Origin of the sequence: Prochlorococcus marinus subsp. marinus str. CCMP1375 (assembly GCF_000007925.1) — a bacterium.
Taxonomy (GTDB): Bacteria; Cyanobacteriota; Cyanobacteriia; order PCC-6307; family Cyanobiaceae; genus Prochlorococcus_E; species Prochlorococcus_E marinus.
Map to the genome: position 1 here is coordinate 1249271 of NC_005042.1, position 57345 is coordinate 1306615.

General features: G+C 37.9%; 59 protein-coding genes, 4 tRNA genes and 1 other RNA gene (1 of these 64 running past the window's edge). 33 read left to right on the top strand and 31 right to left on the bottom strand.

Annotated elements, in window-relative coordinates; translation table 11 throughout:
- Positions 1-11: 11 nt before the first annotated feature.
- Positions 12-800 (top strand): 5'/3'-nucleotidase SurE, encoded by a 789-nt coding sequence (surE, locus tag PRO_RS06620; protein ID WP_011125496.1) that lies wholly within the window; start codon positions 12-14, stop codon positions 798-800.
- 5 nt (positions 801-805) lie between these two features.
- Here the strand turns inward: surE and PRO_RS06625 are convergent, their stop codons facing one another.
- Entirely contained in the window at positions 806-1369 is a 564-nt protein-coding gene (locus PRO_RS06625) for a DUF3611 family protein (RefSeq protein WP_011125497.1), read from the bottom strand.
- 27 nt (positions 1370-1396) lie between these two features.
- Here PRO_RS06625 and PRO_RS06630 point away from each other — a divergent pair, with 27 nt between their 5' ends.
- The 5 genes from PRO_RS06630 to PRO_RS09615 all read left to right on the top strand — a co-directional run bounded on the left by PRO_RS06630 (position 1397) and on the right by PRO_RS09615 (position 4379).
- Positions 1397-2347 (top strand): bifunctional riboflavin kinase/FAD synthetase, encoded by a 951-nt coding sequence (locus PRO_RS06630; protein WP_036891899.1) that lies wholly within the window; start codon positions 1397-1399, stop codon positions 2345-2347.
- Between the two features lie 162 nt (positions 2348-2509).
- Positions 2510-3550, top strand: coding sequence for a thiamine phosphate synthase (locus tag PRO_RS06635; protein ID WP_011125499.1), 1041 nt, complete (start codon positions 2510-2512; stop codon positions 3548-3550).
- Positions 3547-3759 carry a sulfur carrier protein ThiS gene (thiS, locus tag PRO_RS06640; protein WP_011125500.1) on the top strand — a complete coding sequence of 71 codons (213 nt, stop codon included), beginning with the start codon at positions 3547-3549 and terminating at the stop codon, positions 3757-3759. Before PRO_RS06635 ends, thiS begins: the two co-directional genes overlap by 4 nt.
- Before the next feature lie 282 nt (positions 3760-4041).
- Positions 4042-4176, top strand: coding sequence for a hypothetical protein (locus PRO_RS09610; RefSeq protein ID WP_052039700.1), 135 nt, complete (start codon positions 4042-4044; stop codon positions 4174-4176).
- Between the two features lie 68 nt (positions 4177-4244).
- On the top strand, positions 4245-4379 hold the full coding sequence (locus PRO_RS09615) for a hypothetical protein (RefSeq protein ID WP_011125502.1): 135 nt from the start codon (positions 4245-4247) through the stop codon (positions 4377-4379).
- A gap of 10 nt (positions 4380-4389) precedes the next feature.
- On the opposite strand, the gene larB is transcribed toward PRO_RS09615, so the two are convergent.
- From larB to era, 4 genes are read right to left on the bottom strand one after another with little or no spacing between them, the layout of a single operon-like run.
- A complete protein-coding gene (gene larB, locus PRO_RS06645) occupies positions 4390-5061 on the bottom strand; it encodes a nickel pincer cofactor biosynthesis protein LarB (protein ID WP_011125503.1) in 672 nt (223 codons plus the stop codon).
- Positions 5058-5507, bottom strand: a complete 450-nt coding sequence (locus PRO_RS06650; protein ID WP_011125504.1) for a TIGR03792 family protein — start codon at positions 5505-5507, stop codon at positions 5058-5060. The genes larB and PRO_RS06650 overlap by 4 nt, the downstream gene beginning before the upstream one ends.
- A 2-nt stretch (positions 5508-5509) precedes the next feature.
- Positions 5510-6733, bottom strand: a complete 1224-nt coding sequence (trmD, locus tag PRO_RS06655; RefSeq protein ID WP_011125505.1) for a tRNA (guanosine(37)-N1)-methyltransferase TrmD — start codon at positions 6731-6733, stop codon at positions 5510-5512.
- Between the two features lie 5 nt (positions 6734-6738).
- Positions 6739-7683 carry a GTPase Era gene (gene era, locus PRO_RS06660; protein ID WP_011125506.1) on the bottom strand — a complete coding sequence of 315 codons (945 nt, stop codon included), beginning with the start codon at positions 7681-7683 and terminating at the stop codon, positions 6739-6741.
- A gap of 49 nt (positions 7684-7732) precedes the next feature.
- On the opposite strand from era, the gene PRO_RS06665 reads away from it, so the two are divergent.
- On the top strand, positions 7733-8251 hold the full coding sequence (locus tag PRO_RS06665; protein ID WP_011125507.1) for a hypothetical protein: 519 nt from the start codon (positions 7733-7735) through the stop codon (positions 8249-8251).
- A 66-nt stretch (positions 8252-8317) separates the two neighbouring features.
- On the opposite strand, the gene PRO_RS06670 is transcribed toward PRO_RS06665, so the two are convergent.
- The 5 genes from PRO_RS06670 to PRO_RS06690 all read right to left on the bottom strand — a co-directional run bounded on the left by PRO_RS06670 (position 8318) and on the right by PRO_RS06690 (position 14164).
- The gene (locus tag PRO_RS06670) at positions 8318-9055 is read right to left on the bottom strand and encodes a Bax inhibitor-1/YccA family protein (RefSeq protein ID WP_011125508.1); all 738 of its coding nucleotides are present in this window, start codon (positions 9053-9055) and stop codon (positions 8318-8320) included.
- Between the two features lie 72 nt (positions 9056-9127).
- Positions 9128-10099: a PhoH family protein gene (locus PRO_RS06675; RefSeq protein ID WP_011125509.1), complete on the bottom strand. Its 972-nt coding sequence runs from the start codon at positions 10097-10099 to the stop codon at positions 9128-9130.
- A gap of 7 nt (positions 10100-10106) precedes the next feature.
- The gene (rpsP, locus tag PRO_RS06680) at positions 10107-10502 is read right to left on the bottom strand and encodes a 30S ribosomal protein S16 (RefSeq protein ID WP_011125510.1); all 396 of its coding nucleotides are present in this window, start codon (positions 10500-10502) and stop codon (positions 10107-10109) included.
- 74 nt (positions 10503-10576) lie between these two features.
- Complete coding sequence (gene ffh / locus PRO_RS06685) at positions 10577-12034, bottom strand: signal recognition particle protein (RefSeq protein WP_011125511.1); 1458 nt, start codon at positions 12032-12034, stop codon at positions 10577-10579.
- Positions 12035-12106: 72 nt separating this feature from the next.
- A complete protein-coding gene (locus PRO_RS06690) occupies positions 12107-14164 on the bottom strand; it encodes an ARC6/PARC6 family protein (protein ID WP_011125512.1) in 2058 nt (685 codons plus the stop codon).
- 101 nt (positions 14165-14265) lie between these two features.
- On the opposite strand from PRO_RS06690, the gene pdhA reads away from it, so the two are divergent.
- Positions 14266-15360, top strand: a complete 1095-nt coding sequence (gene pdhA, locus PRO_RS06695; RefSeq protein WP_011125513.1) for a pyruvate dehydrogenase (acetyl-transferring) E1 component subunit alpha — start codon at positions 14266-14268, stop codon at positions 15358-15360.
- Between the two features lie 55 nt (positions 15361-15415).
- On the opposite strand, the gene PRO_RS06700 is transcribed toward pdhA, so the two are convergent.
- A complete protein-coding gene (locus PRO_RS06700; RefSeq protein WP_011125514.1) occupies positions 15416-16357 on the bottom strand; it encodes an RpoD/SigA family RNA polymerase sigma factor in 942 nt (313 codons plus the stop codon).
- A gap of 131 nt (positions 16358-16488) precedes the next feature.
- Positions 16489-18048 (bottom strand): bifunctional ADP-dependent NAD(P)H-hydrate dehydratase/NAD(P)H-hydrate epimerase, encoded by a 1560-nt coding sequence (locus PRO_RS06705; protein ID WP_011125515.1) that lies wholly within the window; start codon positions 18046-18048, stop codon positions 16489-16491.
- Positions 18049-18128: 80 nt separating this feature from the next.
- On the opposite strand from PRO_RS06705, the gene mnmA reads away from it, so the two are divergent.
- A complete protein-coding gene (gene mnmA / locus PRO_RS06710) occupies positions 18129-19313 on the top strand; it encodes a tRNA 2-thiouridine(34) synthase MnmA (RefSeq protein WP_036891980.1) in 1185 nt (394 codons plus the stop codon).
- A gap of 2 nt (positions 19314-19315) precedes the next feature.
- Here mnmA and PRO_RS06715 read toward each other — a convergent pair whose 3' ends face one another.
- Positions 19316-20800 (bottom strand): apolipoprotein N-acyltransferase, encoded by a 1485-nt coding sequence (locus PRO_RS06715; RefSeq protein ID WP_011125517.1) that lies wholly within the window; start codon positions 20798-20800, stop codon positions 19316-19318.
- Between the two features lie 108 nt (positions 20801-20908).
- Here PRO_RS06715 and PRO_RS06720 point away from each other — a divergent pair, with 108 nt between their 5' ends.
- The 3 genes from PRO_RS06720 to sodX all read left to right on the top strand — a co-directional run bounded on the left by PRO_RS06720 (position 20909) and on the right by sodX (position 22416).
- The gene (locus PRO_RS06720; RefSeq protein WP_011125518.1) at positions 20909-21502 is read left to right on the top strand and encodes an FKBP-type peptidyl-prolyl cis-trans isomerase; all 594 of its coding nucleotides are present in this window, start codon (positions 20909-20911) and stop codon (positions 21500-21502) included.
- Positions 21503-21590: 88 nt separating this feature from the next.
- Positions 21591-22064: a superoxide dismutase, Ni gene (gene sodN / locus PRO_RS06725; protein ID WP_011125519.1), complete on the top strand. Its 474-nt coding sequence runs from the start codon at positions 21591-21593 to the stop codon at positions 22062-22064.
- 28 nt (positions 22065-22092) lie between these two features.
- On the top strand, positions 22093-22416 hold the full coding sequence (sodX, locus tag PRO_RS06730; RefSeq protein ID WP_225866421.1) for a nickel-type superoxide dismutase maturation protease: 324 nt from the start codon (positions 22093-22095) through the stop codon (positions 22414-22416).
- A gap of 17 nt (positions 22417-22433) precedes the next feature.
- Here sodX and PRO_RS06735 read toward each other — a convergent pair whose 3' ends face one another.
- The 5 genes from PRO_RS06735 to PRO_RS06755 all read right to left on the bottom strand — a co-directional run bounded on the left by PRO_RS06735 (position 22434) and on the right by PRO_RS06755 (position 26637).
- A complete protein-coding gene (locus PRO_RS06735; RefSeq protein WP_011125521.1) occupies positions 22434-23102 on the bottom strand; it encodes a hydantoin utilization protein A in 669 nt (222 codons plus the stop codon).
- A 98-nt stretch (positions 23103-23200) separates the two neighbouring features.
- On the bottom strand, positions 23201-24082 hold the full coding sequence (trpC, locus tag PRO_RS06740; protein WP_011125522.1) for an indole-3-glycerol phosphate synthase TrpC: 882 nt from the start codon (positions 24080-24082) through the stop codon (positions 23201-23203).
- 22 nt (positions 24083-24104) lie between these two features.
- On the bottom strand, positions 24105-25550 hold the full coding sequence (lpdA, locus tag PRO_RS06745) for a dihydrolipoyl dehydrogenase (protein ID WP_011125523.1): 1446 nt from the start codon (positions 25548-25550) through the stop codon (positions 24105-24107).
- A gap of 15 nt (positions 25551-25565) precedes the next feature.
- On the bottom strand, positions 25566-26360 hold the full coding sequence (locus tag PRO_RS06750) for a TrmH family RNA methyltransferase (protein WP_011125524.1): 795 nt from the start codon (positions 26358-26360) through the stop codon (positions 25566-25568).
- Positions 26361-26554: 194 nt separating this feature from the next.
- Positions 26555-26637, bottom strand: a tRNA-Leu gene (locus tag PRO_RS06755).
- A gap of 170 nt (positions 26638-26807) precedes the next feature.
- Here PRO_RS06755 and murA point away from each other — a divergent pair.
- The 4 genes from murA to PRO_RS06775 all read left to right on the top strand — a co-directional run bounded on the left by murA (position 26808) and on the right by PRO_RS06775 (position 30723).
- Positions 26808-28181, top strand: coding sequence for a UDP-N-acetylglucosamine 1-carboxyvinyltransferase (murA, locus tag PRO_RS06760; RefSeq protein WP_011125525.1), 1374 nt, complete (start codon positions 26808-26810; stop codon positions 28179-28181).
- A 35-nt stretch (positions 28182-28216) separates the two neighbouring features.
- A tRNA-Leu gene (locus PRO_RS06765) sits at positions 28217-28298 on the top strand.
- A gap of 8 nt (positions 28299-28306) precedes the next feature.
- Entirely contained in the window at positions 28307-29491 is a 1185-nt protein-coding gene (locus PRO_RS06770) for an aspartate aminotransferase family protein (protein WP_036909963.1), read from the top strand.
- A complete protein-coding gene (locus PRO_RS06775; protein WP_011125527.1) occupies positions 29488-30723 on the top strand; it encodes a bifunctional folylpolyglutamate synthase/dihydrofolate synthase in 1236 nt (411 codons plus the stop codon). Before PRO_RS06770 ends, PRO_RS06775 begins: the two co-directional genes overlap by 4 nt.
- A 4-nt stretch (positions 30724-30727) precedes the next feature.
- Here PRO_RS06775 and PRO_RS06780 read toward each other — a convergent pair whose 3' ends face one another.
- Both PRO_RS06780 and PRO_RS06785 read right to left on the bottom strand, forming a co-directional pair.
- The gene (locus PRO_RS06780; RefSeq protein ID WP_011125528.1) at positions 30728-32068 is read right to left on the bottom strand and encodes an FAD-binding oxidoreductase; all 1341 of its coding nucleotides are present in this window, start codon (positions 32066-32068) and stop codon (positions 30728-30730) included.
- Entirely contained in the window at positions 32061-33359 is a 1299-nt protein-coding gene (locus PRO_RS06785; protein WP_011125529.1) for an amidohydrolase family protein, read from the bottom strand. The genes PRO_RS06780 and PRO_RS06785 overlap by 8 nt, the downstream gene beginning before the upstream one ends.
- A 43-nt stretch (positions 33360-33402) precedes the next feature.
- Here PRO_RS06785 and PRO_RS06790 point away from each other — a divergent pair.
- The 6 genes from PRO_RS06790 to ftsZ all read left to right on the top strand — a co-directional run bounded on the left by PRO_RS06790 (position 33403) and on the right by ftsZ (position 38600).
- Positions 33403-33475 (top strand) — tRNA-His (locus PRO_RS06790).
- A gap of 99 nt (positions 33476-33574) precedes the next feature.
- Positions 33575-34975: a tRNA (N6-isopentenyl adenosine(37)-C2)-methylthiotransferase MiaB gene (gene miaB / locus PRO_RS06795; protein ID WP_011125530.1), complete on the top strand. Its 1401-nt coding sequence runs from the start codon at positions 33575-33577 to the stop codon at positions 34973-34975.
- A 55-nt stretch (positions 34976-35030) separates the two neighbouring features.
- Positions 35031-36086, top strand: coding sequence for a D-alanine--D-alanine ligase family protein (locus PRO_RS06800; protein WP_011125531.1), 1056 nt, complete (start codon positions 35031-35033; stop codon positions 36084-36086).
- A gap of 53 nt (positions 36087-36139) precedes the next feature.
- Entirely contained in the window at positions 36140-36550 is a 411-nt protein-coding gene (locus PRO_RS06805) for a hypothetical protein (RefSeq protein WP_011125532.1), read from the top strand.
- Positions 36508-37326 (top strand): cell division protein FtsQ/DivIB, encoded by an 819-nt coding sequence (locus PRO_RS06810; RefSeq protein ID WP_011125533.1) that lies wholly within the window; start codon positions 36508-36510, stop codon positions 37324-37326. The genes PRO_RS06805 and PRO_RS06810 overlap by 43 nt, the downstream gene beginning before the upstream one ends.
- Positions 37327-37484: 158 nt before the next feature.
- On the top strand, positions 37485-38600 hold the full coding sequence (gene ftsZ, locus PRO_RS06815) for a cell division protein FtsZ (protein ID WP_011125534.1): 1116 nt from the start codon (positions 37485-37487) through the stop codon (positions 38598-38600).
- Positions 38601-38618: 18 nt separating this feature from the next.
- Here ftsZ and ffs read toward each other — a convergent pair.
- Positions 38619-38715: signal recognition particle sRNA small type (gene ffs, locus PRO_RS06820), an RNA gene on the bottom strand.
- A gap of 42 nt (positions 38716-38757) precedes the next feature.
- Between ffs and panB the strand changes: the two genes are divergently transcribed.
- On the top strand, positions 38758-39528 hold the full coding sequence (gene panB, locus PRO_RS06825; RefSeq protein WP_011125535.1) for a 3-methyl-2-oxobutanoate hydroxymethyltransferase: 771 nt from the start codon (positions 38758-38760) through the stop codon (positions 39526-39528).
- On the opposite strand, the gene hemW is transcribed toward panB, so the two are convergent.
- On the bottom strand, positions 39497-40747 hold the full coding sequence (gene hemW, locus PRO_RS06830) for a radical SAM family heme chaperone HemW (RefSeq protein WP_011125536.1): 1251 nt from the start codon (positions 40745-40747) through the stop codon (positions 39497-39499). The two genes, panB and hemW, sit on opposite strands and share 32 nt — an antisense overlap.
- A 108-nt stretch (positions 40748-40855) precedes the next feature.
- Between hemW and PRO_RS06835 the strand changes: the two genes are divergently transcribed.
- The 5 genes from PRO_RS06835 to cbiB all read left to right on the top strand — a co-directional run bounded on the left by PRO_RS06835 (position 40856) and on the right by cbiB (position 45484).
- A complete protein-coding gene (locus PRO_RS06835) occupies positions 40856-41965 on the top strand; it encodes a PIN/TRAM domain-containing protein (RefSeq protein ID WP_011125537.1) in 1110 nt (369 codons plus the stop codon).
- A gap of 38 nt (positions 41966-42003) precedes the next feature.
- Positions 42004-42669 (top strand): ATP-dependent Clp protease proteolytic subunit, encoded by a 666-nt coding sequence (locus tag PRO_RS06840; RefSeq protein ID WP_011125538.1) that lies wholly within the window; start codon positions 42004-42006, stop codon positions 42667-42669.
- A 42-nt stretch (positions 42670-42711) separates the two neighbouring features.
- On the top strand, positions 42712-43314 hold the full coding sequence (locus PRO_RS06845; RefSeq protein ID WP_011125539.1) for an ATP-dependent Clp protease proteolytic subunit: 603 nt from the start codon (positions 42712-42714) through the stop codon (positions 43312-43314).
- 161 nt (positions 43315-43475) lie between these two features.
- A complete protein-coding gene (gene ilvC / locus PRO_RS06850; protein WP_011125540.1) occupies positions 43476-44471 on the top strand; it encodes a ketol-acid reductoisomerase in 996 nt (331 codons plus the stop codon).
- Positions 44472-44479: 8 nt separating this feature from the next.
- Positions 44480-45484 carry an adenosylcobinamide-phosphate synthase CbiB gene (cbiB, locus tag PRO_RS06855; RefSeq protein ID WP_268741282.1) on the top strand — a complete coding sequence of 335 codons (1005 nt, stop codon included), beginning with the start codon at positions 44480-44482 and terminating at the stop codon, positions 45482-45484.
- A 7-nt stretch (positions 45485-45491) separates the two neighbouring features.
- Here cbiB and PRO_RS06860 read toward each other — a convergent pair whose 3' ends face one another.
- Together PRO_RS06860 and PRO_RS06865 are read right to left on the bottom strand one after the other, a co-directional pair.
- Entirely contained in the window at positions 45492-46229 is a 738-nt protein-coding gene (locus PRO_RS06860; protein WP_011125542.1) for a sugar transferase, read from the bottom strand.
- 50 nt (positions 46230-46279) lie between these two features.
- Positions 46280-47491: a glycosyltransferase gene (locus PRO_RS06865; protein ID WP_011125543.1), complete on the bottom strand. Its 1212-nt coding sequence runs from the start codon at positions 47489-47491 to the stop codon at positions 46280-46282.
- 960 nt (positions 47492-48451) lie between these two features.
- On the opposite strand from PRO_RS06865, the gene PRO_RS06870 reads away from it, so the two are divergent.
- Positions 48452-48718, top strand: coding sequence for a high light inducible protein (locus tag PRO_RS06870; RefSeq protein WP_011125546.1), 267 nt, complete (start codon positions 48452-48454; stop codon positions 48716-48718).
- Positions 48719-49005: 287 nt separating this feature from the next.
- Here PRO_RS06870 and PRO_RS06875 read toward each other — a convergent pair whose 3' ends face one another.
- The 6 genes from PRO_RS06875 to PRO_RS06900 all read right to left on the bottom strand — a co-directional run bounded on the left by PRO_RS06875 (position 49006) and on the right by PRO_RS06900 (position 52742).
- Positions 49006-49251 (bottom strand): hypothetical protein, encoded by a 246-nt coding sequence (locus tag PRO_RS06875; protein WP_011125548.1) that lies wholly within the window; start codon positions 49249-49251, stop codon positions 49006-49008.
- Between the two features lie 599 nt (positions 49252-49850).
- Positions 49851-50147, bottom strand: a complete 297-nt coding sequence (locus PRO_RS06880; protein WP_011125549.1) for a hypothetical protein — start codon at positions 50145-50147, stop codon at positions 49851-49853.
- A gap of 124 nt (positions 50148-50271) precedes the next feature.
- On the bottom strand, positions 50272-50631 hold the full coding sequence (locus PRO_RS06885) for a hypothetical protein (protein ID WP_036891915.1): 360 nt from the start codon (positions 50629-50631) through the stop codon (positions 50272-50274).
- Entirely contained in the window at positions 50631-51581 is a 951-nt protein-coding gene (gene gluQRS / locus PRO_RS06890) for a tRNA glutamyl-Q(34) synthetase GluQRS (RefSeq protein WP_011125551.1), read from the bottom strand. The genes PRO_RS06885 and gluQRS overlap by 1 nt, the downstream gene beginning before the upstream one ends.
- Positions 51582-51671: 90 nt before the next feature.
- Entirely contained in the window at positions 51672-51947 is a 276-nt protein-coding gene (locus PRO_RS06895; protein ID WP_011125552.1) for an HU family DNA-binding protein, read from the bottom strand.
- 159 nt (positions 51948-52106) lie between these two features.
- Complete coding sequence (locus tag PRO_RS06900; RefSeq protein ID WP_011125553.1) at positions 52107-52742, bottom strand: MBL fold metallo-hydrolase; 636 nt, start codon at positions 52740-52742, stop codon at positions 52107-52109.
- Positions 52743-52799: 57 nt separating this feature from the next.
- Here PRO_RS06900 and PRO_RS06905 point away from each other — a divergent pair, with 57 nt between their 5' ends.
- On the top strand, positions 52800-54896 hold the full coding sequence (locus PRO_RS06905; RefSeq protein WP_052039698.1) for a glycogen debranching protein: 2097 nt from the start codon (positions 52800-52802) through the stop codon (positions 54894-54896).
- Positions 54897-54910: 14 nt separating this feature from the next.
- Here the strand turns inward: PRO_RS06905 and PRO_RS06910 are convergent.
- Positions 54911-54981 (bottom strand) — tRNA-Gly (locus PRO_RS06910).
- 140 nt (positions 54982-55121) lie between these two features.
- Here PRO_RS06910 and PRO_RS06915 point away from each other — a divergent pair.
- The 3 genes in view from PRO_RS06915 to PRO_RS06925 are tightly spaced (at most 5 nt apart) and all read left to right on the top strand, a layout consistent with a single transcriptional unit that may run on beyond the window.
- Entirely contained in the window at positions 55122-56480 is a 1359-nt protein-coding gene (locus tag PRO_RS06915; RefSeq protein ID WP_011125555.1) for an MFS transporter, read from the top strand.
- Positions 56477-57223, top strand: a complete 747-nt coding sequence (locus PRO_RS06920) for an MlaE family ABC transporter permease (RefSeq protein WP_011125556.1) — start codon at positions 56477-56479, stop codon at positions 57221-57223. The genes PRO_RS06915 and PRO_RS06920 overlap by 4 nt, the downstream gene beginning before the upstream one ends.
- 5 nt (positions 57224-57228) lie before the next feature.
- Positions 57229-57345: the 5' end (the start) of a DUF3119 family protein gene (locus PRO_RS06925; protein ID WP_011125557.1), read on the top strand. 291 nt of this gene lie beyond the right edge of the window; the window shows 117 of its 408 coding nt (coding positions 1-117); the start codon lies at positions 57229-57231; the stop codon falls past the right edge of the window.

Here is a 57345-nt window from a genome sequence, read left to right on the forward strand (position 1 = left end):
ACACTTCATCCATGAAACCTTTGAAAATTTTAATTAGTAATGATGATGGTGTGTTTGCGGAAGGAATAAGAACTCTGGCAATTGCAGCTGCAAGTCGAGGGCATGAAGTAACTGTGGTATGCCCTGATCAAGAGCGCTCTGCAACAGGGCATGGGCTCACATTACAAGCTCCTATTAGAGCAGAAAGAGCAGATGAGCTTTTTAATGAAGGAATTCAGGCATGGGGATGTAGCGGAACACCTGCGGACTGCGTAAAACTTGCATTGAATGAACTTCTTAAAGAAAAGCCAGATCTTATTTTATCAGGAATCAATCATGGTCCAAATTTGGGCACAGATATTTTCTGTTCTGGAACTGTCGCAGCTGCTCTTGAAGGAACTCTTGAAGGTATTCCATCTCTAGCTGTAAGCATAGCCAGTTTTCAATGGCGCAAATTCAAACTAGCTGGAGAATTAGCATTAAATATTGCTGAAAATGCAATAAACCAGAAATGGCCTAAAAAACTACTTCTCAATTTAAATATTCCTCCTTGCGATTCAGAGCAAATGGGTAAACCAGGATGGACTAGGTTATCTATTCGCCAATATCAAGAGCAATTTAGCAAACGTAAAGATCCTAGGGGCAATGCTTATTATTGGCTGGCGGGAGAAGCTGTCAAAGACCTTGAATCTGCTGGAGATGGTCCTAAAGAATGGCCTAGTGACGTATCCCAAATAGAAACGAACTCACCTTCTCTTACTCCTATACAACCAGATTTATTTTGGCGAGGTAATGTTAATGATTTACCTAAATTAAATTAATAAGATCATTTCACACGATAGATCCGCTGAAGCAGCCAAAGAGAAAAGATCAACCCAATCAAGTGTGCAAAGAGTACTTGAGTATTGCTTAGTACCGAAAGCATTTCCAAAGAAGTAATTGGATAATTCTCCATTGATCTAACCCCAGCTCCGATAGAAATACCAGGAGCCTGCATAGAGGCTTGAACAAAAAGCGCTCCTGCTAAAGATTGATATCCAACAGAGGAAAAAACCAATCCCAACAGATCAACAATTAAACCCCTTTTTAACAATCTGCTTGTCTCAGCTCTGCTAGGTCTGGCTGGGGTATTAATTGATCTACCAGCAAGTACTATCAACCAACCCTGCCAAAGGCTGTATAACAATAAGAAGAAAGCCAAAGTGGTAAGGGATAATCCTGGCCCAAGGCCCAATGCTCTCTCTGAATTTCTTGCCAAGCTGCTTCCTATATTGTTAAAAAGCAACACACCAATCACAACAACTCCAAGCACTGTTTGGAACCAAAAGCGTATCCATCCAATACGACGCATGCCTAATGCAAGCAAAGGAAAATCGGGCTGCTCAGCCATCAAAATCAATACGGCATTAAGTCAAACTTGCCACCAAAACGAGAAAATTGCACGCTCATCTTGATATCACTCTGTTCTCCACTTCAAGCTCGTCTCCCTACGGCATTAGCTCTTGGGAGCTTTGATGGCCTTCATGCTGGCCATAGAAGCGTTATAAAAACAATCACTAGCAATACAACTGCTGTTCCTACAGTTGTAAGCTTTTGGCCCCATCCACGAGAAGTCCTTTATGGAGAATCAAAGCTTCGACTTTATCTTCCCTCAGAAAAGGCTTTGTTACTTGAACACTTAGGAGTAAAGCAATTAGTTCTGGTTCCATTTGACCTTTCTTTAGCATCCTTAAGTGCAGATGAATTCTTTCATGAAATCCTCATCAAAAACCTTCAAGCAAAACAAATTTCAGTAGGAGCTAATTTCAGGTTTGGAAAAAACAGAGAAGGTGATTCTGACAAATTGATAGAACTTGGGGAAAAAGCAAATATCAAAGTCAGAGTTCTAGAGATAATTGAAGATAACCAAGGCCGTATGAGTAGCAGCAGAATTAGAGAAGCCTTAAAAGATGGTGATATAAAATTAACAAATTCTCTTTTAGGAAGAGCTTATAGCTTTGGTGGGAAAGTTGTGCCAGGGAAAGGTATCGGAAGAAAATTAGGATGGCCTACAGCAAACCTAGAGATTGATGGAAGCAAGCTGCTTCCAGGTCAGGGAGTCTATGCAGTTATGACGAGAGCATCTGATGAAAAATCTTTTAGCCCTGCAATTATGAATTTGGGACCGCAACCAACCATCAATCCTCATGCTCCATCAGCAACAGAAGTTCATGTTTTAAATAAGCAAGTAAACCTAAAAGGGAAAGATTTAATTGTTGAACCTGTAGAAAGAATAAGAACTCAAAAGAAATTCACAACTCTAAAAGATCTAAGCAATCAAATTGAATTAGACGCGAGAAAAGCTATTTCAATACTTACTCAAAGGTAGAATTAAGATGGGGAGGGATAAGCATTAGCAAGTCCCCAAACCACAAAAAAGCCTATTCCACCCAGCAAGACAACTCCCCAAATCAGCACATTGGTGCTATCAAAATCTGCCTTTTCCATAACCTAAGGAATATGCAACCATTTAAAGGTTGGCACGAAATAGATGTCTGTCACCCCTAATCCAGATCAACATGTGGCTCAGCTCATAGATGCCAACTTAGATAGAGCAAGGGAAGGGCTACGTGTAATTGAAGACTGGTGCAGATTTAGCTTAAAAAATAAAGATATGGTTATAACTTTAAAAAACTGGAGGCAACAACTAGGGAAAGAGCATTACGAAATATACAAAAACGCGAGGTCCTCAAGCTCTGATCAAAGTGCAGGGTTGAGTCATCCAGCTCAAAAGGAAAGAATTCTTCCTCAACAAATACTTTCAGCTAACTTTGCGAGAATTCAAGAAGCTTTAAGAGTCATAGAAGAATTCTCTCGCATTTCTCACCCGAAACTGTCAAAAATTTCTGCACAGATTCGTTATGAGATCTATGACTTAGAAGTAATCATATTAAAAATTTCCAACCTCAATATGCTTGATGAAAAACTTAAATCTTGCAAACTTTGCCTTATTACAAGAACTCATCCAGAACTAATTAAGACTGTTTTGTTAGCACTAAAAGCAGGCGTAACTATGATTCAATATCGATGCAAAGAAACTCCTGATAATCAAATGATTGCAGAAGCAAAAGAATTAGCTTCTATTTGCAAAAGTTACAATTCTCTTTTCTTAATAAATGATAGAGCTGACATAGCATTAGCAGTAGACGCTGATGGAGTTCATCTAGGGCAAAAAGATATGCCAATACAAACAGCAAGAAAAATAATAGGGCATCAAAAGATTATCGGATTAAGTACACATTCATTAGAAGAAATTCAAAATGCCACATCTCAAGGCTGCAACTATATCGGTATAGGCCCTATCTTTAAAACCAAGTCCAAGCAAAATGATTTATCATTAGGTATTGATTTCTTCAGCAAAATCAATCTAAAAACTAATCTCCCATGGTTTGCAATTGGTGGAATTAATAAAGATAATATTGATAAAATAAAAGAAGTTGGGATAAAACGGGTCGCCGTAATAAATGCAATTATGGGAGCAGAGGATCCTTACCTAGCTAGTAAAGAACTTTTGGGGAAGCTGAAAAAATGAACCTAATAATAAATGGAGAGCAAAAAATCATTAACGCAAATTCTCAAGTTGCGAATTTAGCAATAGTTATTAAGGAGCTAGGATTTAATCCAAAATTAATAGTAGTCGAATTCAATGGTTTAATACTAAGTCCTCAAGTTTGGGAAACCCAGGAAGTAAGAGACGGGGATATTCTTGAGATAGTTACAATTGTTGGAGGTGGGTGCTAGCTCGGTCAATCAAATCCTAAAACCAATGACTTTATTTCTTTGAATATTAAAGTTAATCACAGCAACTAGAAAACATAGAAACTTCTAAGAAAAGCGAAAACCAACTCAAATCTTAAGCATTTATAAAAAACAAGGCAAAAAAAGGCTCTTTTTTGAAATCTTTATATTTTCTTTCGCTAAAAACTCGCAATATGTCTCGTGTCAGCGGTTTCACACAGTTAAGTTACCCATACGTTTTTTATTAATTAGGTGTCTGCTTCATCTCAGCCTGAGCCTCGGTCAATGAAGTGGGAGCTCAATGGCGAATTAGCTCAAAGAGATTTATCTGAGCTTGTCAATCGATTGCTTGATGTTGAATCAAAAAGCAACAGCAATGAGCTTTCACGATTGGGAACAAAATATGACAAAGAAGATTGATCTTCCTGAATACCTCTTGCGAATTTATAATTCATAGATCAACTTTTATTTAATAAGAAAATAATTTTTTGGAACCATCAAGATCACTGTTATGGGTCAATACACCTGTGCTACTTGAAGCTCTAGAAAGGTACCAAGAAGATCGACTTGCTCATCCAATGAAATTATGGGTAGAGCAGATACTTGAGTTGAATCAAAATTAGTTTTAAAAAATCAATATTTTTTAAAAAGGTCAGATTTAATAATTCTCAAAGCTGCCATAGCAGCTCCATATCCATTATCGATATTTACTACCAACAATCCTGGGGAGCAACTCGAAAGCATACTCAGCAAAGAAGCATTGCCTCCGCCACTTACTCCATAACCAACTGATACTGGCAAACCAATTACTGGCTGTGGAATCAATCCTGCAATGACTGTTGGCAAAGAGCCCTCCATGCCCGCACAAACAATAACAACTCTTGCTTTAGTAAATCTCTCTAGCTTTCCCAATAGCCTATGTAGTCCCGCTACACCTATGTCCATCAAGCAATCTGTTTGTATTCCATGCATACGTAAAGATAATTCTGCTTCTGCTGCTACCCCCACATCACTAGTCCCACCACTAACCACTAAAACCTCTCCTAAAGATGGATCAAGATCAAGCGGAGAGCCTAATGTCAAGCAAGAGGCCTGAGAATGATATTGAACACTTTCTAAAGTATCTAATATTTTTTCAGCTTTTTTATTATCCACTCTTGTTACTAAAGCCATTTGAGAGGTAGCTTGAAATCTCCTCAAAATCTCGCAGATCTGCTCATATGATTTGTGCTGACCCCATATAGCCTCAACCATGCCTAAGCGTTTAAGTCGCTCATGATCTAGCTTAAATTCTTTTTCAATCATTGAGGAAATAATTCACCTTGAGCTTTAATTGGAAAAGGATTCGATAATGTTTCCCCAGTTAAATCCTTTGCAATTTCCTCAAAAAGTTTTTGAATCTTATCAATCTCTTCTTGTGGAATTCTTTTCCAATCTTCTCGAGTAGCCCAACTTATAAGTAAAATTGCTTCTTGTTTTTGAGGGTTCCAAAGAAGCTGTCGGCCAAGGAATCCTTTTTGTTCTTTAAGCCAAGGTTCCCAACTTTTTTTCTCAGCAGTTAACCAAGCCCTTCTTTCTTGATCACTGACTTTTAGTCGAAGGTACTCAATAACAGTAGTGTCAGTATTTTTCATATCTACCTGATTTGCAGCATATACAACTTGAGCATTTGCAAGAAAAAGAGCCAAGAAAGAAAGAAACAAAGTTAATACAATGAAGATTTTCTTCCTAAGTAATTTTACGAAAAGCATTTTTATGTTTTTTCTAACAGCACAACTGCATGACTACTAATTCCTTCTTCTCTTCCCTCTGCTCCAAGCAATTCATTTGTTGTTGCTTTCACACCCACAGAAGAAGTTTCTATTCCTAGTTTATCAGCAATATTTTGGCGCATAGCATCAATGTGAGGCTTCAATTTAGGCCTCTCTGCAATAACAACTGAATCAATATTTACCACCTTCCATCCTTCCTCTTTTATTAAACATCCAACCTTTTCTAAAAGCATCAAACTATTTGCATCTTTCCATTGAGGATCATTTGGAGGGAAATACTTTCCTATATCCCCTAAAGAAAGAGCCCCAAGCATTGCATCCATTAAGGAATGAATCAATACATCTGCATCACTATGTCCATCAAGTCCTAACCCTTCTGGGTGATGAAGCCTAACGCCGCCAATGATAAGGGGTCTATCAGTCACCAATCGATGAATGTCATAACCATTACCGATACGAAAAGGCACAGAAGTAAATCCAGATAAATCTATTCTTGTCTTATTAGATGCCTCTTTTGCAACCCATAGTTCATAAAGATCTGGTCGTCGTTCTTTTGTGCGTTGCTCTCTTTTTTCCTGTCTCCAAGTAGAAATAGCTGCATGATTCCCACTAAGTAATACCTTTGGCACATTAAGACCCCTAAATATCTCTGGGCGCGTGTAATGAGGATGTTCAAGTAAACCATCTGCATGACTCTCATCAACCAATGATTCTGCGCTACCAATAGTCCCTGGAAGCAACCTTAAGACTCCATTGATAATTGTCATGGCAGCCAATTCACCTCCAGTCAAAATAAAATCGCCTAAAGATATTTCTTCATCAGCAAGAGTTCTAATTCGCTCATCAAAGCCCTCGTAATGTCCGCAAATAAAAACTAATTGCTCATATTCTTTAGCCCATCGCCACAAATCATTTTGTGTCAACTTGTTCCCTTGTGGTGTCATCATTAACACTCTTCTCTTCGGCAAGGCTGGGATGGATTCAAAAGCTTCAAAAAAGGGTTCTGTTTTTAATACCATGCCTACACCACCTCCATATGGCTCATCATCTACTTTGTGATAGCTATCCTTTGTAAAGTTTCTAGGATTATATAAATTCAAATCAGCAATTCCTGTAGAAAAGGCTCGTCCAATGACTCCTAGTTCATTAAGACTTTGAAAAGAATCAGGGGCTAGGCTTAATACATCCAGGCGATATGCAGTCATAACTTTTATTTCTCCCCAAAACCCAACTCGGCCAACCTTGCTGGCTTACTTCTCCAATCAGGAACAACCTTTACAAAAAGCTCAAGATATACAGGTCCATTTAAGAGTTTCTGAATTTGCATTCTTGCGCCTTTGCCTATTTTCTTCAACATAGAGCCTCCTTTACCGATCAATATTCCTTTCTGACTTTTCCGTTCTACTAAAACTGTTGCCAATATGGCAATTCTTTTTTTGCTAACCCCTTTTTTCTTGCTTGCAGTCATCTCTTCAATACGATCAATGCTCACAGCAACACTATGAGGAATTTCTTCTCTTGTGTTTAGAAGAACTTGCTCACGAATAAGTTCCCGCATCAAAATTTCTTCAGGTTGATCAGAAGTGACACCTGATGGATAAAGAAGAGGACCAACTGGTAATGTGCTTGAAATCTTTTGTATTAAGCCATCGCAACCTTTGCCGTTAATTGCGCTGCAACAAAAAAAGTTCCAGCCGGTGTTATTAAAGAAGCTTATATATTCCTTTATCCTGTCTGTACGTTGATTTTCTGTAACAAGATCCCATTTATTTAAAACAATGGTTACCGGTATGTTTTGACCCTTAAGTAATTTCACAATATAAGAATCTCCACTGCCAGGAGGTTCATTGCCATCAAAAATAAGCAAAATGCTGTCAACTTCCCCTATAACTTTTTTCGAAGTATTTACTAATCTTTCCCCCAGCAAATGATGAGGCTTATGAATCCCTGGAGTATCAACAAAAACCAATTGAGCCTTATTAATAGTCAAAATCGCTCTTAATCGGTTTCGCGTTGTTTGAGCTACAGGAGAAGTAATCGCAACTTTCTCTCCTACAAATTGATTAATCAAAGTTGATTTACCAACATTAGGCCTGCCAATCAATGCCACAAAACCAGACCTGAAACCCTCTGGAGTGGGCTCTAATGTTGACATAGTCAATGACTCTCCTCACACAGTTTGCTCCCTAAAGCAAAATAACTGTATGGACAAACAAACTCCGAGTTTTGAAGAAGCAATGAATGCTGCATCTTTATGGTGCAATGCTTGGGAAGAAGGCGAACTTAGCGATGAAGTTTTAGCTGACAGAGTCGCTGAGCTTGTAGAAACTATAAATGGAGCCAGAGGGTTCTTTGTCATTAGCCTTTCAAGCAACTCACCCCTTATGGACAGACTACCTGAAGCGCTTATATTTCGATTAAGAGCAGCTGGAGATTCCGTAATTGACCTTACAATCAGGAATCTTGCAATGAGCACTGCAATGTCATTGCATCATGAAAGAGATAAAAACCTAGAGCAAAAGTATAATTCCGAACAAATTAAAAGAAGATGTATAGAGCTTTTAAGATTACTTGAGCCAAATTCAGTTAAGGAAAAAATAGAACAGCTTATACAATCAATAAGTGGTGAAGGTTGTTACGGAGATTTCCTAAAGAGATGGGGCTATGATGAAGAGCAGAAAAAAGCCATAATATCAAGTATTAATTCTATTGTGGAAAATTAAATAAATAATAAAAAAGGAGGCATTATAAGCCTCCTTTTTTATTATTTATTTATAGAAATTAAACTATTAATCTCTTCGCCCACCTCCTTGCAAGGCAATGATTAAGCGAAGTATGAATACAAATAAATTTATGTAAGTTAAATACATGCCTAACGCACCAGCAAGATACTGCTCATCGTTATACCTACGGGGCATTGTATAAAAGTCAACAAAGGCCATTGCAACAAACAACACTGTTCCAAAACCAGCAATCATCAACTCAAATCCACTACCGCCAAACATTCCAGGTACAAAAAGACCTCCAATAAACTGAATAACCATTGCAATAATTAGGCCTACAAGGCCTAATCCAACCGCGCCAGTTAATGCTTGGCCAACACTGTCAGTCATACGACTTCCAACAAATGAAGCGATAACGAAAGTGATTCCAGTAGCAAAAGCTGCTGTTCCAACTGAACCAATGCCTGCTGTACCAATTGCTATTGCAACTATCCCACTCAAAGTGAAGCCTGTTAAAAGGCTAAAGCCTGTTAAAAGAGGTAAAGCCTTTGCATTATTTGCATTATTTGCTGCACTAGTTGCCATAAAAAACAGAACCAATTCTGCAATAAATGCAACTAAAGCAAGAGGTTGAAATAATCCAGGGTTAGAAGCCAATAAGGACAATCCACTCAATACTCCAAGAGCAGTAAGGACCATTCCTCCACCCACATAAGGCAAAGCCTTATTCACGACGTTTGGACCAACTAATGAATTCGATTGAGCGTCGCGAATAGCTTGCTGAAAATTGCTACTTGCTGGCATTTTTATCCAAGTAATTACTAAATACTTTGACAGAAAAAAATAATTTTCGCGAATTATTTCGTTCGGATGTCACTAACCTTTCTCTTTTTGTGCATATGCATCAACTACTTTGTGAACTAATGGATGTCGAACAATATCTGCCGAAGATAAATGGCATATAGCAATTCCTTGTATATTTTTAAGAACTTCAATGGCTTCCACCAGTCCACTTATCTGTCCTTTAGGGAGATCAATCTGAGTAATATCTCCTGTTACAACCATCCTAGACCTTTCTCCTAATCGCGTAAGAACCATTCTCATTTGCGCCGAAGTTGTATTTTGCGCCTCATCAAGAATAATAAATGCATCTTCAAGGGTTCTTCCTCTCATATATGCCAAAGGAGCAACTTCAATGACACCTTTATCAAATAATATCGATGTTTTTTCCAATCCAAGCAAAGCATGCAGGGCGTCATAAAGAGGACGTAAATACGGGTCAACCTTTTGTTGAAGATCTCCTGGAAGAAAGCCCAATCTTTCTCCAGCCTCTACTGCTGGTCTTGTCAAAATAATTTTCTCTATTTTTCTCTCCGTAAGCATTCGAACAGCCAAAACAGTTGCAAGAAAAGTTTTTCCAGTCCCAGCAGGGCCAAGAGAAAAAGTAAGATCATTCTTCTCCATGGCATCAACATAAGCCTTTTGGCGAAGTGTCCTTGGCCTCAAGAGATGGCCTCTTTGGCTTTTCGCTAAAACCTTATCTGCAAGAGAAGCATGATCAACTTCCTTGCCTTTATCAATAGAAGTTAAAGCAGCAGTTAAGTCAGCTAAAGAAACTATTTGTCCTTCTTCCCAAACTGGTCTAATTAACTCAACCAAAGCAGCGGCTCTTTCAATTTGACTTGAACGGCCAGTAATTTCAAGTTGTAATCCTCTTAAAACAATTGATGCCCCAGTTAGATCTTCTAATTTATGAAGTGTTGACTGACCTGCACCTGCTATAGCTATAGCCGCATCTGAATCAGGCAAATCAATTGAAAACCTTCCAGAAGACTCTGCTTCTGCCATGTAAATCCTAAGCTTCCGAAGAAGCTTCTAATGTTTCTGATTCTTCTACCTTCTCTTCATTAGCTTTTTCTTCATTAGCTTTTTTATTTTTGGCTGAAGTCTTAGCCTCTGATTTCCTTAACTCTTCTTGCTTGGATTTCCCAATCAATTCTGCTGGTCGAATTGTCTTTTCAAGAAGGCCACCTTTTTCTAATAAAGAGCGAACTGCATCTGTTGGTTGAGCACCTTGACTCAATCTCAGTCTAAGTGCCTCAGTATCAAGTCTTGTTTCCTTAGTTCGCGGATTGTAAAAGCCTAATTCCTGAAGTGGACGGCCGTCTCTACGCGATGTGCTATTACAAGCAACCAGGCGAAAACTAGCTTCCCTCTTCTTGCCAAACCGCTTCAGGCGGAGCTTGATCATATTCGCTTAATTAAATTGTTGATTAAAGGCAGTGATTAAACACTTACCAAACAAACATTCTAACTTGTTGAGTGCTACAAATCTCCAAAACCTTTCTTTTTTTTATGAGGACGTTGACGCTTAGGCTTATTAATTGGCCCTCCTCCTCCTCTAGAAGCATACTGATTTGGCATCATACCAGGCATACCTCCTGGCCCACCCATCCCTGGGAATCCACCCATACCAGGCAATCCGCCACCACTAGACATTTGTTTCATAAGGCCCCTCATCTTCTGAAAGTCTGCTAACACCTTGTCTACTTCTACTGGTGTATGCCCACTCCCAAAAGCAACTCTTTTCCTTCTAGAGGGCTGAGCAGCAAGCAACTCAGGCTGGGTTTGCTCTGCATTAGTCATAGATCCAATCATTGCTTCAATGCGTTTTAGCTGATCTTCACCACTCTTTAACATTCCATCATCGATTTTATTCATTCCAGGAATCATTTTCATCAGCCCTCCTAAAGAGCCCATCCTTTTAATCAATCTCATCTGCTTAACAAAGTCAGAAAAGTCAAAAGTTGCCTCTTGAAACTTTCTTTGCATTTGCTCAGCATCAGCAATCTCAACTTCCTTCTGGGCTTTTTCAACAAGAGTTAAGACATCACCCATGCCAAGAATCCTGCCAGCCATTCTTTCTGGATGAAAAGGCTGCAAAGCTTCTACCTTTTCCCCCGTACCAATAAACTTGATAGGCTGGCCGCTTACTTTCCTAATTGAAAGAGCAGCCCCACCACGCGAATCACCATCAAGCTTCGTTAAAACAGCTCCTGTAATACCAACTTTTTCATGGAACGCTCTTGTGAGGTCTGCAGCTTCTTGACCAATCATTGAGTCAACTACTAGCAAGACTTCGTCTGGATCGACAGCTGATCGAATGCGGACCATCTCATTCATCATTTCTTCGTCTATCTGTAATCTTCCAGCTGTATCAACTATCAACGTGTCAAAATCTTCTTCCTGAGCCTTTTTCAATCCAGATGCTGCAATATCTTCAGGCTTAGATTCTTTTCCAAGACTAAAAACCTCTACATTTATCTGTTTGCCTAACGTATTTAGTTGGTCTATTGCTGCAGGCCTGTAGACATCTGCCGCAACCATTAGCGGCTTTAGACCTTTATCTTTTAAATATAAGCCTAATTTTGCAGCTGCTGTTGTCTTCCCTGCACCCTGAAGCCCTGCCATAAGTATCACGGAAGGCTTTTTTGTCGAATCAGCCAATGGAGAATTCGCACCTCCCATCACTTCTACCAATTCTTGATGAACAACTTCAATAAATTTCTGTCCTGGATTAACCCCTCTAACTACTTCTGCCCCAATAGCTTTATCACGCACTTCCTGAACAAATTGTTTAACAACGGAAAGACTTACGTCTGCTTCTAAAAGAGCACGTCGAACTTGTTTAAGTGCAATATCAACATTGTCTTCACTGATTTTATTCTCGCCTCTAAGGCCTTTTACAGCATCTTCAAAACGTGCCGAAAGCTCATCAAACATCTGATTAGAGTCTTAATCTATTTGACTTATAGCTTAGCTAAATAGCAACCATATCAAACTAAGAATCATGACCTAGTTACCACTATAGAAATCAAGCAGCTTCCATTGCCCCTTTTTTCTTCCTAAAATATATTTTACTGTTAGAGATGGAATACTTGTTTCAGATACTACATCTCCAGACTCTTTGACCCTTTGATCCCTATATGAAATTCTTGCCTTTACTGCAATCCTCTTACTTGTTTGATCTTCTATTTCTAAAGATTCCACCTTAGTCGTAATAATCTGTTTCTCTTTTAAAGATATATCTTTTAATCTTTGTTGATTGACTATTTTAACTAATGGTTCTCTAGCAACCTTATTCAAAGCATTACTTTCCTTGCCTAAAAGTATATCTGCCTTAGATTGCAACCAAACTTTTATTAGCCTAAGGATTTGCTCTTCAGAAGGCTTTGATGCAGTTAAAGGAGAGAAAGTAAGTGGAACTTTTAAATCTTGAGATTGTTTTCCCTCAGAGCTAACTTCATCATCAATAATCTTTTCGGAAGAATCATTCTTAATCTTTGATGTGCCCAAAACAGTGCTATCTGGTACTAGGGTTCTCATGGAAACCAAACTTATTAAGCCACCAGAAACAAATAACAAAATAAAAACAAACGTTCCTAAAAATAAACGGTTGCTCTTAAGAGCAAGTTTGATCATCGAAAAATTCAGATCTGGTCTTAATAAAGATGAAATTATGTATTTATAATTTTCAAAAAGGTTCTGGGCAAAGGTAAATCTTCTTACATTTTCTTTTCTCAAAAGGACATCATTTAAAGGCGAATCATCCAAATCGTCTGCAACAGAATCAAAATTAGATTCAGATTGTTTTGAATCCAAAGATTCATTTGACTGGTATTTTTCTGGAGACATTCCAGAGATCAATGATAGTCCAGCCCGAGCTATACCTAACGCACCTCTCTTTTCAATTTTATCTACATAATCTTGAACATCTCTATCAGCAAACCAGGCTTCTAAATCTACTGAATCAACATCAATGTCTCTAAATCCAGGCAATACATCCCTCAACAGCCAATTTCTAGAGTAATCGCATAAGGCCGCCAGCCTTTCTCCAGGATATTTATCTAACCATTCTTTTAGCCCCTGATCAGGACTATTTCTAAAACACTCTTCAGCTTGCTGAACATCTGCAAGTAAAAGATCTATGCAACCAAGAAGAGGCATTGAATCAAAACCTCCTTGCAGATTAAGCTTATTAATTCGCCTCTTCGCTTTTTGCAATTGTGCTGGTTTACGCCTATAGAAGCCAGATGCAACTAATGAAATAGCACAGAGAAATCCTGCATCAGGAGATCCATTTTTATACCAATGTGAATAAAGGTCTATCTGTTCTTGAACTGTTAAAAATTTCCTAATCTGTTGAAAAAAGATCTCAAAATCAGATTGATTCAACTCATCTCCCAAACGACTTAATTTCTTTCCTTCTAGTCCTCCTCTTTTCAAAACAAAACTATCAAGCAAATTAAGTCCTTCTTGATGAGAGTTTTGATCAGATAAATCTCTACTAAGTAAGTCTAGGATTCTATACGGAAGTAATGCTTCAAGTTCTTTTTCCAGATTCTGTCTGTTCTCCGGGAGTTTACCCATCCTCTGAAGTAACTGGATGCCTTCTTCTAAAAGCTCTGCAGAAGATGAATAATGCCTCTGTTCCTGCTCATGTAAAGCAGCATCTCTACAAGCTAAAGCTGCCAAAAGAGTTAAATCGGACTCTCTTCCACTACCAAGAGCAGGAGCCTGGGGAGGGCGGAGTGCTTTACGAGCTAACTTAAATGCCTCATAAGAAATATCTGCTTCCCATAAAAGTATTAAGCCTGCAACTTCTCTATTAGATGAAAATTCAAGGCCTGAAGCACCTCCTAAAAGGGCTGTTTCATAATTTTCTCGCAACTGTTTGTTGCAAAGCAAGTCGGCAGAACGGCGTAATAGTTCCGCTCGTTGCGCTATTACTTCAGGAGTAAATCCATCTTGAGGAGCGCGATCTAAGCGCAAATGGAAGAATCTAAGTACTTCCTCAGTGTCAGAAGAAGGACTTACTCCAAGTAAACGAAAATGATCGATCGGTAGTTCCAATCAACATCAAGCTATTTAGAAACAAACTTTAGACAGAACAAAGATCTCTGCAATGATTTTCCCATCGCCCTTTAAAGTCGTACATGGAGACTGTCCATTAAATGATGCAATCAACCAACGTGACCAATCAAGAAACAACCAATAATATTTCTTTAAGAAGTGCACACGCAGAGCGAGTTAGCAAACTCTCTACTCAAGAGCCTGCTCAAGTGAATCGCGAAACAGGATTGAAAATTTTTAGAGATATGACCTTAGGAAGAAGGTTTGAAGATAAATGTGCAGAAATGTATTACAGAGGCAAAATGTTTGGGTTTGTCCATCTCTACAACGGTCAAGAGGCTGTCAGCTCTGGTGTAATTTGTGCAATGCAACAAAAACATGACTGGTTCTGTAGCACCTATCGAGACCATGTTCATGCTCTAAGTGCCGGAGTCCCCGCGAGAGAGGTTATGAGCGAATTGTTTGGCAAAGAATCAGGTTGCAGTAAGGGGAGAGGAGGTTCCATGCACCTTTTTTCTAAAGAACACCATTTATTGGGAGGATATGCCTTTATTGGAGAAGGCATTCCAGTAGCCCTTGGGTCAGCCTTCACCAGTCGATATAAAAAAGAGGTTTTTAATGAAAAAGGTAGCAATTCTGTTACAGCAGCGTTTTTTGGTGACGGTACATGCAATAACGGTCAATTTTATGAGTGTTTAAACATGGCCCAACTATGGAAGTTGCCAATACTTTTTGTTGTTGAAAACAACAAATGGGCTATTGGGATGGCTCATGATCGAGCAACTAGTGATCCTGAAATTTGGAGGAAAGCAAATGCATTTGGTATGAAAGGAGAAGAAGTTGACGGGATGGATGTTCTTGCCGTGCGTGGGGCCGCTCAAAGAGCAATAGAAAGGGCTCGCGCAGGAGAAGGGCCAACTTTGCTCGAATGCCTAACCTATCGATTTAGAGGCCATTCACTGGCAGATCCCGATGAACTTAGATCAGCAGAAGAAAAAGACTTTTGGGCCAGTAGAGACCCTTTAAAGCTTCTTGAAAAAAATCTTACTGAAAAGGATTTAGTTTCTAGTAAGGAACTAAGAGCTATAGAAAAAGAAATTGATCAGGAAGTTGCAGATGCGGTTGAATTTGCAATTGGATCAGCTGATCCAAAACCCGAAGAACTCACAAAATATATATGGGCAGAAGATATTTAATTTTAAATAAAACTATCTAAAGATAAAACTTGGTATAAATGTTTTTTGCAACCACTTAAATACCACTAGGCAACTTTCTAGTTAGATTCCTTAATTTTCTTAAGGACTTTAATTCAACTTGTCTTACACGTTCCCTAGAAACTTCAAGCAAACGTCCTATTTCAGCAAGTGTATGCCTGTCGTTACCTTCGAGGCCAAACCTTAATTTAAGTACATGCTGTTCTTGCTCGCTTAAATGAGTTAACCATCTTCCAAGTTGCTCCTGATGAATACTTTGCTCAACCTTATCCAAAGGTTCTTCTACTGAACTATCAGCAATCAAATCTCCTAGGAAACTTCTTCCATCATCTCCATTAACAGGCGCATCGAGACTACTAGTCGTCAATGCTTGACGCAATATGGAATCAAGCTCTTCCACTTCTATATCCATTTCTTCAGCAATCTCAAGACGATTTGGCATTGCCCCTAATTTATGCGCCAAATCTAGGCTTACTTTTCTAATTGTTGCAAGCCTTTCGCTCAAATGAACGGGTAACCGAATTGTACGGGACTGACATGCAATCGCTCTAGTCATACTTTGCCTTATCCACCAGAAAGCATATGTAGAAAATTTATACCCTCTAGTTGGATCAAACTTTTCAACAGCACGTTCTAATCCAAGTGAACCTTCTTGAACAAGATCTAAAAGTTCCAAGCCTTTACCTTGATATTTTTTGGCAACACTCACAACAAGACGCAAGTTAGCTTTCATCATGCGTTCTTTAGCCCTTCTTCCTATTCGTATAGATCGTCTTTCATGGGATGTAAATTTCTTTGTTTTCTCATTAACCATTCCATCTTCGGTCAAATTCATCATTACTTGAACTTGATTCCCTAATTCAATTTCCTCTGCTGGAGTTAATAAAGGAACTCTTCCAATAGTTGCTAAATACCAACTAATTGGATCTGTGCTGCGTCGTTTCTGCGATTCAGCAGGCTTGGGTGCTGATGAAACCATTTTTTCTTTCCCAAACTTTTATAGTTGACTTTCCTACGGATTTCGTAAAAGAGGCCAATGCTTCCAAAACCCTTCAGATTCTTGCGTTGGAACGTAAACATTTCGCCCAAAAAACGTCATTTATCACCTCTTTATGTATCAAATTGAACCTTTTTCATTTGGATGGCCTTGAAGAGTTTTCCCAATTTTTTAGAAACAAATGCTGCATTAGTGCCTTCTTCACATTCACTAGCGGCATAAGAATGTATCAGAGCAGCAACTGCTAATAGACCATGATCAAAACTTCCTTCAGAAATCATCCCCAAAGCTCCAATACCTCCAACAAAACCTGCTAATACATCACCCAAGCCAGCACGAGCAACAAAAGAGGATGTATTAGTCAATTGCCAAATCGGGCCATTAGGGACTGCAATAACAGTGTTAGCACCTTTAAGCAAAACTCCTACGCCACTTATACGCGCTGCTAAAGACGCCGCATTAATGGGAGAAGAAATGTCAATTTCAGGGAAAAGCCGGCAAAATTCATTCGGATTTGGAGTGATCCAAGTAGGCCCTTTACGCTTGCGAAACCATTCCCAACCCTGTTGTGAGCAAGAAATCCTATTTAAAGCGTCAGCATCTAATACCAAAAGGCCTAAAAACTCTTCAAGAATTAATGCTGAATCCTCCCATTTTTCTATAGACAAACCTATACCAGGGCCAACTACCAAAGATTCAATTCGATCAAACTTAATCTTTTTAAGACATTTAATTAATTCAATTTCTTCATTGCTTTCTTCTTCAAAAACAACTTCAGGAACTTTTATCCAAGCATACTTCGAAATGCTTTTTGGTAAAAAGGCCTGCACACTTCCAGTACCACTTGCAATAGCACCCTGCAATGTCAACAAAGCAGCTCCTCGATACTTCTTGCTACCAGCAATAACTGCCAGTCTTCCACGTTCATACTTGCTTGCATTGCATTCTATTTGAGGAGCTTTCAATGAAATAATGTCATTTGACGAAATTTTCAGAGGAACATCTTTAGGCAGCAAATTTAAAACCCCGGATGGGATTCCAATATCAATTCTTTTGAGACTTCCCACATAAGGCAAAGCCATATCTTGAAGCAAGCCAACTTTAATTAAGCCAACAGTCAAAGTAGAAATAGCTCTGGCTGCACAAGTATCAAAAGTTTTACCTGTATCTGAACAAATTCCAGCTGGCACATCCAAGCTTATTAATTTGCCAGGGGTAAATTTCTCTCTTTTTTTAAACAGATTTCCTATTTCTTTAGGTAAAGGCTTAGTTTGTCCTAAGCCAAAAAAAGCCTCAATCCAAAAGCAATTTCCAGTAACATCTGGTTCGCTTTGCAACTGCGTAATACCAATAGATATGCAATAAGACAAATGGCTCTTAGTTAATGACCTCTTTATTGGGAATGGGCACCATAAAGAGACATCAACACCATCCAAGAAAAGTTCTCTTGCTACTACAAGACCATCACCACCGTTATGCCCAGGACCAACTAAAACAACAACACCACTTTCTAAAAGATTAAAATTGCTTATCAGAAAATCTTTCATTGATAATCCAACCTTCTCCATTAATGCTTCTTCGGTCATCCCATACGAAAAAAGCTTTTGCTCTATCTCTTTCATCTGTGAAGATGAGACAATTAAATGGTCAGCATCAGATTTAGGCCAGCTCAAAACTATTCCGCGTCTTAACCCACTATGGAGAAATTAATGCGGTAATGACAATTACTCCTAAAAACAAAAGAACTTCTTCTATACCCAAGAGTCAAACGGCAACAATTGGAGGGGAAGAGGTTTTAAAAAAACTAAAGGGCGTAGAAGGAGATCATTCTATTGCTGTAGGGCTTTCAGGTGGAGTCGATAGCTCGTTAACTGCTGCTCTACTTGTAGAGGCAGGCTGGAACGTTGAAGGAATAACTCTTTGGCTAATGAGCGGCAAAGGGTCTTGCTGTACAGATGGTCTAGTGGATGCTGCGGGTATATGCGAACAACTAGGAATACCTCATCATGTAATAGATGCTAGAGAAACATTTCAAAGAGAGATTATTGAATCACTCGTTAAGGGATATCAGGAAGGTATGACTCCATCACCCTGTTCAAAATGCAATAGATTTGTAAAGTTTTCTCCAATACTGGAATGGGCGGAGCAAAATCTTGGCCTAAAACGTATTGCTACCGGTCATTATGCCCGAATAAAGCATTTGCAAGAACCAATAAAAATTTCTTCTGCTAAAGAAAATCAAATAAGAAGACATCAACTATTGAGAGGTCTTGATCAAAATAAAGATCAAAGCTATTTCCTTTATGATTTGTCGCAAGAAATCTTAGAAAAAGTAATTTTTCCTCTCGGAGAGCTTAAAAAAGCAGACACAAGAAAAGAGGCCAGTCGAATTGAATTAAGGACAGCAGAAAAACCAGAGAGTCAAGACTTATGCCTAGCCGAACATCATGGATCAATGAAAGCCTTTTTAGATGAATATATATCTCCTAGAAATGGTGAAATACTTTTGTCAAATGGCCAACTTTTAGGACAGCATGATGGAATTGAACACTTCACAATTGGGCAGCGAAAAGGGCTAGGAATCGCGTGGAAAGAACCTCTCCATGTAATAGAAATTCAATCTTCTACAAATCGAGTGATAGTTGCACCTCGATCAGAAGCAAGTAGAGATAATTGCACTGTTGGATCAATTAATTGGGTATCAATAGAACCGCCTTCTAAGAAAACAATAGTAGAAGTTCAGTTGCGTTATAGAAGCAAGCCAGTATTAGCAACTTTAACTCCTATTAAGCCTTTGAAAAAAGACATTGAAAATGATCGTCCCTATCGCTGTAATCTTCAGTTTCAATCAGAACAATTTTCTATAACACCTGGTCAAGCAGCAGTCTTTTACGAAGGGGAAATTCTTCTGGGTGGAGGGATCATTGAAGGAAACTAAAATTAAGCCTTCCCCTTTAAACGAGCAATGAAACATAAAACAATTAAAAGGCTTGAGATCAAAGGGATCTCTCCCCAACGGACGTATCCACTAATTTTTTGAGAGACGTTAATATCTATAACACCTACACCTTCATTGAAAGGCTCAATGATGGATTTGATTTTCCCAGAGCTCAAAATCATAGAAGTTGGGCCTGTATTCGCAACACTAATTAAATTTCGAGCAGATTCAATACTTCTCAATTGTGCTAAAGCAAGAAACTGCCTTTGCAGAGAAATCGGATAAGGATCAAGGTTTGCTATAGCCAGAATCCATTCCGCTCCATCAAAAATTGCTTTAGCCAAATTATTACCATCACTTAATTCATAACAAATCGCCACTGCCAAAGGGCCTCCATCCCAATCAAAGAATCTAGACGCATCCCCTGGATCAACTCCACCAACAAAAGACAATCCATTCCAATTAACACCAGGTAACGATGGGAGCCATTCTCCTAAAGGAACTAATCGATGCTTATCTATTGCAGAAGAATAACTAGTACTACCTTCATTAAAAACAAGCAAAGAGCTCATTTGCTTGTTTTTAACCCTTCTAAAGCCCCCTGAAAGTAATGGCAAAGGAGATGGTGCAAGAAGATTCTGTCCTGCTGACAGTGTCCCCTCAGGAGCAACCATCCAATCTGCTCCCAAATTATCAGCTTCTTCTAAAGCATCCTGGAGAGAAATAGGCAGTCTCTTTAATTCTCTCAAAGTGAATTTCTGTCTTGTAGGAATATTTGTTTGCCAGAGTGCTATACGTTTAGAAGAAGTGAATTCATTATCAGCTAAGAGAATCCATCCAATGCAATGAGCCAATAGAAGAGAGCAAACTCCTAAAGCAAATAATCCCAACCATGGTGATCCTTTTTTAAAAGCAAATATGATTTTCCATACCCACCAGCCAAGAATTAATTGAAGTGCAGCCAAGCCTCCTGAGCCAAACCATCTTGCTAAGCCAGCCAGCCATCTATCATAAGGCAATAGACTATCGCCAAGACCAAACCAAAAAAAAGGGCTTTTAGCAAGACCTACTTCAACAAGACCCCATATCAAAGAAAGCGCAATCACATATAAGAGCTGATCCTTTGTAGAGCTATTGAGGCGCCTTTGAAAAAAAGGGATTTGCCCAATCAAACTCCAAAGAGCTACTAACAACCCTCCAAGCAATCCACAAGAAAACCAAATCAAAATTGCTATTGGTAGACTAAAAGCTATAGGGACACCAATCCAAGTCAAAGGGTGAAGATATAACAGCCATCTATAACTGAGAAGAATTGCAAACAAACCCCAAAGGAAAACTGCCGAAGGGAATGCCATAGAAGCCCAAAGGCATGCTGTAGAAATCCATATAAAAACAACTCCACCTTGAGAAAGGCCTACCCCTGCAAGCAAACCTCCAACTGTTCCAGTTAAAAAGGCAAAATATTTAGAACGACTTAGAGCTAGCATTCGACACTTTCTGCAAAAATCATTTGATTCTTATTAGTTTCAAAAAGTAAGAAATACCTTAATAACAAATCTTCTGCGAGAATCAATTCAGATGAATTACAAATTTCTGTGAAAGAGATCTTCATTAGTTTCTCAATTTTCTTGGCTTGCGTAATTGTTGCAGTTACAAGCCAAATCATTTCGCCATCAATTGTCACAGCAGAAACTAACTTTACTTCAGCTTTGAACACTGAAGCAGGTTCACTAAAAACAGAACCTGCCATCCAAAATCCAATGGAATTAGACCCAGACGATCCCAATCCCTCTCTTTTTATAATGGCAAGTAACACAAAAGCATCAGCTAATTCTCTGGGAGATTCTCTTAAAACAGAGATCACTTCCTCAGGCCTTAGAATTACAGAAATCACCATTGGCTCTGGAGATGAAGCCGCATCAGGTAAAAACGTCTCAGTAAACTACAGAGGAACTCTGGAAAACGGCAAAGAATTTGATAGTAGTTACGGAAGAGCTCCTTTTACTTTTCCTCTTGGCGCTGGAAGGGTAATCAAAGGGTGGGATGAAGGTGTTGCCGGGATGAAAGTAGGAGGGAAGAGAGAATTAACTATTCCACCTTCACTAGGCTATGGAGAGAGAGGCGCAGGGGGAGTAATTCCTCCAAATGCGACTTTAATTTTTGAAGTTGAGTTGTTAGATGTTCAATAGAAAAAAAGATTTCTATTGAATAAATCAAAAATCACTCATTAATAGAGATGGCCAAGTAATGTGGCAGAAGGTTTTTCATTTGTGACTAATGCTGCGTTTGGCGATCTCATCACTTCTAAAAAGGCTTCCGGCCCAGAAAGCTCTTGCTCATTGTGATGGACCTTGTGGAGTTTACGATCCTGCATCAGCTCGTATTTCAGCTGAAGCTGTATTGTCTATGACCAAAAAGCTCTTAGCTTTAACCCCTCCAGAAGGAAAAGATTCATCTGAATGGGCTACATATAACAATACTTTTTCCAGATTTGTTGCTGTAAAAGAAGAACAAGCTCAGGAAACAAAAAAAGAGCTCCTAATCCTTTGGACAGATTATTTTAAACCAGAGCATTTAGCTAGTTTCCCTGACCTTCATGACACTTTCTGGAAAGCCGCAAAACTTTGCAGCGCATGCAAAGTAAACATTGACCAATCAAAAACTGAGGAGTTAATGGCTGCTGTAGAGAAAGTACACCATATGTTTTGGAAATCCAAAGGTCGTTCAGATTCTTGGACTACAGCAAGCTAAAAGGGAAGATTTCAAAGGAAGCATCCTTATATCTTTATTCCTTTTATTAATTGGTTTTCGGCGGCATTGTCGTGTTGTCGGAAATTCAATGTTGCCTACATTGAAAAATGGCGATCTAATAATCTACAAGCCTTATAAATATAGAAAAGATAAAATCATTCAAGGTTCTTTAGTAGTTGTCCAGCATCCTATTCACAAAGAAACATTAATTATTAAAAGAGTTTCAAAGATAAGCTCTTCACATATAGAGATCCTCGGTGACAACAAGAAAGAAAGTATAGATAGCCGTCAATTTGGACAAATTAATAAACTACAAGTCCTAGGAATTGTTGAGAAAATAATTGCTAAATAAAATTATCTTTAAAATCTTCAAAAAATATAACTAGAAGTTTTATGAATCCAGAAAAAGCCTGTAAGGATAGAAAGCAACCCTGTGAATCTGAAAATTATAGGTAGATTATTTTTACCTGCTCTCAATGTTGCTAAAGACATTGCAGAAACAACTGCTCCCATAGCAACAATCGAACCTAAAAGGTAAAAAAACAAATATAGGGATGCTCCAAAAGGAGGAAGAGCTAACGCAGGGATTACGGCAAGAAGATGACTTGCTCCAGCCAAACCATGAAGTAACCCTAAACTTGTGGAAGCATGAGAATGCCGAGAATGTTTTCTACTTCCTCTGAAATGTAAATGAAAATGTTTATGCTTATTCCCCGAACCATGATGATGGTCATGAGTATGAATATTAAGGCCTAAAGAAGTTCTTATAGTAAGGAATCCCACCACTAAAAGAAAAACTCCCACACTTAATTCAGCAAAACTAGACATGCGTTCAATTTGAGCAAAGTCTTTAACCAATATCGCCACCGCTGACAAAATAAGAACCCCCGTCGAATGACCTAATCCCCAAGCTAAACCATTTCTCAAAGCCAATTTGGGCTTTCGAAAAGCACTTGGTGCCATTGCAATCAAATGATCGGCACCTCCCACAACATGAACTGCTCCAGCAGCAAAGCCAGTCAAGATACTAATTAACATTTCATTCGCTCACTTCATTAAGTCTACCCCATAAGAAAAGACTTTGCTTAATGTTTTCTTGAAAGAAACAACTTAATGATAAAAAGTTCTTCAATGTACTAACCAATTAATTCCTTTAATGCATTAGTTAGGTCTTTTTGTCTCATCAAAGATTCTCCGATCAAAACTGCACTAGCTCCAAAGGAAGCAACTTTTTGTAAATCTTCACGCGTAAATATTCCAGACTCACTAACTAAAAGTACATCTTGTTCTTTTAAAAGATTGGAACATTCAGTCGCAACCTTACAGGTAGTAGTTAAATCAGTTTCGAATGTTTTTAGATCTCGATTATTAATTCCAATTAAAGGAAATCCACCAAGTCTAAGCACTCTATTTAGTTCAGCTGCATCATGAACTTCAACCAATATTGACAACCCAAGACTTAATGCAATTTTGTTTAAATACATCAAATCTTGATCAGAGAGTATCGCTGCAATTAACAAAATTGCATCTGCACCTGAGGCTCTAGCCTGATAGATCTGATAAGGATGGAGAATAAAGTCCTTACAAAGCAAAGGGATGTCAATAATCTTCCTGACGTCAGCCAATACATCAAAGCCACCTTGGAAAAAAGTTTTATCTGTAAGAACAGACAAGCATGTTGCACCTCCTTTTTGATATGCAATTGCTATATCACCTGGTTTAAAATCTTCTCTAATAAGCCCTCGACTAGGACTTGCCTTCTTAATCTCAGCTATCACTGCAGGAGAAGTAACAGAATCCTTTAAAGTTTGTAAAAAATTCTTAGTGTCAGATAATTTCTCAATTTTTGCTATGAGCTTTGGCAAAGGTAATCGGTGACGAGCAAGTTCTACTTCTCGATCTTTTTCCCACACTATTTTTTCTAAAATATTTCGAGGCTCAGACTCTTCATGCGGTATCGCATATTCAAGGTTGGCTACCTTAACCTTGGGATTGGGGGGACGACGGCGAATCTCCATATGTAAATGTTTTTAAGGGTTTCTAAAGTTTTTTCATTTGCTGAACAGCTTGCTTATAAGCAACCTCAACAACTTCACTCAGAGTGGGGTGAGTATGAACTTCCAAAGCCAGATCAACCACACTCTGTTTTCTTGCTAAAGCATTAGCTACTTCTTGTATTAAATCAGCAGCATGAAGACCGTATATGTGTGCTCCAAGGATCTGACCGTTATCTTTTCTAAAAAGCAATTTCATTAATCCATCACTCTCTAATTCCGCTAAAGCCTTTGAGTTGGCTTTGAAATAACTTCGAATTATCCCAAGTGAGAAGTTCTCTTTCGCAGAAATTTCCTTCGCTTGTTCCTCAGACAATCCAACTGAACTGATTTCTGGATGGGTAAAAGTTGCTGCAGGAATGCTTCGATAATCTATCTTCCTCTTGTTCCCAAGAATATTGTCGACCGCGACTGTACCTTGTGCTGCTGCTGTATGAGCCAACATTAATTTCCCAGTAACATCTCCAACTGCCCAGAGATGAGGTAAAGGTTTGCCATCAACTAAAACTCGCATTGATTCATCAATAGGTATAAAGCCTTTATGGGTTTCAACAGACATCGACTCTAAATTTAAATCTTTGCTACTAGGGACCCTACCAGTGGCAACAAGTACTGCATCAACCTCTAATTCTTCTACAACAACTCTGGTATTTACATCCGCCAATTCTATCTTTACTGGACACCCAGGCTTGACTTTACTCGCTAGGACACCTGACTTCGCATCAATATCCCTACCGGCAATTAAATTACGCGAAGCAATTTTAGTTATATCAGGGTCAAATGTAGGCATTACTCTTTCCAACGCCTCAATCATAGTTACTTCACAACCGAGCGCTGTATAAACATCTGCAAATTCAAGTCCTATATAGCCACTACCAATAATTGCTATCCACCTTGGAAGCCACTCAAGACTAATTGCCTCATCACTTGTAAAGACTGTACGTCCATCAGTCTCAATGCCAGGGGGAACAAAAGGGTCTGAACCTGTGGCTAAAATTACATCTTTTGCAGTTAAAACTTTATCTACTCCACTACTTTCTCTCACTCCTACTCTTTGAGGACCTTCTAATCTACCTTGTCCTCTCAAAATGATTACGCCTGCTCGCTCTAAAGTTTTGGTCAAATTATTCCTAACATTAGCAACCAAGTTATTTGCATGATCTGCTATCTTTTGACGTTCAAATCGAACAGGCGCTGCATGAATACCAAACAAAGCAAGATGATCAGCATTTGCTAATTCACGAACTTTTCCACTCGCAGCCAACAAAGCCTTAGAAGGAACACATCCTCTATTCACACAGGTCCCACCCAACTCTCTAGATTCAACAATTCCTACTTTCAATCCATTCTCAGCAGCATGCTTGGCAGCATCAAAGCCACCATATCCTGCTCCAATGACAATCAAATCAAAATCGAATTTTGTTTTGCTCACATTTTTTAATTGATACTAAGAGGTCATTGTGGCCCGTAGCCTTTCTAAAAGTAGTGGAACTGCTGCAGATGCAACATTTAGAGACTCAACTTGTTGATTATGAGGCAAACTCACTGAATGAGTACAACAATCCTGAATTGTTGGATGAACACCATCTCCTTCATTACCTAAAACCAATACAGTCGGTTTCGTCCAATCAAGCTCCCAGTAAGGAGAAACTGCAAGAACATGGCATGAGTTTGGGCTATAGGTTCCGACAATTTGGAACCCTTGCTTTCTCGCTTTTTCCAACTTCTCAACAAGTTCATTAATAGAATGCTTTTCTGCACCCCCTAAACGCTGAAAAGGAAGCTTTAATACTGCTCCTGCTGAAGATCGTAAAACCTTTTGGCCCAGAGGGTCAGCACCTAAAGCAAGCCAAACCAAATCTACATCAGCTGCTAAAGCAGTCCTAAACAAAGTCCCTAAATTTCCTGGATCCTGTAAACGATCTAATGCCAAGACGAAATTACTTTGATCACTTGGTTGCGGGAGAACACTTAAAGGGAAAATTGATGCCACTCCATTTGGATTAACTGTTGTCAAAGAAGCTTGAAGAACTGACTGAGTGACAGAGTTTAATTTCACTTGGCTTGGGATTCTTTTTAAAAGTTCTAAGTTATCTTCAATCCATTCAGGTGTAGCAACTATCTCAGAAGGTCTAGCGCCCGTTTGCAAAGCTTCAAGTAACAAATGAGTCCCCTCAAGCAACAAAGATGAATATTGAATACGTCCTTTAGCACTAGATAATTCTCTTAATCTACGAACCAACGGGTTTCGTCGGCTTGAGATCAGTAGCAGCTCAGTCCTATCTATCTTTCAACTCCTCTAATCATCGTATTTTGCCTATTTATATATAGCTCTTCATAAGATTTTTTCTTCTCTTCTTTATCAATAGAATCGAAACTAAAATGTGTAAGTGGTTCACTCAGCTTTTAAGGGATCAATTCCCATGATGAAATTAATGCGGATGGGGAGACTTGAACTCCCACAGCACAAGGCCACATATACCTGAAACATGCGCGTCTACCAATTCCGCCACATCCGCAAGGAATCAAAAATTAATCATTATGAAAATAAATGATTTCAAGAAAAGTAAGCCCAGAATAATCAAATTCATAGAACAAACTAGCTTTTAATTCCTTAATAAATCTAGATAAGTGTCTAACGTATTAAATGTTCTTGCATCATCATGATATTCATGTTTTGATTCAGGGCATGCATAGTGTGTCATCAATATCAGAAGAGAGTCTTTTGCCATTTTTGAGGGTTGAAGGAAAAAATGATTTGTCAGGACAAATCAAAATAAGTGGTGCCAAGAATTCGGCATTAGTGCTAATGGCTGGAGCGCTATTGACAGAAGAAAATGTTCATTTGAACAATGTCCCTAATCTTACTGATATTGATGTGATGACAGATTTGCTCTTGCACATAGGAGCTAATGTCAACCGCAATACAAATCAAGTCCTTCTACAAGCAAATCAATCAGATCTATCTAAAAATGAACTGCCTTATGAACTTGTTCATGCCCTGAGAGCTAGCTTCGTTTGTATAGGTCCTCTACTTGCAAGACTTGGAGAAGTTAAAACACCTCTTCCTGGCGGATGCAGGATAGGCTGCCGACCTATTGACGAGCATATTCAAGGTCTAAAAGCTCTTGGGGCATCCGTAAGGATTGATAATGACACTGTTATCGCAAAAATAGTCAATTCTCGCAAAAGACTAATCGGGACAAAAATAAAGTTCAACTGCAAAAGTGTTGGTGCAACTGAGACAGTTCTTATGGCTGCGACCCTTGCAGAAGGAGAAACGATTCTCGAAAATGCTGCTCAAGAACCTGAAATTCAAGATCTTGCAAATATGTTGAACAAAATGGGTGCAAATGTACAAGGAGCTGGCACCTCACAAATAAAAATAGAAGGAGTCAGTCATCTAAAAGGATGCGTACATGATGTAATTCCTGATCGTATTGAAGCAGGGACTTTTCTGATTGCTTCAGCAATCACACGTTGTCCTCTAACCATAAGTCCTGTTATTCCTGAACATATTGGTGCTGTTATTAAAAAACTTAAGCAATGTGGCTGCTCAATTGAAAAAGCAGGAAAAGGTCTAAAAATATTCCCAGGAGAGAAAATAAGCTCCGTTGACATGTCAACAAGTCCCTTCCCAGGCTTCCCAACTGACTTACAAGCACCTTTTATGGCACTAATGAGTATTGCCACAGGAACTTCAAAAATAGAAGAGACAGTATTTGAAAGAAGAATGCAGCATGTTGGAGAGTTACAAAGGATGGGAGCTCAAATTTCGCTTTCTGAAAACACTGCTTTTATTTCAGGTGTCAATGAATTAATTGCTACTTCAATTACTGGGGGAGATCTAAGATCATCTGCTGCAATGGTATTAGCAAGTCTTAGCGCAAAAGGCACCAGCGTGATTCAAGGGTTAAATCACCTTGATAGAGGATATGAAAATTTTGAGCACAAGCTCAGCCAAGTTGGAGCAATTATCAGTAGAAGTCCAAACAAACTTAAAATAGATACAAAAAGCTCAGAAGATCTGCAAAAGTTTTCCTCTGGGACCGAAGTAGCTTAAAATCATTATATATTTCTGACATAAAACACATTTAAGGGAGCGTGGTGGAATTGGTAGACGCACCGCACTCAAAATGCGGCACCTTCGGGTTTGTCGGTTCAAGTCCGACCGCTCCCACTTTTTTGTTGGACACCTATAAAAGGCTGCCTTTAAAAATTGTCAAAGGGAATGGGTGCTGGTTATGGGATGAAACGGGCAAAAAATATCTGGACGCAGTAGCCGGCATTGCTACATGTAGTCTTGGGCATAGTGATAAAAAATTATCAAAGGTTTTAAGCCAACAACTCAGAAAAATTCAGCATGTTTCCAATTTATATAGAATCCCTGAACAAGAAGATTTGGCTCAATGGTTAGTTAATCAAAGTTGCGCAGACAGTGTGTTTTTCTGCAATAGTGGCGCTGAAGCAAACGAGGCAGCAATTAAACTAGCTCGTAAATATGGGCAGATTAAAAGAGGTATTAAACGCCCAATTATACTTTCAGCCAAATCAAGTTTCCACGGCAGAACTCTTGCAGCCTTAAGTGCTACAGGACAAACAAAATATCAAAAAGGGTTTGAACCTTTAGTAGAAGGTTTTGAATTTTTTTCTTTTAATGATTCAAATTCAGTTCAAGATCTGTATGAAAACCTTGAGAAAGATGAGCCTAGAGTTGCAGCAATTTTAATAGAGCCAATACAAGGTGAAGGAGGTCTCAATCTTGGAGATCAAAAATTCTTTTACTTTTTAAGAGACTATTGCAATAAAAATAATATTTTATTGTTGTTTGATGAAGTTCAATCCGGCATGGGAAGGACTGGGAAACTTTGGGGCTATGAACACTTCAACGTAGAACCTGATGCTTTTACCCTGGCCAAAGGATTAGGCGGAGGGCATTCCATTGGTGCTTTGTTGGTAAAAGAAAATGCAAGTATTTTTGAACCTGGAGATCATGCAAGCACCTTTGGAGGGAACCCTTTTGCCTGTAAAGCGGGCTTAACTGTTGCCAAAGAAATACAAAATCGCAACTTACTGGAGAACACATATTGTAGAGGCAATCAATTAAGAGAAGGCCTTCAGAAACTTATCAATAATTATCCTCATCATTTAGAGGAGGTAAGAGGTATTGGATTAATGCTAGGCCTAGCAATTAAAAAAAATAGCAATTTAACATCTCAAAAAATTGTAGAGCTTGCAATTAAAGAAGGCTTGCTTGTTATTGGTGCTGGTGAAAAAGTAATACGCATGCTTCCCCCTTTAATTATTACAAAAAGAGAAATTGAGACGCTACTCACAAGGCTTAATGCTTGCTTTAGAAAATTAAATAATTGAACCTAATTAATTACAAAGAAAATAATGATTTTGAAGAATTAATACCTTCATTTAAGTCAAAGGGAATGAATCTTGGACTTGACAGAATACAAAATGCCTTACAAAAAATGGGGAACCCTTGTCACAAAGTTCCTGCAATTCAAATTGCAGGGACTAACGGGAAAGGGTCTATTACCTGCTTCCTTGAAAGTTGCCTAACAAAAACTCATATTAAAACTGGATGCACTACTTCGCCTCATCTAGTTAGCTGGTGCGAAAGAATCAGAATTGATGGTCAAATGATTTCACCAGAAAAACTTCGAAAATTTGTCAATGAAGTTAAATTAATTACAAAGTCTGAGCAATTAACTCCGTTTGAACTTGTAATAGCCTCTGCATTTAATTATTTTTTTGTTAATCAAGTTGAATTAATTCTTTTAGAAGTAGGACTCGGGGGAAGATTAGATGCAACAACAGCACATCCCTGGAGACCAATTATTGCAATGGGAAAAATAAGTTTTGATCACTGTGAATATCTTGGGGAAAGTCTAGCCAAGATCACGAAAGAAAAAGCTGCTGTAATTTCTTATGGGAGTCACGTAATTAGTGCGGACCAAGAACCTGAAGTTAAGAAAATCCTCGAAGATACTGTATTAAAGAAAAACGCAAAGATTTCTTGGGTTTCTCCATTATCTAAGCAATGGGAATTAGGTATCGCTGGTGAAATTCAAAGAGAGAATGCAGCTGTTGCAAAAGCAGTATTAGAATCCCTTCCTACTTTTGGCTGGAAAATAAATAATAATCAAATCAAAAAAGGTCTTGCTTCAGCAAATTGGCCAGGAAGACTTCAAAGTACAAAATGGGAAGGTCTCCCTTTGATACTTGATGGCGCACATAACCCAGAAGCAATAAGACAACTCTCAAAAGAACGAGCTCTCTGGGTAAATCAAAGCTCAATTGTTCATTGGATAATTGGTATACAGACGAATAAGAATGCTCCTGAAATGCTACGTAATTTGTTAAAGGAAAAAGATATTGCTTGGATTGTTCAGATCCCTAACCATCAAAGCTGGAGCAAAGATCAACTTTTAAAAGCCTGTCCAGAATTGTCTCATCAATTAAGAAAAGCAGAAAGTATTCTAAAAGTTTTAGAACTTTTGAGATCAAACAATCAATGGCCAACACCTCCTCCTATAGTAACTGGCTCTCTTTATTTGATAGGTGATCTAATAAAAAACAAAATCATCACCTAATTAATTAAATCCAACCTTTTAACTTTCCTGGATTAAGTATTCCTTTGGGATCATATTCTCTTTTGGCCTTAACCTGCTCAGAATCAATTACACCAAGGCCTCCATCCTCAACAGTGATGACATGTGGATTAAATATTATTGCTCCTAACTCCTTACATTCATTTATCAATTGTTCAAGATTATCCTTTCCTTGCCATCTAACTAACGGCAATGCAGCAATTCTCTGATCACCTTGTTGCCTTACTGCTTCTAAATGCCAAAGAATATTTTGGCCCCATTTTCTACTTAAAGTATTAATTAAATCAATCTCAGGTTGAGGCAAAAGCATTTGCAGATATGTCCAATCAGAATTAACACCTCTCATATGCATAGTTGTGTGGTTCCATGTCAGCTCTCTCAAACCATTACCAACTTTCTCTTGCTCAGAACCTAAATGATAAAAATCAGCTCCTACAGATTTAGATAGTCTTTCTAAAGTACTAATTCCATCTGGCTCAACCAAAAGTAATAATCTATGCTTACCTGCAGGATTTCCGCTCCAAGTTGGAAGACTTTCAACAATTTTGTTTTCAAGCAAACTACACAAAAACAAATTAACTGCAACCTGATTACAAGTCTTAAATAGTTTTACTGCCTCATAAAAATCAGCACAATCAATAGTAACTTCCTGCCAATCAACATTAGGACAAGTGGATAATTTTAAAGAAGTAATGATTCCATTAGTCCCATATGCATGATTGAGAGCTTCAGCCGGCTTAGCATTAAGTTGGATTTTCCTAGGAGATTCTTCTAACGTCACAATTTCCAGCCCTAAAAGGTGCCCAGGATCTCTTAAAAATCCCCAACGTACAGAACCAATTCCTCCTGATCCTCCTGCTATAAAGCCAGCGACTGAAGCAGTCCTCCAAGTACTAGGAAGCAACCTCAATTGGCGTCCTTTGGAAATTAAAAATCTATTCAGATCTATTAGTAGACACCCAGCTTCAACAGTGACTTCTCCCGTCTGAGAATCAAAATTTCTTATTTGAGTTAAAGAAGTCATCAACATAACAACCCCCCCTTGAAGCGGAACACACTGTCCGTAATTACCTGTCCCTGCGCCTCTAAGAGTCAAAGGAATTTGAAAAGCTTGGCAAATCTGTGCAACTGAGATAACTGCATCAACCGAAAGTGGTCTAACGACTAGATCAGCACAACACCCCGCAAGCTCTTCTTTTAAAACAGGTGAATACTCATAGAAATCGCGAGAATATCTTTTGTGCTCAGCTGATCGAAGAAGAACCTCTAAGTTCGGGATGTTCTTTATCTCATTTACAAACTGATTAAAATCTGATCTTTCAAGCATGAGATAAAAACCCTTCTTTTAAGGAAAGATCATCTGTTTCAATCCAATGTCCATTAATCATTACTTTTCTAATTGGCGGAGTAGACATAGCACCAGCCCAACTATCTGCATCTAATAAAACAAAATCTGCAGGGCAACCTATGTCAATAATTCCATCCCATTCAAGCTGCATTATTCTGGCTGCTCCTGTTGTAAACGTCGAAAGTCCAAGCCTATTCCATGGAGCAATTTGAGCAAAAGCCATTGAGGCTGCCATTAAAGAAAGTGGATCAAAATTGCCACCAGGGTACCAGGGGTCTTGAACATTATCCCCACCAATAGCAACATTAACTCCTGCATTTTGAAGTTGCTTTATAGGTGCTATAGGACGTCGTATTGGAGATGTTTTGTCAGATCTAGCAAGCAACCAAAAATTAGTAAAGGGGAGTGCTACAACATTTATATTGAAAGAAGCAATACGTTCTGCCAATAACTTCAAGGGGTTGGAGGGAAGCAACCCCATGCTGCTTAAATGGCTACAAGTAATTGGTATATCAAGGTCTATTTGTTCAAGAACATAAATGATTTCACGTATGCCACCTCCAGGTGTCAAAGAAGTTTCATCAACGTGAATGTCAATTCCACATCCCATATCATTCGCCAAACAAAAGAAATTAATCAACAACTCTCTTAGATTAGCTTTGTGATAGGGAGGCACAATTACACCTCCAAGCAATCCTCCTTCTGCAGAAACTTGTCGAGCTAAATCTTTCCCTCTTTTAGTAGTCCAATATTCCAATGGGACCAACGCTACTAGTTGCAATTCAACAAATTCTTCCCACTCACTTTTAATATTCTTCAAAACCTCCCAAGTCTGTTGTCCTGAGGAATCAAAACTATCTACATGACTTCGAACTGCTCTAATACCATTTTTCAAGGATAGTTTCATAGATCTCTCTGCTCTATCTCGAACTTTCTGCATCGTGCGACCTTTTTGTTCTTCCAAGTTTGCCTGTAATGCATTCTGATAAGTTCCAGAAAAATTTGGGAACGATTTCCAAGTGAATGCCTTGTCAATATGAGCATGAGGCTCAATAAGTCTAGGAAGCAACAAACTCAAAGAAGATTCTTTGGAATGCTGAATTACTTCTATCTCATTTAAACAGCCATCTTTAATATGCATTCTTAATGGACAGAGCCCTTCTTCAGTTATTTGGGCTTGTAAAAGACCTTTACCACAAGCAATTAAGCTACGAGGAACCAATGCATCAATGCATTGAATATTAGGAGATGTCTTTTTTTGCGCAAACATATATATGAATCAATGGTGAATTAGGTAAATTTGTATATACGCGGCGGGCGTCGCCAAGTGGTTAAGGCAGCGGCTTGTGGCGCCGCTATTCGGGGGTTCGAATCCCCTCGCTCGCCCTTACTTAATAGAATCTTATGAAATATCACAAGCAAAAGTGATCTTTATGGAGAAAATTAAGAAAGCTATTGTTCAAACTTTAGGTCTGCATTTTCAAAGTGATACAAACTAAATCAGAAACAATAACTAGAGAATTTACAACCTCTGCAAAAAACAGAGGAAGTTATTGGATTACAACTTTTGGTTGTCAGATGAACAAAGCCGACTCTGAAAGGATGGCTGGAATTCTTCAAGCAATGGGTTACCAAAAAGCAAAAACAGAACTTTGCGCAGATCTTGTTTTATATAACACATGCACAATTCGTGATAATGCAGAGCAAAAAGTGTATAGCTATTTAGGCCGACAAGCGATAAGGAAAAAATCTTCTCCTCACTTAAAGCTTGTTGTTGCAGGATGCGTAGCTCAACAAGAAGGAGAATCCCTTTTAAGGAGAGTACCTGAACTTGACCTTGTGATGGGGCCTCAGCATGCAAATCGCTTAGAGGACCTCCTTAACCAAGTTGATAATGGTCAACAGGTTGTTGCAACAGAAGAACATTTAATACTTGAAGACTTAACCGCTGCAAGAAGAGATAGCAATATTTGCGCCTGGGTTAATGTTATATATGGCTGCAATGAAAGATGTACCTACTGCGTAGTCCCTTCGGTAAGAGGTAAAGAACAATCAAGAGAGCCTAAAGCAATAAAATTAGAAATAGAAGACCTTGCTAAAAAAGGATTTAAAGAAGTGACCTTATTAGGTCAAAATATAGATGCATATGGGCGAGACTTGCCAGGGATTTCTTCTTCAGGAAGAAGAGAAAATACTTTAACCGACCTGCTTTATTTTATACATGACATTAATGGCATTAATCGCATTCGATTTGCTACCAGTCATCCAAGATATTTCACAACGCGGCTCATTGAAGCTTGTGCAGAGCTACCAAAGTTATGCGAACACTTTCACATTCCATTCCAAAGTGGAGACAATGAAGTACTTAAAAGGATGGGAAGAGGATACACAATTGAAAAATATAGAAGAATTATCGACAAAATCAGAGAGCTGATGCCCAATTCTTCAATAAGTTCAGATGTAATAGTTGCTTTCCCAGGAGAAGATGAAAGTCAATTTCAAAATACTTTAAAAATTATTCGAGAAATTGGTTTTGATCAGGTTAATACTGCTGCATATTCACAAAGGCCTAACACTCCTGCAGCCTCATGGGCTGAACAGCTTCCAGAGTCAGTAAAAATCGACCGACTCAAAGAATTGAATTTACTAGTTGAACAAACTGCTAAGGATAAAAATACTCGGTATCATAATCAAATTGTAGAAGTCTTGGCTGAAGGTATTAATCCCAAGAACCAAGAGCAATTAATGGGCAGAACAAGAACAAATAGATTAACATTTTTTTCAAAGATTGGACCTAAAAAATACTCATACAATCCAGGAGATCTAGTTAAGGTAAAAATAAGTGAAATTAGAGCATTCTCTTTAACAGGGTCACCAATACAATGAGAATTAAATCTAATGAGAATAATTTATTTTTTCTAAGAAACTAACTTAATTCAACATGCGAAATGCAATTAAAACAGTTGGAATAGTTTTTGGAGGAGTTTCTGGAGAACATGAGGTTTCTATCAAATCTGCAAGAACTATTATTCATGCCTTAAAACATCCAATTAATATCAATAAGTTTGATGTAATAAGTATCTATATTGATAAAAAGGGGAAATGGTGGCCCAGTGAAATTGCAGAAAAGGTCTTAGAATCAGATCCTAATTTTGATAAGAATATATTCTTCAAGCAAGTTGAATTCATAGGATTAGATCACCTTCCAAAAGAAACTGAAAAAATACAGATTTGGTTCCCTGTACTTCATGGGCCAAATGGTGAAGATGGTTCTATCCAAGGATTCTTTCAACTAACAGGAAAACCATATGTAGGCTCAGGAGTCTTAGGCTCTGCCTTAGGAATGGATAAGATTGCCATGAAAGCTGCTTTCTCTGCAGCTGGACTACCACAAGTAAATTATTGCGAAATACATTCGATAGATCTATTGGACAAGAAAAGATTGTCTTACTTAATACAAAAGATTGAGACCCAATTGGGATACCCATGTTTCATAAAGCCTGCAAATCTAGGATCCTCAGTTGGCATTTCCAAAGCCTATGACAAAAAAGAGCTCCTCAATGGTTTGGATCTTGCTGCTCAGCTAGATAGTCGCATAGTTGTTGAAAAAAACATCAAAGCCAGAGAGCTTGAATGCGCTGTAATTGGAAAAAAACAGATAAAAACTTCATGCGTAGGAGAAGTTAGGTATAGCTCAGATTGGTATGACTATGACTCAAAATATTCTAAAAACTCAACTAAAACTCTAATTCCAGCTCCTATACCAGAAAAAATTTCTAAAGAGGTTCAATCATTATCTATCCTTGCATGCAAAGCAATTTCAGCAGAAGGAATTGCAAGAGTCGATTTTTTTTACGACGAGGAAAAAGATTCTTTGTGGATTAATGAAATCAATACAATGCCTGGCTTTACGGAACAAAGCATGTACCCAATGCTTTGGGATGCTTCAGGAATAGATATCTCACAACTTGTGGCAAGGTTGATAGAAAGCGCTTAAGAATAAAAGAGTTCCATTTGCATGGTGATTAAAACCACTGTTGCCAAAACAACATGATGCATGGTTTGCTTTGGTTCCCTTTACTCTTAGTTTTTGTGCTTTTAACCGCACTTGGATGGCTTGAGAGACGAAGGCAAAATCTTTATCGTTTTTGGGCAGAAGGCTCCGAACTAGCCAAACTTGACGGGTCAGGAGCCGCGCGTCTTAAGGATGGGATTATTACATGGAGCAGTTTCGAGGCAGGTAGCTTCAAAGAAAAAGATACTTTTGAAGTTAAGCGCTTAGAACTAGTTGAATTAATGGCTTTGAGCTCTGGAGAAGCACCTCTTACAAATGAGTCGCAAGGTCAATGTCGCCTTCGATTAATTGGATGTGGGAAAGAAATAGATGTTCCTTTTGCAGATGCTGAACGTGCTCGGCAATGGATGGATCAATTAATGGGGAAGGCTCGTTGCGACCTATGACATGGTCTTCAAAGCCATTTAGGAGGCCAAAGAATTCTGGAAATTTAAAAATCAAGCAAATCTGGGGAATCATCTGTTTTTTCTCAATTACAACCTTCTTAGGGGGGCTACTTGTAACGAAAGGGAGAGAACCCATTAATAGCAATCAAATCCATATCAAGGGTGCTGCAAATACTCCCAATAGAGAAATAGTTAAGGCTATGGGTATTAATTTGCCAACATCCCTTTTAGAAATAAATCCAAAACAACTAGAAAACAATCTTCAAAAGAATTTACCGATAAAAGCTGTTGCAATTAGTCGAAGGATTGCTCCACTAGGAATTGACGTACAAATTTTAGAAAGAGAGCCCATAGCTTTTGCTCTAAGGAAACAAGGCAATAATCAAGAAAAAGGAATGGTTGATAAAGAAGGTTATTGGATACCCATTATTAATGGCACTAATGAATCTTCAAACACATCAAAAGGTCTCATTATTGATGGCTGGGACCCTAGCAAAAAAGATCTGATTAAATTTCTCTTGAGAAATCAGACTAGTCTTGGCAGCCCTCTTAAAAGAGTTATTTTCAATCCAAATGGAAATATAAGCCTCCAAACAGAGTTTTTTAAATTTGTTCATCTAGGGAACAAATCAAACTTGTTAGACCAGCAATTGAAAGCAATTGCTCAATTGTCTAAGTCACTCCCAAATAAATTAACTGACACGTCCGAAATTATTCTCAACTTAAAAAATCCCTCAAAACCAAAATTGTTTTTACCAAATGAAAAAAATAATTAGAAAAAACACCTCTTCAAAGCCATGAAAATCTGGAGAAAAGTCAGTGAACTCTGATTTATCTCCTTAAAGAAAGACGAGACTTTCTTGAAAAACCCAACAGATCTCCAAAGCCAGTCATAATGCACCAAAAATCATTCATCTAAATCCCGAGTATGGTGATGGCTATGGGAAACAATTCAAACTCGTCCATTAGATCAGAGAGCATTCAACCAAGCCAGAATGCCCGCATTGAAGTAATTGGCGTAGGTGGTGGTGGCAGCAATGCTGTAAATCGAATGATTCTTAGTGATCTTCAAGGGGTCTCATACAGAGTTCTCAATACTGATGCACAAGCTTTGTTGCAATCTTCGGCTGAGAATAGAGTTCAACTTGGTCAAACATTAACTCGAGGCCTAGGAGCTGGAGGGAACCCAAGTATTGGAGAGAAAGCTGCAGAAGAATCTAGAGCAGAGCTTCAACAAGCTTTAGAAGGTGCCGATTTGGTATTTATTGCCGCTGGCATGGGTGGAGGAACAGGCACTGGAGCAGCACCAGTAGTTGCAGAAGTAGCCAAACAAAGCGGAGCCCTTACTGTCGCAATAGTTACTAAACCATTTAGTTTTGAAGGTCGCCGCAGAATGCGTCAAGCAGATGAAGGTATCGCCAAGCTCACAGAAAGTGTTGACACTTTAATTGTCATCCCTAACGATCGCCTTAAAGATGCAATTGCAGGAGCGCCCCTTCAAGAAGCATTTAAAAATGCAGATGATGTTTTACGAATGGGAGTGAAAGGCATAACCGACATAATCACTTTGCCTGGTCTTGTAAATGTGGACTTTGCGGACGTTCGCTCTGTAATGACTGAAGCTGGAACATCATTACTTGGAATAGGCATTGGATCTGGTCGTTCTAGAGCCGCCGAAGCCGCTCAAGCAGCAATAAACAGTCCTTTATTAGAAGCTGGTCGTATAGATGGAGCAAAAGGCTGCGTAGTAAATATTACAGGCGGGAAAGACATGACATTAGAAGACATGACCTCTGCTTCAGAGGTTATTTACGATGTTGTAGACCCAGAAGCAAATATTATTGTTGGCGCAGTTATTGATGAAGCTCTTGAAGGGGAAGTTCAAGTAACTGTAATTGCAACTGGTTTTGATGGGAATCAGCCTTACACCAAGCAAAAAGCAGGTGCTAAATTATCTCCTCAATCTCTATATCGACAAACACCAAACAAAGAGCCTGGAGCAAGTATCCCTGAATTCCTAAGACTTAGACAACTTAGGCGTGATCAGTAAAATCAAGGCTTTAATTTAGGTGACCCGGAATCCACGCCAGATTCAAGCATCCCTTGTGGCTGCTACCTTCCGGTCCTGACCAGATTTAGGCGTCGAAGCCGCATGGGCCCGAGTCTCCTAAAGTTTAGCAATCCAAATCTCTTAGCAAACAAGCTAAATGCTTCCTAAGGAATTAGTTCGATTTAAAGAACTTGGAAATCAAATCACAATCCTCACTGCTTGGGACAGCCTTTCTTCGGCAATTGTTGAAGCTGCAGGAGCAGATGTTGTTCTTGTAGGGGACTCACTAGCAATGTTCATTCATGGGCATACCACAACATTGCCTGTAACTCTTGAACAAATGCTCCATCACACTCAAGCTGTTGGGAGAGGTTTTTTAAGTCCAAAAAATAAGCAACCTCTAGTAGTTTGTGATCTTCCATTTCTGAGTTATCAATGTGGAGAAGATAAAGCCGTAGCGGCAGCTGGAACCTTACTGAAAAACTCTTGTGCTGCAGCTGTAAAAATCGAAGGAGCTGAACCTGAAGTCATTTCAGTTATTGAAAGGCTTATTCGAATGGGCATACCTGTAATGGGGCACCTTGGCTTAACCCCACAATCAGTTAATAATCTTGGGTATCATCGACAAGCTGAAGACGCATTGGGGCAAGAAAAGTTAGTCACTCAGGCTCTAAAAATTGAACAGGTTGGCTGCTTTTCAGTAGTCTTAGAACATGTCCCTTCAAAAGTTGCCAGTAAAGTAACTCAAATGCTCAAAATCCCTGTAATAGGAATTGGTGCAGGAGAGGAATGTGATGGTCAAGTAAGAGTAACCGCAGATTTACTAGGCCTTACAGACAAACAGCCTCCATTTGCAAAACCCCTTATAGATGGAAGGTCCTTATTTATAGAATCACTTACAAGTTGGGTTGATCAATTGAGGAATTAAGTAAAGACTCATACCACAACAACATATCAACAAGAATCTGATTACTAAGATCCATTCCATGAGGATCAGTTAAATAAAATCTATATCCTCTTTGTTTAATTAATCCCTCCTTAAGAGAGTTTGCCCAATAATTTTTTAAATTATTCAAATTAATCTCAAGCTGACTCTCATCCCAATTAAAACTACTAACAAGTTCTTTGAAATCTATTCCCTCTCTTCTACGGAGTCCAAAGATTAAAAGCTCATCTAGAGGAATTAATTGGCCTTCATTATTTAAAGTCAAAGATTTATCCAATCCATCATTCTCTTGAACCTCTAACCATTTTTTATATTTTTCTCGAGTCCTAGGCCTAGAGGACCTCACTCCCCATGGACAACTGGTAGCACCTTGTCCAAAACCCCACCATCCAGAGCCACTCCAATAAACACGATTATGGCGAGAAGCGTGCCCAGGTAGTGCATAATTAGAAATTTCATATCGAGAAAAACCTGCTTGTTTTAATTTGTCACTAGTCATCTTTGACATATCAGATGCATCATCTTCATTAGGCAAAGACAATTCCCCCCTATTTTGTCTCCATTCAAAAACAGTACCTTTCTCAATGGAAAGATCATATATCGACATATGTGGAGGTGAAATATCTAAAGCCTTCAAAAGTTGCTTTTCCCAAGAACATAAATCCTGTCCAGGTAGATTTTGAATTAAATCAAGACTCCAACTAAATAGTTTTCTTTCGTTAAAGGCTTGATTAATCCAACCACAAGCATCTAGCAAATCATTGGCAGTATGACGTCTTCCTAATTGAGCAAGAACTTTGTCATCAAAACTTTGTGCTCCTAAGCTTAATCGATTTACTCCTGCATCTAAAAAGCCTTCCAATGAAAAAGTATCAAAACTTGCAGGATCTACTTCAAAAGAAATCTCAGCACCATTTTGAAACCCAAAATGTAATCGCAAATGATCTAATAAATTTGCTACTTGGTCAGCACTTAAAATAGAAGGTGTTCCTCCACCTATATAAACAGTTGATAATGAGGCAACTTTAGGAGCTAAAGAAATCTCCCTATGTAAAAGATTCAAATATGATTTGACAGAAGAGCTACCTGGTCCATTCTCAGTTCCAGCTCTATCTCCCAAAGGGACAACTGGGAAATCACAATAGAAGCAGCGTCTATGACAAAAAGGTATATGTAAATAAGCACTTCTAGGATAATTCACAGGTTGACTTATAAATCAATACACAAAGCTATGCATATTCCTTTAAACCAATAGATTACATAAGAACAATGCTACATAAATCAAAAAAGAGGTCCCAAACTTAATGCCATGGTGGAGATACTCGTACTGATTTTATTTTTTATTACTGGTGTAGCTAGTGGTTGGCTTGGCTTTGACGCGTTTTCTCCACTAATTTTAAAAAAGTTCTCGACTTTAAGTGAAGCAAAAGAAGTTTCATCTGCAGCCAGTGGCCTTTTGGCCTTGCTAATAGGAATTATTTTTCAACAACTCAGGAAACAGTTCACTCGGCAAAATAAAACTACCCCTACAGATCTTTTAGTAAGTAGAGCTATAGGTTTAATACTTGGATTAATTATAGCTAATTTACTTCTTGCTCCAATTCTTCTACTACCTTTACCTAAAGAGATATTTCTTGCAAAGCCCATTGCAGCAGTATTTAGCAATGTTTTTTTTGGATTACTTGGTTATAATCTCGCGGAAATTCATGGCAGAACATTCCTTCGTCTTTTAAATCCAAATAGTGCTGAAGCTCTATTGGTAGCCGAAGGCATACTTACACCAGCAAGTGCCAAGATAATTGATACTAGTGTAATTATAGACGGGAGAATCAAGTCTCTCATTGACTTTGGGCTAATTGAAGGAAAAATCATAGTTGCACAACCTGTTATAGAAGAACTGCAAAAATTAGCCGATTCTAGTAATAATGAGAAAAGGTCTAAAGGAAGAAGAGGTCTAAAGATATTAAGAGATTTAAGAGAAAGTTTTGGCAAAAGACTTGTAATAAACAGCACAAAGTATGAAGGGACTGGTGTCGATGAAAAGCTTTTAAAACTAACTCAAGATACAGATGGAATTCTTATTACTGCTGACTATAATCTTTCACAAGTAGCTCAAGTAAAAGAGCTAAATGTTTTAAATCTCAGTGAGCTAGTAATAGCACTTAGGCCAGAAGTTCAACCAGGTGAAAGATTATTATTAAAAATAGTTCGCGAAGGTAAAGAAGAAAGTCAAGGTGTTGGGTATTTAGATGATGGAACAATGGTTGTAGTTGAGCGAGCAAAAGATTTGCTAGGGCAACGATTGCATGTAATTGTCACAGGTGCAATCCAGACTCCAACAGGAAGAATGGTATTCGGCAAACTTGAGAAAAATCCTCCTACCAACAAATCTGACAAAACACGAGCATCTTCTGGCTAGATGTGGCTAGGCTCGAAACCTGAACAAATTTAAACCATATGACGGCATCTGCTCCTTACTACGGCGATTCAGCCGTAATGCGAACTCCCCCCCCAGACTTGCCATCCCTTTTGCTAAAGGAACGCATTGTTTATCTAGGACTTCCTTTGTTTTCTGATGATGATGCGAAAAGACAGCTTGGGATGGATGTAACTGAACTAATTATTGCTCAATTATTATTTTTAGAATTTGATAACCCTGAAAAGCCTATTTATTTCTATATCAATTCAACAGGAACAAGTTGGCACACAGGAGATGCAATTGGATTTGAGACAGAAGCCTTTGCTATTTGCGACACTATTAGTTACATAAAACCACCCATTCATACAATCTGCATCGGCCAAGCTATGGGAACAGCCGCAGTCATTCTCTCTGGTGGATCAAAAGGACATCGTGCAGCCTTACCTCACGCATCAATTGTTCTTCACCAGCCAAGAAGTGGTGCAAGTGGTCAAGCAACTGATATACAAATTCGCGCAAAGGAGGTTATTCATAATAAACAAGCAATGCTTGAAATACTTTCAAAAAATACTGGTAAAAGTGTAAGCCAATTATCAAAGGATTCTGACAGAATGAGTTATTTGAACCCACATGAAGCAGTTGAATATGGCCTAATAGATAGGGTCTTAACTAGTAGGAAAGATTTGCCCAAAAATATTAACTAACTTTCATTACTAAAACATTAATCTCTTATCTAATTTTTCATCATGCCTATTGGTACACCAAGCGTTCCTTACAGACTCCCAGGAAGTCAATTTGAACGCTGGGTAGATATATACACAAGACTAGGTGCAGAAAGGATTCTATTCCTTGGACAAGAGGTGACTGATGGGGTGGCAAATAGCTTGGTCGCTCAAATGCTTTATTTGGACTCTGAAGATAGTACAAAACCTATCTATTTATATATCAATAGCCCAGGGGGGTCAGTTACTGCAGGGCTTGCCATATATGACACTATGAAATACGTAAAAAGTGATGTTGTAACTATTTGTGTTGGTCTTGCCGCCTCAATGGGGGCATTCCTTCTATCAGCAGGAACCAAAAACAAACGTCTAGCCTTGCCACATAGCCGTATCATGATTCATCAACCTCTGGGAGGAACATCCCAAAGACAAGCAAGTGATATTGAAATCGAAGCAAAAGAGATTCTACGAATTAAGGACATGCTCAATCGTTCAATGGCTGAGATGACAGGACAGCCTTTTGAAAAAATTGAAAAAGATACTGACAGAGATTATTTTCTTAGTGCAAAAGAAGCTAAAGACTATGGTCTTATTGACAAAGTCATTTCCCATCCAAATGAGGCTTGATTTTTAAAAAATTAAATTTTTCACCCAAGTTACTTAATTTGTTTTCATTCGGTTCAACACAAACCCTACCTAATTTTAAAAAAGTCTTTATCCCATAGCTTTCTTATTTATAATTTATTTTTCGCAAGCTCGGCCCTAATAAAGGCCTTAAAAACATCAGAATGGCTAAACTTTTTTACGACTCAGATGCAGACCTCCAACTTCTTAGCCAAAAGACAGTGGCAATTATTGGGTATGGCTCGCAAGGGCATGCACATGCACTAAATCTCAAAGATAGTGGAATTGATGTTGTTGTCGGACTATATGAAGGCAGCAGGTCAGCAAGTAAAGCTTCTTCCGATGGCCTAGAAGTAATGAGTGTTGCAGATGCCTCTGCAAAAGCAGATTGGATAATGATCCTAGTCCCTGATGAATTTCAAAGAGATATATATGCCAAAGAAGTAGCTCCACATCTTAAACCAGGAAAAATCCTCAGCTTTGCTCATGGTTTCAATATTCGTTTTGGATTAATTGAGCCACCATCATTTGTTGATGTAGTAATGATTGCCCCAAAAGGGCCTGGACATACCGTTCGTTGGGAATTTCAAAATGGCCAAGGGGTACCAGCTCTTTTTGCAATTGAACAAGATGCTTCTGGCCAGGCTAGAAGTCTTGCAATGGCATATGCAAAAGGGATTGGAGGTACAAGAGCAGGAATCCTAGAAACCAATTTCAAAGAAGAAACAGAGACTGACTTGTTTGGAGAACAAGCTGTTCTTTGTGGAGGCCTTTCTGCACTTGTAAAGGCTGGGTTTGAAACACTAGTAGAAGCAGGATATCAACCAGAACTTGCTTATTTTGAATGCCTACATGAAGTCAAGTTAATTGTAGATTTAATGGTAAAAGGTGGACTCACGGCAATGCGAGATTCAATCTCCAATACTGCTGAATATGGTGACTATGTGAGTGGACCAAGGCTCATTAACGCTGACACAAAAAAAGAAATGAAAAAGATACTAGCTGATATACAAGATGGGACCTTTGCTAAAAATTTCGTAGCTGAATGTGAAGCAGGGAAGCCAGAAATGAAAAGAATTAGAGAAGAAGATTCCTTACTGCCTATAGAGAAAGTCGGGAAAGGACTTAGAGCAATGTTTAGCTGGCTTAAAACAGACTGATCATTTCAATCTCACTAATCATTGGAGCAGTTTTAATAGATCTATTGATTGGGGACCCTAAGTTCATACCCCATCCAGTAGAAATAATGGGGTGCTTGATCAAATTTCTAAGAGAGAAGGTTGAATCATCTGTACATAAAGGCCGTTTATTTTTTAGATTTGGAGGAACTCTAATAACATTTTCTGTTATTAGTCTAAGCGCACTATGTGGTTGGATTATTGAGCAATTGCTTTTCACAAGTTTTTTCCCAATCCCACAAGCTTTATCATATTTAATTGTTATTTTTGCATTAGCAAGTTCTTTAGCAGCCAAAAGCTTAAAGAGAAGTGTTCTAGAGATAATTAATTCACTGAACAATGATTTATTTAAAGATAATCTTGAATTAGCTCAAGAAAAACTAAGTCATATTGTAGGGAGAGATGTTGATAAACTAGACAGGAATGAAATACTTCGTGCAACAGCGGAGTCAGCTAGTGAAAATGCAGTTGACGGAATATTCGCACCATTATTTTGGATGCTTATAGGAATTATTTCATGGAATATCTCAACAACATTTCCAGGTCCATTAGCTTTTGCTTGGTTTTTCAAAGCCACAAGCACTATTGATTCTATGCTTGGTTATAAAGTAGGAAATCTTAGATGGATAGGCGAGTCAGGTGCCCGCCTAGACGATATTCTTACATTTTTACCCTGCAGGTTAGTTCTTATTTCTCTACCTCTAATTAGTAATAATTGGATGAAATTATTCTATATAATAAGAAAGGCATGGAGCGAAGGCTCAAAGGACATCTCTCCCAATTCTGGTATTTCAGAAGCTATTTTTGCACACTGTGCACAAGTACAGATGGGAGGAATAAATACATATAACAAACATTCTATCGAAAAACCAATCTTGGCCAAAAATGCGCCAATTGCAAACATTCAAAACATCAAGAAGATCTTAAATCTCTCCCTTAGACTTGAAATACTTTGGATAATTATATTAATCTCATTACATCTATTACTTAGCTAAATATAAATCAATAAGCTCCTCTATCTCGTGGGAAAAGAAGTACTCCAAAAGTTCTTAAAAATATTCTCAGATCCATAATAAAACTTCTTTTCCTCACGTAAAAGAGGTCAAGCATAACTCTTCTTCTATACGTTAAATTATTACGTCCACTAACTTGCCATAGACCTGTTATTCCAGGTCTTACAGAGGCAACTTCTTTCATATATGGACCATAACGTTGTACTTCTTGCAGCACTATTGGTCTAGGTCCTACAATGCTCATATGTCCTTGAAGGACATTGAAAAATTGTGGGAGCTCATCTAAACTTGAAACTCTTAAGAAGCGACCTATTGGAGTAATCCTAGGATCATCGCGAAGCTTAAAATCCTTCTCAAACTCAGCTTTAAGAGAAGGTTCTCTTGCTAAAAGATTTTCCAACAAACTATCTGCTTCTGGATGCATTGTGCGAAACTTAATACAACCAAAAAACATATAATTACGGCCCAACCTTTCTTGAAGATAAAAAACAGGTCCTGGCGAACTTAATTTAACTAATAAACCTATTAAAATAAAAAAAGGTGCTCCAACTAAAATTACTAGTAAAGAAAAAACTATATCACCAGTCCTCTTTATAGTTCTGTCATAGCGACACTGTCTTTCCAGCAATTCTTGTGTAGAAAGATCATCTGGAGAAAGTGAGGACTTAAGAAAAGAGTGCTCAAAGAAATCTGAGTTGTTATTTTTGTCCAGCGGAGTTCTTTTCATAAAAGAATTTTACTCATGAAAACTCATTGAAAATGAATCCTCATCAAAAATCATGATTTTTTGAATTCAAAAGGATCACTTGATGAAATAGTGCATTTGTTTAAATGAGCATGCCAAGCTTTATTTAGGACAACCTCAAATTTCTTTGAGAATTCATCATGGCTAAATTTTTGCGCCCATTCGTTAATTGCTTCAGAACTCATTTGTTCCCATAATTTCTTTTCTTCAAACCAATTAATAGCTTCTATTAAAGATTGCACTTTTTGATGCTGGAAAAGTATACCTGTTGAAGATTGAATTCCTCTGGAAGCACATCTAACTGTATCCAACAAGCCTCCTTTGCCTAAAGCAATTACTGGCGCACCTGACGCCATTGCTTCCACTGGAGCTATACCAAAGTCCTCAACCCCTGCATATACATAAGCACGACATTTTTGCATCAAGTCTTCAACAATTTGTTTATTTTGATAACCCATAATTTTAACATTTGGACCTGCTATACGTTTTAAGAAAGATCTTTCAGGGCCATCACCAACTATCAGCAAAGGAAGTCCTAAAGAGTTAAATGCACGAACCACCAAATCAACTTTCTTATTGGGAACTAAACGGCAAAGGCAAAGATAATAATCATCTCTATCTTGAGTAAAAGTAAATCGATCTACATCTACAGGTGGATGAACAACTATAGATTCACGGCCCCAATACTTCAAAATTCTTCTAGCAGTAAAACGAGAGTTAGCCAACAAGCAATCCACTCTTGCACTACTTAATTGATCCCATTGTCTTAATTTATGTAATTGCCAACGAATAACTGGTCCACAGCCAATTCTTCGCAAAAAAGATCTTTGCAAATAGACCTCCATTTGATCCCATGCATATCTAACAGGAGTATGGATGTAGCTGAGATGCAACTGATCCGGAGAAGTAAGAACACCCTTAGCGACAAGATGACTACTACTAATAACTAATGGATATTCTTTTAGATCTATTTGTTCAATTGCATAAGGTAGAAGGGGTAAATAACTCTGAACATGACTAATACCAAACGGCAAGCCTTGGATACAGCTAGTATTTACAGAACGTCCAGACAACCAACTCTCAGATCTAATACTTTCAGCATCAATAAGAGCACATAGGCTTGCAGAACTTCCTAAAGACGAGATTATTTCATCTACTGCACGGACCACTTGCTCAGAACCGCCAGAAGAACGAGGAGAAAACCACTCATGAACAAGAGCTATATCTTTAGGGAAATCATGCATAAAAGTAGAGAAATAACAAAAAAAATGTAATGGGGATTTTCCTCAGGCAAAAGGCACAATATTAATAAAGCTATTTCTTAGAGCGAAAAAGAATAACAGTCCAAAAAAAGATGATAAGGATATAAGATATCTAACATAGCCTTTAGCTCTGGGCAACCTAAGGTAGGAAGCCACCATAACAAGTAGAGCTATGATTCCAATGATTAACATAGAAATCTCTGAGGTATTATTTAGATTTAAAGTTATACTATAATCATAATTAAGTAATCTCAAAGGCTTAATTTGCAACTCAGAAGAAATATGTTTATAAAACAAAATCGAGACATATACTGTAGAGAATAAAATACTATTTATTAATATGAAGGAGACAGGTTTTGTAAGCCTATTGATTGTTCTGTTAAAGCTAACAAGTAAAAGCCCAATAAAAAAGGAAGCCAGGAGTGGAATTAGTGGTATTAGAATAGCAGAGTCAATGAGATTTGGCATTAGCATCAATTTCTTTTCACCCATGACATTAACTCGTCTATGAGTTATCTAATAGGGATTAAAAATAAAATAAAACAATTCGCTCTTATAAAATAGCTTGATTTAACAATTAAAGTTTAAAATTTGATTAGGCAATAGTAATTACAACCATTCTGGGATAATTTCATTAAAATAGAAGGTTCATTATCTTCTTGAATAATATTTTAGAAACAAATCAAGCTTAAGTTAGCTAAGTTAAAGGTTGGACTTAGAACTAATAGAGTAATAAAATGAGAAAAACTCTATAGCGCAATGCATATATACTACATATTTCTAATCCTTATCGTTCTCTTAATTTCTATAGCAAGTTTCAGATTATATGTAGTTGAAAGGTTCCATCACCTTTCTTTGAATAAAAGAAAAATCAAGAAAAGAAGAAAAAAACTACTGAAAAACAAAAAAACAAATAAAATTTAGACAGATTATTGAATTTTAATGCGCATGGAAGATAATCTAAATCAAAAGAATGAAGAAGATCGCTTCGATGAGAATCTTATAGGTTCTCGCAAAGAAATTACAGGCACTTCAGACGCTAAATGGGTAGATAATAACGACAATGAGGTTACTCAAGTTTTTGGGTTTAATGAAAATGCAGAACTTGTAAACTCTAGAGCTGCAATGATTGGGTTTATAATGCTGATATTAACTGAATTGATTTTCAATGGAAAGCCAGTTACTCTTTCAATTTTCGGCATAAACTAATGATAACTCCATGCTTCTTCTGAAGCGAAGTGCTATATCATTAATTATTATTATCTGAGAAAAATGAGCAAAAAAGACTGGTTAAGCATTTTATATGTTTCTTTTGCTGTAATTATTTGGGGCACAATAGGATCTCTAATTGATTACCCTCTATTACAAAATAATGTGTATTTAGCTGGATCACTAGGCCAGTACTCCACTTTCATAATTTCAGGCATATTAACTTCAGTTGCTGCAATAATCTTATTTAAAAGAACTTTCAAGTAAGTTTTTCCTCACTAATATTTTTAATATCTATACCTTTTCATTACATCTGCTGGTTGATTTGATTTAGCAGAGTCAAAAAGGATCCATTGCCTAGTTTCCGTATCATGATCACACCCTGCTTCAGAGGAATTAAGCGCACTCAACTCAAAATGACATGCTTGATCTGCCTCAAAAGCTGATCTGTATTTGCTTTTCAAAGATAAGCTGACTAAAAGGAACGTGAACAAAATCAATAATGAAACAACAATGCCAATAACTATCTTCATAACAAAAGCTATCCCATAAGCTTAAATACTAGTACTTATTTAAACTTATGGTGGGGAAGGCTGTGATTTACTTGTCCAATCATCCAAGTGTTTTAAGTGCTATGTAACTTTAATGTTTTAACTATATATATAAAGTTCTCTCCGATCGTAAAAAGCAACAATAGCCTAATTGCTCGCATTATCTACTTAAACTCTCCCAAGAAAATCTTTTTGCCCATTTCCAGATAACCAAAAGACTGTAAAAACTAGCTTTGAGCTAACGCCTTATCTCAACTGTCACTGTGACAGTTGAGATAGCTACCTTGATCCTGCCCGTAAAAATAAACTTTAGTAATAATTATATTGTGAGGAGTTGAGATTTAGCGAAGGAGTCGAAACTAGGAAAGACTTCCTAAGCCAATCTCAAATAAAAGCCCTGCTATTAGCAGGGCTTTTATTTTTCTATTAATGTTAAAGGCATTCTACGAGCCCATTTAAGTAATCAGAGCCCTCAATCATTCTTAGAATTACTAATCAATATTCAAAAGTTTGTAAAGATCGTCAATATTAAATTAAGAACTAACGTTACGCAAAAGAATTATCTTTCTTAAATAAAATCCTTAACTTCGTCCAACGTTATAAACAAATTGCTGGAAGGCTGGAATATAAAAATACGCTGCTACTGCCAAAACAAGCAGTAGATTCAACCCTAAAACAATTGAACCTATAATAATGCGTTGCCTTTTACCTGGGGTTTTATACTCAAACCCCCCTACTTTAATAAGAACCTCTTCAGAGGGTGGGTTGGGTTGAGATTTTGAATTTGATTTAACTTTCTTCGATTTGGAATTGTTCAAGACAAGCTCTGGATCTTTTGGTTGTCTTGATTCTTCTGAAGATGGTTTTTTATTTCCCATTTAATCAACATAGCTTTGTATTATTCTATTATAAGAATTACCAGTAAAGCCAAGTTAAATTAATACATTAAAGTTAAATTAAATAATTCAAACCCTTATTGTTTTGTATTTACTCCATTTACTTTCAATTTAAAGAGCTGCATGCTATTTTTAAATCTTTTAGGTTTTCTTTATAAATTCGGCCTTTTTTCATTTTAAACATTGCCATGATTAACCTAGATTCCAATCCAAGTAATCTTGTCTCGCAAGCATAATATTCTTTAGATCGCGCAAGCAACTTAAGTTCTTCTACTTCGTCTAAAGCAATTTTACATCTATCTTTACTATCTGAGTGAAAACATTGATATGACAAAGATTGAATTGCTTGTATAGTTCCAGCTTGTATCTCGTCAAATAATAGGGAGGAGATTATTATAATAAATGTACTTATTAATAAAAAATTAATTCCTAAGTACTTATTCAGACTTGTATTTGAGTATTTCATCAAAATAATAAAGTAAGTTTATCTTGAACTTTTCTATTAAATATACTTTTTAGATTATTATTATCATTTTTCAATTCACTTAGCAACTCAAGAGCAGACAAATCAGATCCTTTAGGTACTAGGTTCAGACTAGATGCAAGTAACCCTATTATTTTAGAAGCTGAAAAACCTTTATCTCTGTAAAAAACAAGTGAATGGTCTTTATTTGTCTTGGATAATTTTCTTCCTTCAAAATCTAATAAAAGCGGAGCATGCTTATAAGAAATTGGTCCTTGGCGCAAAGCTTTAATTATTGCAAGTTGTGCAAATACTTGTTCAGCTAAATCTTGACCTCTAACAACTTCATTTATTCCTAGTGTTAATTCATCAACAACTGTTGCTAAATGATAAGCGATTAATCCATCAGCTCTTCTTACTATTATATCCCCACAAAGGAATGAAAATTCTTTTGCAACTTTAAGTCTCCAACTAGGTTTTCTATTGTTTCTGTATTCTGTAAATTTTTTTTTCTCTCTGCATTTACCAGAATATAAAAAAGGTCCATTTTGTAAATCATTTGCTTTTGAAAGCATTCTACGAGAACAGGTACATGGAAATAATTTCTCTTCACTTCTTAAAATAGAAAGTACACTGCTATAAATATTTATCCTCTCGCTTTGAAATATTGTTGGTTTATCCCAAGTAATACCTAACCAACTAAGATCATCTTTAATTTTCTCAGATGAACCTAATCGATTTCTGGGTTTATCCAGATCATCAATTCTCAAGAGAAATTTTCCAGAAAAAAGTCTTGCTCTTAGCCACGCGATCAATGCAGTGCGCAAATTTCCTAAATGAAGATCTCCTGATGGGGTTGGAGCAAAGCGACCTCTATATCCTTGCTGTCGCAAATAATCCCCATGCTCAAGCATCTTATTCAGGCTTTCAGGGGAAACATCTATGTCATCCATAAAAAGATTAGGAGCCAACAATTTATTGGCTCCTAAAATCAAGGTTGGATTCGTTCAAAATAATCTAACTGTTATTTAAAAACAGCTAAATCAACCCTGAACACGATCCTTAAAGAGTTTACCCGCAGTAAATGCAGGGACTCGCTTTGCTGGGATCTTGATTTTTTCACCAGTTTTTGGATTTAAACCCTGACGGGCTGAGCGATCACGAGGTTCAAATGAGCCAAACCCAAGAATGGAGACTTTTTTGCCTTCAACTACTGAGTCAACAATTGTTTCTATGGCAGCATCGACAACAAGTGCCACGTCTGTCTTAGTTAGCTCTGTTCGAGCTGCAACCAAATTAACTAGATCTGCTTTGTTCATTGGAAAAGTGTGTTGTAGCAGAGAGTGAAAGGCGAAAAAGCTCGTGAAGAGTTAATCATCAAACACTCGATCCCGCTTATCGTATGGAGCTAAAGCTATTGAGGCAATAGAAAAGTAAGTTGGTGCAAAGCTTTATACCAAAACTTTACGGAGAATTAACTATTGTCCATTGGGTTTCCAAGCAGTCCAAGGGAAAAGCTTTTGACTATCAGAAGAATGCGAAACTACTCCTGAAGCTAGTGATGGTCTATGTTCTGAAGGAAGCCATTGAATTAATTTAACCAAGCTGTTTTGCTGATTTGTCCAATGAAAAGTGTTTCGAGTACGAACTGCGCCAACTTGAGCATTTGCAAATGGAATTAACAAACGTCCGCAGAACAGCACATTCCAAGGCGAAGGAGCATACACAACACAGCTCCCAGGTGTTGTTCCAGGAGTCCAAAGTAATTTTAAGCCTGCAGCAGTAATAGCCTCCTCTCTAAAACTTTCAAGATTTTTTATTCCTGGGAGTAAATAAGCCTCTTGTTCTTGAATAAGCACTGGCCAACCAAATTTTTTGTTTAAATCTGATATTTTGTTATGACCATCACGACTAGTAAGAAGAATTTTAGGATTAGAGGCTTTTGAAAGCTGCTCCAAATCATTTATTACTTGGGGAGTGAGCTCAGGGCAATCAATCAAAACAGGCTCAGGCTCGCAATTCAACCACCAAGCAGCCATGCCTTGAGAAGAATTCTTGGAGGGGAACATCCATAACCAATCTCTAATTTGTTGAACAGAGTTACTCAAATCCACTGAAGAGAAACCAAAATTGAAGTTGCTAAAAATAACTATGGCATTAGCTTGTATTTAATGCTTACTGTCGAAGGGAAAAATTCAGTGGGCAAAATCAACCTTGGCACTGCTTGGCCTCTAGGAAGCTCAATAACTAAAAGAGGGGTTAATTTTTCAGTTGCCGCTCCAAATGCAAGTTACGTAGAGCTTTTATTATTTAATAATGCAAATGATTCAACGCCTAAAGAAATAGTCAAGCTTAATTCAGAGAATAAGTCTGGCGATTATTGGCATATTGAAGTTGAAGGCATAACAATCGGCTGTAATTATGCATACAGAGTTTATGGGAAGGGTGATTTAGGAGATGCCAACAAACACTGTGGAAAAATATTATTAGACCCTTGTGCCAGAGAAATATCAGGATGGGATGAATTTCAAAGAATTTCATCTAAAGAAGAAATACCTAATCTGAGCAATTGTCTAAAAGGAATTGTTTCTGAAAGAGACGAGTTCAATTTCAATGCTCACCCTAGGCCAAGACACCCTTGGCATAAAACAATTATTTATGAGTTGCATGTAGGCGGTTTTACAAGAAGTGTTTCATCTGGTTTAAAGAGTGGCAACAAAGGTACTTTCCTAGGTCTAATCGAAAAAATTCCTTATTTAAAAGATTTAGGAATTACAACTATTGAGCTGCTTCCTGTATTTGCATTTGACCCTTCAGATGCACCTTATGGAGTAGAAAATTTTTGGGGTTACAGCCCAGTTAACTGGTTTACACCCCATCAAAGTTTTATTTCAAAAGTAGATAATCTAAGTCCTCGAGATCAATTTAGAAAGCTAGTGGCTACCTGCCATGACAATGGAATAGAGATCATATTAGATGTTGTTTATAACCACACAACAGAAGGGAATGAAAATGGTCCTGTTATTAGTTGGAAAGGATTTGGGGAATCAATTTATTATCACAAAAATGAACAAGATGAATTCTTAGATGTAACTGGTTGTGGAAATACCATTGCAGCAAATCAACCGATTGTTAGGCAATTAATACTCGAATCAATCAAGTGCTGGAGCCAAGAACTTGGCGTGGATGGTTTTCGGTTTGATTTGGGGGTTGCATTAAGTAGAGGCAAAGATTTAGCTCCACTTGACTCGCCTCCAATATTTGAAGAGATTGAATCTGATCCATTGTTTAGCGAGTTAAAATTAATAAGTGAGCCATGGGATTGTGGTGGTTTATATCGCCTTTCTGACTTTCCAGCTAAAAGAGTTAGCACTTGGAACGGACATTTTAGAGATGACCTTAGAAGATTTTGGAAAGGTGATAAAGATAGTACTTGGGCCTTAAAAGATAGACTTCTAGGTAGTCCCTCAATCTACAAAAACAACAAAAACTCTGTAGAAAAATCTATTAATTTTATAACTTCACATGATGGATTTACGCTAATTGACCTAGTTAGTTTCGATAAAAAACACAATCTTTCTAATGGTGAAAGTAACCGAGATGGCGAAAATCATAACAACAGCTGGAACCATGGAGTAGAAGGACCTACCACAAATCAGAAATTAAACATGATTAGACAGAGACAACAACGCAATCTTTTATCTAGTTTGTTGTTATCTCCAGGTGTACCAATGCTTCTTATGGGAGATGAAGTGGGAAGAAGTCAAGGTGGAAATAATAATGCTTGGTGTCAAAATACTTCTATTGGATGGATGATATGGAATACAGGTAGCTGCGATAATGAATTAAAAGATTTTGTCAAAAACCTCATATCCATTAGGAAAAATCTTTCAGAATTTTTCAGCCCAGAAACTACACCAATTTCACACCCTTCTATTTCTCAAAATAATAAAAACCACTGGGTTCAATGGCATGGAGTTAAAACTAATACTCCTGATTGGGGCAGTTGGTCCCACACAATTAGCTATAGCATTAATAAAGGAGATCAAGGTTCTTTAATGTGGCTAGGGTTAAACGCATATGATCAATCAATGAAATTTCAATTACCACATCCAATCTCAGCATGGATGAAATTAATTGATACCACTTCAAATATGAATGATGGGCTCAATTCTAAAGAAATATCAAATCAAAATGAAATACACCTAGAAAGCAGAAGTCTTGTTTTACTAGCATCAAATGAATACCGCAAATCCTTAAGTGTCTAGAAATAATTTAAACAAGCGGGCGGCGGGAATCGAACCCGCATCATCAGCTTGGAAGGCTGAGGTTTTACCACTAAACTACGCCCGCACTAAAAGCAAACTGCAATCAGTCCTAATTCAATAGGTTCTGAATTTGTTTTAGTACTTATCCATTATTACCTTGTGCAGCCCCCTTTAACGAGACCAAGAAAGACTAAATTCCTCGGCAGCAGGTCACGTAGGAGGTTAATGCTTTCCTATGGATTAGGAGATGCTGGTACTGGCTTGGCTGCGACTCAACTTGGGTTCTACCTTTTTACCTTTTTCACTAGCACTGCAGGACTGCCTGCTTTTATGGCAGGTTCTTTACTAATGGTAATAAAGGTCTGGGATGCAATAAATGATCCTCTAATTGGCTGGCTAAGCGATCACACAAAATCAAAATGGGGGCCCAGGATTCCCTGGATGATAGGTGCAGCTGTACCTCTTGGGCTGAGTCTTGCGGCTATTTGGTGGGTACCTCCTGGTAATACATTTGAAAAAACTAGTTATTACATATTCATAACCGTAATTCTTATGACTGCTTATACCAGTGTGAACCTTCCTTTTGCTGCCTTAGCAACAGAAATAACTGAAGACACTTCAATAAGAACTCGACTTAACGCAGCAAGGTTTACGGGTTCTATTCTGGCTGGATTGACTGGGCTTGTTGTAGCAGCATCGCTTTTATCGTCAGGAAACAATGGCTATGTCCAAATGGGTCGAATTACCGGCTTAATAGCAACTTGCGCCACTTTGATTTCATGCTGGGGTCTCTCTCCATTTGCAAAGAAAGCAAGAAAACCAATAATTACTTCTGAACCGATAAAATTTCAATTCCAACGGATATATAACAACAAAAAATTCCTCAAAATCATTGGTCTTTATTTGCTTCTCTGGTGTGGGCTCCAATTAATGCAAACAGTTTCGCTAATTTATTTAGAGCAAGTAATGAGAGTACCAACAGAAATTTCAAAATGGATCCCTGTTCCTTTTCAACTTAGTGCACTAGTAGGTCTTCAATTCTGGAGTCTTTACTCAAACAAGAATGGCCGCATTAAGGCACTTTTCAAGGGTTCATTTATCTGGATAACTGCATGCTTAATTGCAATGATTTTACCTCCAATTTCTTCTGGTGTTGATTTTCAAAGCCTTTTAATTCTAGATAATTCCCAATCATGGAAGATGGTTATGTTATTAATAACAATCCTTTGCTTAGGATTTGGTGCTTCAACAGCATATTTAATCCCTTGGTCTTTGCTTCCAGATGCTATAGACGCTGATCCAGATAAACCTGCAGGAATTTATACAGCTTGGATGGTCTTGATTCAGAAAATTGGGATTGGAATAAGTGTCCAGTTGCTTGGTCTTTTGCTTTCGTTGTCAGGTTATCGATCATCTAATGATTGCGTTGATCTTGTTAATTGCATGGAGCAATCAGATACTGCAATAACAACCATCCGAATCTGCATGGGTCTAATACCTACATTGCTTGTAGTTCTTGGTTTATTAATAATGAAAAACTGGTCTAATCACAACAATCGCCCTTACCAGATAAACAACTTATGAAAACACCCCGTTGGCTTAAACGACTTGGCAGTAGCTGCATTATAGGAGGGCAAGCTGTCACTTCTACTACGAAAGGTCGTTTTAACAAAGCAGACTTAATTGATCAACTTATGGAAGCAGGGCCAGCAAGCTTTCTAATTGTTCTAATTACTGGAGTCTCAGCAGGTACAGTTTTTAATATCCAAGTCGCTGCTGAACTAAGTCGACAAGGTCTTGGGTCTGAAGTAGGTGGTCTTCTTGCAATTGGTTTAGCAAGAGAAATTGCTCCATTGCTGACCGCAACACTCCTTACAGGAAAAGTTGCGACAGCCTATGCTGCTCAATTAGGAACAATGAAAGTCACAGAACAGATAGATGCAATAACTATGCTAAAAACAGATCCAGTGGAATACCTGGTCGTACCAAGATTAATAGCAATGGTTGTGATGGCTCCTTTACAATGCTTATTGTTTTTCTCAGTAGCATTATGGAGTGGACAAGTCAGTAGCACGGCCTTTTACAGCATCCCTCCTAATGTTTTCTGGAATTCAGTCAAGGAATGGATCGTACTAACTGATCTCCCATTCATGCTAATCAAAGCAGTTGTTTTTGGTCTACAGATTGCTGTAATAGCATGCGGTTGGGGCCTAACTACTCGAGGTGGTGCAAAAGAAGTAGGGACGAGTACTACTGGTGCAGTAGTAATGACTCTATTAACTGTTTCATTAATGGATGTTGTTTTAACCAAAGTTCTATTTAGCTAATTCCTATGAAAAGTTCATCTCCAACTGATAACGCTGAGGTAGTAATACTTGAGCCAATGTATAGACTGCCTTTATTAATAATATTAATAGGAATATTTAGTTTAATAAGCCCCTTTCAAACA

Bases quoted from the DNA above. Each gene is read 5' to 3' on its own strand.
- PRO_RS06885 (WP_036891915.1), bottom strand. From the start codon at position 50,631: ATGAAATACTCAAATACAAGTCTGAATAAGTACTTAGGAATTAATTTT.
- thiS (WP_011125500.1), top strand. From the start codon at position 3,547: ATGAACCTAATAATAAATGGAGAGCAAAAAATCATTAACGCAAATTCT.
- pdhA (WP_011125513.1), top strand. From the start codon at position 14,266: ATGATGCAATCAACCAACGTGACCAATCAAGAAACAACCAATAATATT.
- PRO_RS06665 (WP_011125507.1), top strand. From the start codon at position 7,733: ATGGACAAACAAACTCCGAGTTTTGAAGAAGCAATGAATGCTGCATCT.
- PRO_RS06895 (WP_011125552.1), bottom strand. From the start codon at position 51,947: ATGAACAAAGCAGATCTAGTTAATTTGGTTGCAGCTCGAACAGAGCTA.
- PRO_RS06905 (WP_052039698.1), top strand. From the start codon at position 52,800: ATGCTTACTGTCGAAGGGAAAAATTCAGTGGGCAAAATCAACCTTGGC.
- ftsZ (WP_011125534.1), top strand. From the start codon at position 37,485: ATGGCTATGGGAAACAATTCAAACTCGTCCATTAGATCAGAGAGCATT.
- PRO_RS06915 (WP_011125555.1), top strand. From the start codon at position 55,122: ATGCTTTCCTATGGATTAGGAGATGCTGGTACTGGCTTGGCTGCGACT.
- sodN (WP_011125519.1), top strand. From the start codon at position 21,591: ATGCTGCGTTTGGCGATCTCATCACTTCTAAAAAGGCTTCCGGCCCAG.
- PRO_RS06800 (WP_011125531.1), top strand. From the start codon at position 35,031: ATGCGAAATGCAATTAAAACAGTTGGAATAGTTTTTGGAGGAGTTTCT.
- panB (WP_011125535.1), top strand. From the start codon at position 38,758: ATGCTTCCTAAGGAATTAGTTCGATTTAAAGAACTTGGAAATCAAATC.
- era (WP_011125506.1), bottom strand. From the start codon at position 7,683: ATGTCAACATTAGAGCCCACTCCAGAGGGTTTCAGGTCTGGTTTTGTG.
- PRO_RS06875 (WP_011125548.1), bottom strand. From the start codon at position 49,251: ATGAAGATAGTTATTGGCATTGTTGTTTCATTATTGATTTTGTTCACG.
- PRO_RS06785 (WP_011125529.1), bottom strand. From the start codon at position 33,359: ATGTTTGCGCAAAAAAAGACATCTCCTAATATTCAATGCATTGATGCA.
- PRO_RS06700 (WP_011125514.1), bottom strand. From the start codon at position 16,357: ATGGTTTCATCAGCACCCAAGCCTGCTGAATCGCAGAAACGACGCAGC.
- larB (WP_011125503.1), bottom strand. From the start codon at position 5,061: ATGATTGAAAAAGAATTTAAGCTAGATCATGAGCGACTTAAACGCTTA.
- PRO_RS06625 (WP_011125497.1), bottom strand. From the start codon at position 1,369: ATGGCTGAGCAGCCCGATTTTCCTTTGCTTGCATTAGGCATGCGTCGT.
- murA (WP_011125525.1), top strand. From the start codon at position 26,808: ATGCATAGTGTGTCATCAATATCAGAAGAGAGTCTTTTGCCATTTTTG.
- PRO_RS06670 (WP_011125508.1), bottom strand. From the start codon at position 9,055: ATGCCAGCAAGTAGCAATTTTCAGCAAGCTATTCGCGACGCTCAATCG.
- rpsP (WP_011125510.1), bottom strand. From the start codon at position 10,502: ATGATCAAGCTCCGCCTGAAGCGGTTTGGCAAGAAGAGGGAAGCTAGT.
- PRO_RS06870 (WP_011125546.1), top strand. From the start codon at position 48,452: ATGCGCATGGAAGATAATCTAAATCAAAAGAATGAAGAAGATCGCTTC.
- PRO_RS06675 (WP_011125509.1), bottom strand. From the start codon at position 10,099: ATGGCAGAAGCAGAGTCTTCTGGAAGGTTTTCAATTGATTTGCCTGAT.
- PRO_RS06880 (WP_011125549.1), bottom strand. From the start codon at position 50,147: ATGGGAAATAAAAAACCATCTTCAGAAGAATCAAGACAACCAAAAGAT.
- PRO_RS06810 (WP_011125533.1), top strand. From the start codon at position 36,508: ATGGATGGATCAATTAATGGGGAAGGCTCGTTGCGACCTATGACATGG.
- trpC (WP_011125522.1), bottom strand. From the start codon at position 24,082: ATGGAGATTCGCCGTCGTCCCCCCAATCCCAAGGTTAAGGTAGCCAAC.
- PRO_RS06715 (WP_011125517.1), bottom strand. From the start codon at position 20,800: ATGCTAGCTCTAAGTCGTTCTAAATATTTTGCCTTTTTAACTGGAACA.
- surE (WP_011125496.1), top strand. From the start codon at position 12: ATGAAACCTTTGAAAATTTTAATTAGTAATGATGATGGTGTGTTTGCG.
- PRO_RS06865 (WP_011125543.1), bottom strand. From the start codon at position 47,491: ATGCATGATTTCCCTAAAGATATAGCTCTTGTTCATGAGTGGTTTTCT.
- ffh (WP_011125511.1), bottom strand. From the start codon at position 12,034: ATGTTTGATGAGCTTTCGGCACGTTTTGAAGATGCTGTAAAAGGCCTT.
- PRO_RS06780 (WP_011125528.1), bottom strand. From the start codon at position 32,068: ATGCTTGAAAGATCAGATTTTAATCAGTTTGTAAATGAGATAAAGAAC.
- PRO_RS06650 (WP_011125504.1), bottom strand. From the start codon at position 5,507: ATGCTTTTCGTAAAATTACTTAGGAAGAAAATCTTCATTGTATTAACT.
- PRO_RS09610 (WP_052039700.1), top strand. From the start codon at position 4,042: ATGAAGTGGGAGCTCAATGGCGAATTAGCTCAAAGAGATTTATCTGAG.
- trmD (WP_011125505.1), bottom strand. From the start codon at position 6,733: ATGACTGCATATCGCCTGGATGTATTAAGCCTAGCCCCTGATTCTTTT.
- gluQRS (WP_011125551.1), bottom strand. From the start codon at position 51,581: ATGGATGACATAGATGTTTCCCCTGAAAGCCTGAATAAGATGCTTGAG.
- PRO_RS06845 (WP_011125539.1), top strand. From the start codon at position 42,712: ATGCCTATTGGTACACCAAGCGTTCCTTACAGACTCCCAGGAAGTCAA.
- PRO_RS06920 (WP_011125556.1), top strand. From the start codon at position 56,477: ATGAAAACACCCCGTTGGCTTAAACGACTTGGCAGTAGCTGCATTATA.
- PRO_RS06835 (WP_011125537.1), top strand. From the start codon at position 40,856: ATGGTGGAGATACTCGTACTGATTTTATTTTTTATTACTGGTGTAGCT.
- PRO_RS06840 (WP_011125538.1), top strand. From the start codon at position 42,004: ATGACGGCATCTGCTCCTTACTACGGCGATTCAGCCGTAATGCGAACT.
- PRO_RS06635 (WP_011125499.1), top strand. From the start codon at position 2,510: ATGTCTGTCACCCCTAATCCAGATCAACATGTGGCTCAGCTCATAGAT.
- PRO_RS06860 (WP_011125542.1), bottom strand. From the start codon at position 46,229: ATGAAAAGAACTCCGCTGGACAAAAATAACAACTCAGATTTCTTTGAG.
- PRO_RS06735 (WP_011125521.1), bottom strand. From the start codon at position 23,102: ATGTTAATTAGTATCTTGACTGGCTTTGCTGCTGGAGCAGTTCATGTT.
- ilvC (WP_011125540.1), top strand. From the start codon at position 43,476: ATGGCTAAACTTTTTTACGACTCAGATGCAGACCTCCAACTTCTTAGC.
- PRO_RS06805 (WP_011125532.1), top strand. From the start codon at position 36,140: ATGATGCATGGTTTGCTTTGGTTCCCTTTACTCTTAGTTTTTGTGCTT.